At 35.9% G+C, this 57671-nt stretch carries 56 protein-coding genes, 1 tRNA gene and 1 other annotated feature (1 of these 58 running past the window's edge); of the genes, 6 read left to right on the top strand and 51 right to left on the bottom strand.

Annotation, left to right across the window (positions count from 1 at the left end; all coding sequences use genetic code 11):
* The 10 genes from RDN22_RS01845 to RDN22_RS01800 form a co-directional block, all read right to left on the bottom strand.
* On the bottom strand, positions 1–1406 hold the 5' portion of the coding sequence (locus RDN22_RS01845) for an oligopeptide ABC transporter substrate-binding protein (RefSeq protein ID WP_308555336.1). Its footprint begins 364 nt before the window's first position; the window shows 1406 of its 1770 coding nt (coding positions 1–1406); it begins with the start codon at positions 1404–1406; its stop codon lies beyond the left edge, outside the window.
* Between the two features lie 248 nt (positions 1407–1654).
* Complete coding sequence (locus RDN22_RS01840) at positions 1655–2587, bottom strand: ABC transporter permease (protein ID WP_308555335.1); 933 nt, start codon at positions 2585–2587, stop codon at positions 1655–1657.
* A gap of 14 nt (positions 2588–2601) precedes the next feature.
* Positions 2602–3561 (bottom strand): oligopeptide ABC transporter permease, encoded by a 960-nt coding sequence (gene opp4B / locus RDN22_RS01835; protein WP_308555332.1) that lies wholly within the window; start codon positions 3559–3561, stop codon positions 2602–2604.
* 2 nt (positions 3562–3563) lie between these two features.
* Complete coding sequence (locus RDN22_RS01830) at positions 3564–4550, bottom strand: ATP-binding cassette domain-containing protein (protein ID WP_308555330.1); 987 nt, start codon at positions 4548–4550, stop codon at positions 3564–3566.
* A gap of 3 nt (positions 4551–4553) precedes the next feature.
* Entirely contained in the window at positions 4554–5582 is a 1029-nt protein-coding gene (locus RDN22_RS01825) for an ABC transporter ATP-binding protein (RefSeq protein WP_308555328.1), read from the bottom strand.
* A 119-nt stretch (positions 5583–5701) separates the two neighbouring features.
* Positions 5702–5944 (bottom strand): acyl carrier protein, encoded by a 243-nt coding sequence (acpP, locus tag RDN22_RS01820; protein WP_308555326.1) that lies wholly within the window; start codon positions 5942–5944, stop codon positions 5702–5704.
* A 33-nt stretch (positions 5945–5977) separates the two neighbouring features.
* On the bottom strand, positions 5978–6979 hold the full coding sequence (gene plsX / locus RDN22_RS01815) for a phosphate acyltransferase PlsX (RefSeq protein ID WP_308555324.1): 1002 nt from the start codon (positions 6977–6979) through the stop codon (positions 5978–5980).
* 19 nt (positions 6980–6998) lie between these two features.
* Positions 6999–9035 (bottom strand): ATP-dependent DNA helicase RecG, encoded by a 2037-nt coding sequence (gene recG / locus RDN22_RS01810; protein WP_308555322.1) that lies wholly within the window; start codon positions 9033–9035, stop codon positions 6999–7001.
* 1 nt (position 9036) lies between these two features.
* A complete protein-coding gene (locus RDN22_RS01805; protein ID WP_308555320.1) occupies positions 9037–10698 on the bottom strand; it encodes a DAK2 domain-containing protein in 1662 nt (553 codons plus the stop codon).
* A gap of 20 nt (positions 10699–10718) precedes the next feature.
* A complete protein-coding gene (locus RDN22_RS01800; protein WP_003547910.1) occupies positions 10719–11081 on the bottom strand; it encodes an Asp23/Gls24 family envelope stress response protein in 363 nt (120 codons plus the stop codon).
* 167 nt (positions 11082–11248) lie between these two features.
* Between RDN22_RS01800 and rpmB the strand changes: the two genes are divergently transcribed.
* The gene (gene rpmB / locus RDN22_RS01795) at positions 11249–11434 is read left to right on the top strand and encodes a 50S ribosomal protein L28 (RefSeq protein WP_025005840.1); all 186 of its coding nucleotides are present in this window, start codon (positions 11249–11251) and stop codon (positions 11432–11434) included.
* A 57-nt stretch (positions 11435–11491) separates the two neighbouring features.
* Here rpmB and RDN22_RS01790 read toward each other — a convergent pair whose 3' ends face one another.
* From RDN22_RS01790 to RDN22_RS01660, 27 genes are all read right to left on the bottom strand, one after another.
* Positions 11492–12010 carry a hypothetical protein gene (locus tag RDN22_RS01790; RefSeq protein ID WP_308555316.1) on the bottom strand — a complete coding sequence of 173 codons (519 nt, stop codon included), beginning with the start codon at positions 12008–12010 and terminating at the stop codon, positions 11492–11494.
* 90 nt (positions 12011–12100) lie between these two features.
* Positions 12101–12406 (bottom strand): hypothetical protein, encoded by a 306-nt coding sequence (locus RDN22_RS01785; RefSeq protein WP_308555314.1) that lies wholly within the window; start codon positions 12404–12406, stop codon positions 12101–12103.
* A gap of 41 nt (positions 12407–12447) precedes the next feature.
* Positions 12448–13134, bottom strand: coding sequence for a thiamine diphosphokinase (locus RDN22_RS01780; protein ID WP_308555312.1), 687 nt, complete (start codon positions 13132–13134; stop codon positions 12448–12450).
* On the bottom strand, positions 13134–13784 hold the full coding sequence (gene rpe, locus RDN22_RS01775) for a ribulose-phosphate 3-epimerase (RefSeq protein ID WP_308555310.1): 651 nt from the start codon (positions 13782–13784) through the stop codon (positions 13134–13136). The genes RDN22_RS01780 and rpe overlap by 1 nt, the downstream gene beginning before the upstream one ends.
* Before the next feature lie 11 nt (positions 13785–13795).
* Positions 13796–14686 (bottom strand): ribosome small subunit-dependent GTPase A, encoded by an 891-nt coding sequence (gene rsgA, locus RDN22_RS01770; RefSeq protein ID WP_308555308.1) that lies wholly within the window; start codon positions 14684–14686, stop codon positions 13796–13798.
* On the bottom strand, positions 14687–16705 hold the full coding sequence (pknB, locus tag RDN22_RS01765; RefSeq protein ID WP_308555306.1) for a Stk1 family PASTA domain-containing Ser/Thr kinase: 2019 nt from the start codon (positions 16703–16705) through the stop codon (positions 14687–14689).
* Entirely contained in the window at positions 16695–17450 is a 756-nt protein-coding gene (locus tag RDN22_RS01760) for a Stp1/IreP family PP2C-type Ser/Thr phosphatase (RefSeq protein ID WP_308555303.1), read from the bottom strand. Before RDN22_RS01760 ends, pknB begins: the two co-directional genes overlap by 11 nt.
* 3 nt (positions 17451–17453) lie before the next feature.
* A complete protein-coding gene (gene rsmB / locus RDN22_RS01755) occupies positions 17454–18782 on the bottom strand; it encodes a 16S rRNA (cytosine(967)-C(5))-methyltransferase RsmB (RefSeq protein ID WP_308555300.1) in 1329 nt (442 codons plus the stop codon).
* Positions 18769–19713 carry a methionyl-tRNA formyltransferase gene (gene fmt / locus RDN22_RS01750; protein ID WP_308555298.1) on the bottom strand — a complete coding sequence of 315 codons (945 nt, stop codon included), beginning with the start codon at positions 19711–19713 and terminating at the stop codon, positions 18769–18771. The genes rsmB and fmt overlap by 14 nt, the downstream gene beginning before the upstream one ends.
* 12 nt (positions 19714–19725) lie before the next feature.
* The gene (gene priA / locus RDN22_RS01745; RefSeq protein WP_308555296.1) at positions 19726–22125 is read right to left on the bottom strand and encodes a primosomal protein N'; all 2400 of its coding nucleotides are present in this window, start codon (positions 22123–22125) and stop codon (positions 19726–19728) included.
* A gap of 50 nt (positions 22126–22175) precedes the next feature.
* Positions 22176–22400, bottom strand: a complete 225-nt coding sequence (gene rpoZ / locus RDN22_RS01740; protein WP_003547927.1) for a DNA-directed RNA polymerase subunit omega — start codon at positions 22398–22400, stop codon at positions 22176–22178.
* 2 nt (positions 22401–22402) lie between these two features.
* Positions 22403–23017, bottom strand: coding sequence for a guanylate kinase (gene gmk, locus RDN22_RS01735; RefSeq protein WP_025014847.1), 615 nt, complete (start codon positions 23015–23017; stop codon positions 22403–22405).
* A gap of 156 nt (positions 23018–23173) precedes the next feature.
* On the bottom strand, positions 23174–23614 hold the full coding sequence (locus RDN22_RS01730; RefSeq protein WP_308555294.1) for an ASCH domain-containing protein: 441 nt from the start codon (positions 23612–23614) through the stop codon (positions 23174–23176).
* Positions 23607–25289 carry a DNA repair protein RecN gene (gene recN / locus RDN22_RS01725; protein ID WP_308555292.1) on the bottom strand — a complete coding sequence of 561 codons (1683 nt, stop codon included), beginning with the start codon at positions 25287–25289 and terminating at the stop codon, positions 23607–23609. Before recN ends, RDN22_RS01730 begins: the two co-directional genes overlap by 8 nt.
* A 13-nt stretch (positions 25290–25302) precedes the next feature.
* On the bottom strand, positions 25303–26115 hold the full coding sequence (locus RDN22_RS01720) for a TlyA family RNA methyltransferase (protein WP_308555290.1): 813 nt from the start codon (positions 26113–26115) through the stop codon (positions 25303–25305).
* Positions 26116–26985 carry a polyprenyl synthetase family protein gene (locus tag RDN22_RS01715; RefSeq protein ID WP_308555288.1) on the bottom strand — a complete coding sequence of 290 codons (870 nt, stop codon included), beginning with the start codon at positions 26983–26985 and terminating at the stop codon, positions 26116–26118. It abuts the gene before it with no gap.
* Positions 26986–26987: 2 nt separating this feature from the next.
* Entirely contained in the window at positions 26988–27230 is a 243-nt protein-coding gene (locus RDN22_RS01710) for an exodeoxyribonuclease VII small subunit (protein ID WP_007125351.1), read from the bottom strand.
* A complete protein-coding gene (xseA, locus tag RDN22_RS01705) occupies positions 27220–28578 on the bottom strand; it encodes an exodeoxyribonuclease VII large subunit (protein ID WP_308555285.1) in 1359 nt (452 codons plus the stop codon). Before xseA ends, RDN22_RS01710 begins: the two co-directional genes overlap by 11 nt.
* Complete coding sequence (locus RDN22_RS01700) at positions 28565–29416, bottom strand: bifunctional methylenetetrahydrofolate dehydrogenase/methenyltetrahydrofolate cyclohydrolase (RefSeq protein WP_308555283.1); 852 nt, start codon at positions 29414–29416, stop codon at positions 28565–28567. The genes xseA and RDN22_RS01700 overlap by 14 nt, the downstream gene beginning before the upstream one ends.
* Positions 29417–29472: 56 nt before the next feature.
* On the bottom strand, positions 29473–29865 hold the full coding sequence (nusB, locus tag RDN22_RS01695; RefSeq protein WP_308555281.1) for a transcription antitermination factor NusB: 393 nt from the start codon (positions 29863–29865) through the stop codon (positions 29473–29475).
* Positions 29865–30299 carry an Asp23/Gls24 family envelope stress response protein gene (locus RDN22_RS01690; RefSeq protein WP_308555279.1) on the bottom strand — a complete coding sequence of 145 codons (435 nt, stop codon included), beginning with the start codon at positions 30297–30299 and terminating at the stop codon, positions 29865–29867. The genes nusB and RDN22_RS01690 overlap by 1 nt, the downstream gene beginning before the upstream one ends.
* A 17-nt stretch (positions 30300–30316) precedes the next feature.
* Positions 30317–30886, bottom strand: coding sequence for an elongation factor P (gene efp, locus RDN22_RS01685; RefSeq protein ID WP_308555277.1), 570 nt, complete (start codon positions 30884–30886; stop codon positions 30317–30319).
* Positions 30887–30966: 80 nt separating this feature from the next.
* Positions 30967–32076 carry a Xaa-Pro peptidase family protein gene (locus RDN22_RS01680; protein WP_308555275.1) on the bottom strand — a complete coding sequence of 370 codons (1110 nt, stop codon included), beginning with the start codon at positions 32074–32076 and terminating at the stop codon, positions 30967–30969.
* A gap of 147 nt (positions 32077–32223) precedes the next feature.
* The gene (gene rpmA / locus RDN22_RS01675) at positions 32224–32514 is read right to left on the bottom strand and encodes a 50S ribosomal protein L27 (RefSeq protein ID WP_013438206.1); all 291 of its coding nucleotides are present in this window, start codon (positions 32512–32514) and stop codon (positions 32224–32226) included.
* A gap of 18 nt (positions 32515–32532) precedes the next feature.
* Positions 32533–32844: a 50S ribosomal protein L21 gene (rplU, locus tag RDN22_RS01670; RefSeq protein WP_013642181.1), complete on the bottom strand. Its 312-nt coding sequence runs from the start codon at positions 32842–32844 to the stop codon at positions 32533–32535.
* Positions 32845–32858: 14 nt separating this feature from the next.
* Positions 32859–32939: a sequence feature (ribosomal protein L21 leader region), on the bottom strand.
* A gap of 72 nt (positions 32940–33011) precedes the next feature.
* Positions 33012–33848 (bottom strand): YitT family protein, encoded by an 837-nt coding sequence (locus tag RDN22_RS01665; RefSeq protein WP_308555271.1) that lies wholly within the window; start codon positions 33846–33848, stop codon positions 33012–33014.
* Positions 33849–33933: 85 nt separating this feature from the next.
* On the bottom strand, positions 33934–35310 hold the full coding sequence (locus RDN22_RS01660; RefSeq protein WP_308555268.1) for a DUF2325 domain-containing protein: 1377 nt from the start codon (positions 35308–35310) through the stop codon (positions 33934–33936).
* 148 nt (positions 35311–35458) lie between these two features.
* Here RDN22_RS01660 and RDN22_RS01655 point away from each other — a divergent pair, with 148 nt between their 5' ends.
* The gene (locus RDN22_RS01655; protein WP_308555266.1) at positions 35459–36484 is read left to right on the top strand and encodes a branched-chain amino acid aminotransferase; all 1026 of its coding nucleotides are present in this window, start codon (positions 35459–35461) and stop codon (positions 36482–36484) included.
* 49 nt (positions 36485–36533) lie between these two features.
* Here the strand turns inward: RDN22_RS01655 and RDN22_RS01650 are convergent, their stop codons facing one another.
* The 5 genes from RDN22_RS01650 to RDN22_RS01630 form a co-directional block, all read right to left on the bottom strand.
* Positions 36534–36713, bottom strand: coding sequence for a 2-hydroxymuconate tautomerase (locus tag RDN22_RS01650; protein WP_005719430.1), 180 nt, complete (start codon positions 36711–36713; stop codon positions 36534–36536).
* A 47-nt stretch (positions 36714–36760) separates the two neighbouring features.
* On the bottom strand, positions 36761–38554 hold the full coding sequence (locus RDN22_RS01645) for a DUF2207 domain-containing protein (RefSeq protein WP_308555263.1): 1794 nt from the start codon (positions 38552–38554) through the stop codon (positions 36761–36763).
* A gap of 11 nt (positions 38555–38565) precedes the next feature.
* On the bottom strand, positions 38566–39414 hold the full coding sequence (locus tag RDN22_RS01640; protein ID WP_308555348.1) for an alpha/beta fold hydrolase: 849 nt from the start codon (positions 39412–39414) through the stop codon (positions 38566–38568).
* Positions 39415–39580: 166 nt separating this feature from the next.
* A complete protein-coding gene (locus RDN22_RS01635) occupies positions 39581–40801 on the bottom strand; it encodes a GH25 family lysozyme (RefSeq protein ID WP_308555261.1) in 1221 nt (406 codons plus the stop codon).
* Positions 40802–41037: 236 nt separating this feature from the next.
* A tRNA-Arg gene (locus RDN22_RS01630) sits at positions 41038–41111 on the bottom strand.
* Between the two features lie 162 nt (positions 41112–41273).
* On the opposite strand from RDN22_RS01630, the gene RDN22_RS01625 reads away from it, so the two are divergent.
* Positions 41274–42170, top strand: coding sequence for an alpha/beta hydrolase (locus RDN22_RS01625; protein ID WP_308555259.1), 897 nt, complete (start codon positions 41274–41276; stop codon positions 42168–42170).
* Between the two features lie 10 nt (positions 42171–42180).
* The gene (locus RDN22_RS01620; protein WP_308555257.1) at positions 42181–42540 is read left to right on the top strand and encodes an arsenate reductase family protein; all 360 of its coding nucleotides are present in this window, start codon (positions 42181–42183) and stop codon (positions 42538–42540) included.
* A 55-nt stretch (positions 42541–42595) separates the two neighbouring features.
* Here RDN22_RS01620 and RDN22_RS01615 read toward each other — a convergent pair whose 3' ends face one another.
* From RDN22_RS01615 to RDN22_RS01580, 8 genes are all read right to left on the bottom strand, one after another.
* Positions 42596–44176, bottom strand: a complete 1581-nt coding sequence (locus RDN22_RS01615) for an ABC transporter ATP-binding protein (RefSeq protein WP_308555255.1) — start codon at positions 44174–44176, stop codon at positions 42596–42598.
* Positions 44176–45753 carry an ABC transporter ATP-binding protein gene (locus RDN22_RS01610; RefSeq protein WP_308555253.1) on the bottom strand — a complete coding sequence of 526 codons (1578 nt, stop codon included), beginning with the start codon at positions 45751–45753 and terminating at the stop codon, positions 44176–44178. The genes RDN22_RS01615 and RDN22_RS01610 overlap by 1 nt, the downstream gene beginning before the upstream one ends.
* Before the next feature lie 327 nt (positions 45754–46080).
* Positions 46081–46896: a Cof-type HAD-IIB family hydrolase gene (locus tag RDN22_RS01605; RefSeq protein ID WP_308555251.1), complete on the bottom strand. Its 816-nt coding sequence runs from the start codon at positions 46894–46896 to the stop codon at positions 46081–46083.
* Between the two features lie 76 nt (positions 46897–46972).
* Positions 46973–47302 carry a hypothetical protein gene (locus RDN22_RS01600; RefSeq protein ID WP_308555249.1) on the bottom strand — a complete coding sequence of 110 codons (330 nt, stop codon included), beginning with the start codon at positions 47300–47302 and terminating at the stop codon, positions 46973–46975.
* 113 nt (positions 47303–47415) lie between these two features.
* Entirely contained in the window at positions 47416–49455 is a 2040-nt protein-coding gene (locus RDN22_RS01595) for a beta-galactosidase (protein WP_308555247.1), read from the bottom strand.
* Positions 49456–49497: 42 nt separating this feature from the next.
* The gene (yicI, locus tag RDN22_RS01590) at positions 49498–51777 is read right to left on the bottom strand and encodes an alpha-xylosidase (protein ID WP_308555245.1); all 2280 of its coding nucleotides are present in this window, start codon (positions 51775–51777) and stop codon (positions 49498–49500) included.
* Positions 51777–53276 carry a glycoside hydrolase family 1 protein gene (locus tag RDN22_RS01585; protein WP_308555243.1) on the bottom strand — a complete coding sequence of 500 codons (1500 nt, stop codon included), beginning with the start codon at positions 53274–53276 and terminating at the stop codon, positions 51777–51779. Before RDN22_RS01585 ends, yicI begins: the two co-directional genes overlap by 1 nt.
* Positions 53266–54150, bottom strand: coding sequence for an ROK family protein (locus RDN22_RS01580; protein ID WP_308555241.1), 885 nt, complete (start codon positions 54148–54150; stop codon positions 53266–53268). Before RDN22_RS01580 ends, RDN22_RS01585 begins: the two co-directional genes overlap by 11 nt.
* A gap of 136 nt (positions 54151–54286) precedes the next feature.
* Between RDN22_RS01580 and RDN22_RS01575 the strand changes: the two genes are divergently transcribed.
* Positions 54287–55432, top strand: a complete 1146-nt coding sequence (locus RDN22_RS01575; protein ID WP_308555239.1) for an ROK family protein — start codon at positions 54287–54289, stop codon at positions 55430–55432.
* A 126-nt stretch (positions 55433–55558) separates the two neighbouring features.
* Positions 55559–56812, top strand: a complete 1254-nt coding sequence (locus RDN22_RS01570; RefSeq protein ID WP_308555237.1) for a PTS transporter subunit EIIC — start codon at positions 55559–55561, stop codon at positions 56810–56812.
* Between the two features lie 107 nt (positions 56813–56919).
* Here RDN22_RS01570 and RDN22_RS01565 read toward each other — a convergent pair whose 3' ends face one another.
* Positions 56920–57525 (bottom strand): PH domain-containing protein, encoded by a 606-nt coding sequence (locus tag RDN22_RS01565; RefSeq protein ID WP_308555235.1) that lies wholly within the window; start codon positions 57523–57525, stop codon positions 56920–56922.
* Positions 57526–57671: the final 146 nt, after the last annotated feature.

Genomic DNA, 57671 nt, shown 5'->3' with positions numbered 1-57671 from the left:
TAGAATGAGTTGAATTCCATCAAACGACCGCCTGTAAGCTTAACGTTCAAACCGATCTTGTGCCATTGTTGCAAGTAGTTTTGTGCAATAGCTTCTGCGTTTGGTGAGCCTGACATAGTAGCGAAGTGAAGTACTAATGGCTTACCGTTAGGTTGTACACGCCACTTACCCTTCTTCTTGTATCCAGCCTTGTCCAATAATTGGTTAGCCTTCTTCAAGTTGTAGTTGTAACCTTTAATGCTACTATCGTGGTAAGCACCAAAGCCTGAAGGAATCAAAGTGTTAACTCTGAAGCTCAAACCTTGAGTGTAACGCTTGTTAACAGCATCAATGTTCATTGCATAACCGATAGCTTGACGCAATGACTTGTTAGCAACCTTGGAGTTCTTGTCCATTACGTTCTTGCCAGTCTTAGCGTCCCATTTACCCATCTTAAAGCCGACGTAGCTGTATGCCAATGGAACTGAAGCAACCCAGTTAACACCCTTAGTGTTCTTAACTTGATCCCATTGTGAGTTAATTACACCAGTAATGTCGAACTTGTGACTCTTGATAGCTTGAGAAGCTGAGTTAGGGTTAACTACTTGGATTACAACCTTATTCAACTTTGGTTTACCTCTCCAGTAGTACTTGTTTGGAACCCAAGTTACTGATTGACCACGAACAAGCTTATCAAGCTTAAATGGACCAAAGTACAATGGCTTCTTTCTGATTTGGTCAGATGATTGAAGCTTGTTAAATGGAACATTCTTTAAGTAGTGGTATGGTGCAGCTGATTCCCAGAAGTAACCGTTACCTGAGAAGTACATACCTGGCTTCAATTGAGTGTAGTGAATTACAATTGTACGACCATTTTCACCATCTGGCATTTCAATACCTGAAATAGTCTTAGCCTTGCCTTCGTGGTATTCCTTCATACCCTTGATAAATTCAAGAGTTGAGTCATAACGTTGAGCTTGAGTCTTCTTGTTTGCCAAGATTTCGTATGGATATTCAAGGTCCTTAGCGTTTACTTGCTTACCATCTGACCACTTAACGCCTTTCTTAACAGTAATAGTTACTGTCTTAGCCTTACGGTCAATCTTAAGAGTAGCAGCACCCTTATCATTGATTCTGTAATGATCATCAGTATCAAATAAAGATTCTTCACCAGGTGCAGCTACATTTGAGTCAATAGTTGAAGTTGATAATTCATCAGAAAAGATTCCAGTAAATGGAGTATCTGTTTTCAAAGCTACAGAAACAGTACCACCTTGCTTAGTGGCTTTCTTAGGAGTTGATTCTGGGAACTTCTTAGCGTCCTTTGCTCCTTGATTATTGTTGTTACCACTTTGACCACAAGCAGCTAATGCTACCGCGGCTGCAGAAATTACTCCTACAGAACCTAATACTTTTGTTAATTTCATATAACATTTCCTCCATCCATCTAGGATATCTTTTAAGAATTTTTTATTAAAAATCTTTGAATCAAGTTGATGATTAAATAATACCACGATAGATTAATTTTTCAATAGTTTTATGAAAATAAATTTAATTTTTATTTTATTTAATTAGCATAGGTTTATTATTATAACCAACATAATTTTATTATTATGGAACTAAAAAAACAGCTCTATCAAGTGATGGAGCTGTTTTAATGTTTTTTATTAAACTATTAATTTTCACGTTGTCTTGCGTCACCAGCACGTTGAAGAGCACGACCAACGTAGTTAATACTTAAGGAAATTACCAAAAGTAAGATTGTAGCTGGAAGCCATAACCATGGACGGTTAATAACGTTAACTGGGTCATCGGCAAATCCAATCAAAGTACCAAGTGATGGCGTAGTGGTTGGCAAACCATAACCCAAGAAGGACAAACTAGTTTCAATACCAATGTTACCAGCAATAGTTAAAACAACGTCGATGATAATCATTGAAGTGATGTTAGGCAAAACTTCACGGAACATAATTTGTAAGTTAGAAGAACCTGAAGTCTTTGATGCCAAAACGTAATCACGATCACGTTGCGACAAGATGAATGAACGGTAGTAACGTGCCGTCGTTGTCCATCCAAACATCGCAATTAACAATACCAAAGTTACAGCGTTGTAGTTAGGAATAACTGTAGTCAAAACAATGATAATTGGCATTTGTGGCAAAATCTGAATGAAGTCAACTATTCTCATGATAACAACATCAACTGCACCACCGTAGTAACCAGAAACTAATCCGACTACCAAACCAACGATTTCAGTAATTACAGTTACTGAGATACCAATCATGATTGAGTTACGTCCACCCATGATGAGCAACTTCAAAATGTCACGACCACCATCATCAGTACCGAGAAGGTGTCCGCCTTGGCCCCAACCATAGTAGGCATCCACAATGTTCATTTCAGTAATTTGTGCTCTGTTCAAGAACAATGAACCACCGAAAGTGAATAACAAAATTAAAATAATGATAATCAAAGCTATACATGCAGACTTAGAACGTAAAATTTCACGTATAGCCACCTTAAATCCAGAAGGTGGGAGAGTAGCCTTTTGTGTAGCATCTTTTTTACTTGCTTTCTTTGTAGCAGTATTTTTCTTCTTATCAGCCATTTCTTCTCTCCTCCCTATTGAATTCTAATACGTGGGTCAATGATACTCATAATGATATCTGACAATAAGTTACCAATTAAAGTCAAAATACCAAAGATAAGAATCAAAGCAGTTAAAGTGGTGTAGTCACGTTGACTGATTGAGTCAAGGAATAACTTACCCATACCAGGATAACTGAAGACACTTTCAATAATCATTGAACCACTAAGTAAACCAGTAATAGTGTTACCAAGGAAGGCAGCAATTGGCAATAATGAGTTTCTCAAAATGTGCTTATGGAAAACAACGTTTTCAGGAACACCCTTACTGCGGGCAGTTCTAACGTAGTCTTCAACCTTGTTATCAACAATTCCTGTTCTCAAGTACTGTACAGTACCAGTAGTAGTAATCAAAGCATACAAGATTGCTGGCAAAATCATGTGGTAAAGACGACTGCCAAGTACGCCCCAGAATCCTGAAGCGTTAGCTGAAACTGATCCTGAAATTGGGAACCAGCCTAAAGTAAAACCAAAGAGCCATAATCCTAAGATATAGAATACGAATCCTGGTGTTGCCAAAGTAATGTAGTTAAAGATTTGGACACTAGTATCTTGCCATTCATCTTGGTGACGACCAGCAGTAATACCCAAAGGAATCGCAATACTATAAGTCAAGATAGTAGTTAAAAGTGATAACCAGAAGGTGTTGCTTGCACGGTCGGCAATCAATGAAACTACTGGAACGTGTTGGATGTAACTTGTACCAAGGTCACCATGGAACAAGTTACCCACCCATCTAAAGTATTGTACATACCATGGATCATAAAGACCTGCAGCTCTTCTTAAAGCTTCAATTTGCTTTGGGTCAGTGTTAGGGTTAATTGATCCGCTAAATGGGTCACCAGGCATCATCTTAGCTAAAAGAAAGACAAGCAAACTCAAGATGATCAATTGAGGGATCATGATTAACAAACGACGTAAGATTGTTTTCCACATGCTTAATCACTCTCCTTTTCTTCTCGTTCTTCAAGCTTAGCTTCTTGTGCCATGTCTTTTGGTAAAGCTACCCAGTGGTTAGGAGCTACTTTTTGAAGTGGATATACACGACCATCCTTGTCATACCATTTGCTTTGGTTTTCTTCGAATTCCTTTTCAACTTGTTCACGGTGCTTCTTGTGTTCTTCACGGTGTTCTACATCTACTTTAGGAATTGCAGAAAGAAGACGCTTAGTATAAATATGAATTGGGTGCTTGTAAATTTCGTCACGACTACCTAATTCTACTAAACGACCACGGTGCATAATTGCTAAGTTTTCTGACATGTGCTTAACAACACCTAAGTCGTGAGAAATGAATAAGTATGCAATGTTATATTGTTGTTGAATGTGCTTCATGAAGTTCAAAACCTGTGCTTGAACTGACAAGTCCAAAGCACTAGTAGGTTCATCGGCAACAATCAATTTTGGATTAGTAGCAACGGCACGTGCAACACCAATTCTTTGACGCTGACCACCAGAGAATTCGTGTGGATACTTATAAATAGCGTCACTTGGCATCCCTACAATATCAAGTAATTCCTGTACTCGATCTCTTTCTTGATCAGTAGTCAAATTCTCGAAGTTTCTAATAGGTTCAGCAATGATGTCTTCAATTCTCTTTCTTGGGTTCAAACTTGACATTGAATCCTGGAAAATCATTTGAACATCTTTGTTGTAGTCAAGCTTTTTACGGTTGCTTGCCTTAGTTACATCCAAACCTTTGTACATGATTTGGCCGCTTGTAACTTTTTCAACACCAACAATTGCTTTACCAGTCGTTGACTTACCAGAACCAGATTCACCGATTAAGCCGTAAGTTTCTCCTTCGCCAATTGAAAAGTTAACACCATCAACGGCACGAACATAATCTGTAATTCTGTTCCAAAAGCCAGAACGAATTGGGTAATATACTTTTAAATCTTTGATTTGAATTATTTCTTTCGCCATATACTACTCCCCACTTGCTGCTTTTTGCGATTCGTCTTCATCCTCAAAATGGAAGCTCTTCCAGCAAGTACATCTTACCCAGTGACCAGGAGCCACTTCATGTACTTTTGGATCTTCTTCATGAGCACTTGCTGGAATCCATGGAATTCTAGCAGCAAATCTATCACCTGTACGTGGCATATTTTTAAGTGATGGCACAGTACCGTGAATAACATGGAGGTCCTCATCTGTATCATCAGATTGAGGCATTGAGTTAAGCAATGATCTTGTATACGGATGAAGAGGATTTTCAAAAATAGTCTTTACATCTGATTTTTCTACGATTTGACCAGCATACATAACAGCAACTTCATCTGCAGTTTCTGCCACAACGCCCAAGTCGTGGGTAATCAAGATAATACCTGAGTGTGATTGTCTTTGAATGTCTTCAAGCAAGTCCAAAATTTGAGCTTGAATAGTAACATCCAAAGCAGTTGTTGGTTCATCAGCAATGATAATTTCAGGCTTGCATGCAATAGCCATCGCAATAACAACACGTTGACGCAAACCACCTGATAATTCATGTGGGTACATTGCGTACATTTCTTCAGGCTTTGGCATACCTACTTGATTGAACAATTCAATTACACGTGCATGACGTGCTTTTTCATCCATGTCTGTATGGTAATAAAGCGTTTCAGCAACTTGGTCACCAACACGCATCAAAGGGTTCAAGCTGGCAAGTGGATCCTGGAAGATCATACCAATCTTGTCACCACGAATCTTATTAAACAAAGATTCATTTAAGCCCACTAAATTTAATTCATTGTAAAGAATATCACCTGTAACTTTGGTATTCTTATGATCATATAATCCAATAATACTTGCAGCGATAGTACTCTTACCGCAACCAGATTCGCCTACGATAGCTAAAATTTCGTCACGCTTCAAAGTCAAATTAATATCATCTGCAGCATCATAGAATTTCCCTTGCAAACGGTACGCCGTATGCAGGTGCTGAATATCTAATAATAGATCACTCTGCTTTTCCAAAGGTCATTCCTCCATTTAGACTTTATTCATTAAAAGCCGTTTAATCTTTTCTATTTATTTTCTAATTATAAACACAAAGCCGGTCGTATGCAAATAACGACACGGCTTTTTTTAGGAAATTAACCTTGATGAGACTTGATATATGAGACTGCATCCCCAACTGTTTTAATTTTTTCAGCTTCATCATCAGGGATTTCTGAACCAAATTCATCTTCAAGTTGCAAAATGAATTCTACCAAGTCAATTGAGTCAGCATCTAAATCATCAGTAAAACTAGTGCTTTCAGTGATCTTATCCTTATCAATTTCAAAATTTTCAGCGATTAAATCTTTGATCTTATTAAAAATTTCTTCTTCTGACATATACATAACCTTCCTTTTTAATAAAACATTGTACTATTTTGTTGCGAATTCGTCTCTAAATTCTTCAACAAGTTTTTCTTCAATCATTTTATCGATTTGCTTCAAGGTGTAATAAATAGGTCTTTCATTAGAACGACCATGAGTCTTTACAACTGGTGCATTTACACCTAAAAGTACAGCACCACCATACTTAGCTGTATCAAATTTTGATGCAAGGCTAGATAATGATCCCTTTACCATTAAAGCACCCAGCTTGGTCATTACACCGCCGTTTAACAGGCTGTCTTTTAACAGATGCAAGATAACACTTGAAGTACCTTCAATGTTCTTAAGAACGGCATTACCAGTAAAACCATCGGTAACTACAACATCAGTGTTGCCTAACAATAATTCGTTACCTTCGATATTGCCTTGGAAGTTTAAATCACTGTCTTTTAATAATTCGTAAGCTTTTTGGTGAACGTCATCACCTTTATCGCTTTCTGCACCATTGTTTAAAAGGCTAATACGTGGATTGTCGATACCACGAATTTTTTCTGCATAGTAAGATGCCATTTGAGCCCATTGCAACAAATATTCTGGCTTACTCTTAGCATTAGCACCTACGTCAACCATGTTAAAGCCATCATCGCTGTTTTGTGCTGGCAAAGTTGGCATTAAGCCTGGTCGAACAATACCTTTAATTCTTCCAATGATAAAAATTCCACATGATAAAAGTGCACCAGTATTACCTAAAGAAAGAAGAGCATCAGCTTTACCTTCTTTAACATAATTTGCAGCAACTACCATTGAAGAATCTTTCTTTCTTCTAATGGCTTTAACTGGTTCGTCTTCATCTGCAATAACTTCAGTTGTAGGCACAACGCCTAATTGATCATTAATTTGATCAGCTGGAATTAATTCACGCAATTGTTCTTTATCACCAAACAATACAAACTTGGTGTCAGGCATTTCATCTTTAGCTTTTAAAACAGCCTTAACGATTGCTTCTGGAGCATTTTCACCGCCCATAGCGTCAATTGCAATTGTTCTCATATATTTTCACCACATCTTTTTAAATTCTGTTTTGTTCTAATTGTTTATATTCTAACACTTGCTTTAATGGATTATGTTCAGGATTAGATAATTCAGGGTCCTGTTTAACAAGTTCACGTGCAACTTTTTGTGCTACTACCAGTGTGTTGTAATTATTTACAACATCACCTACACGAAATTCAGGTAAACCTGACTGAGCTTTACCAAACAAGTCTCCTTCACCACGCATTTTAAGGTCTTCTTCAGCGAGTTTAAAGCCATTATTAGTTTCGGCTATAATCTTCATTCTAGCTTTACCAGAATCAGTCTTAGGATCTGCAATAAAAACACAATAACTTTGCGTTTGACCACGCCCGATTCTTCCGCGCAATTGGTGCAATTGACTTAAACCAAATCGATCAGCATTATAGATGATCATCATATTGGCATTAGCTACGTCAACACCAACTTCAATTACACTGGTAGTTACTAAAATATTAATCTCGCCATTAGCAAAAGCAGACATAATCTTGTCTTTTTTAGCTCCTGGCATTTGACCATGTAAAAGTACTACATTTTGATCAGGAAAATCATGACTTAATTTCTTATGCAATTCTTCTGCATTTTTCAAATCAAGCGTCTCTGATTCTGTAATTAAAGGCGTAACTGCGTAAATTTGAAAACCTTGAGCAAGCTGCTCATGCATCAATTTATAAACATCCTTCATCTGGCTGCTTGTCTTCCAAACTGAAATGATTGGCTTTCTGCCAGAAGGTAAATGATGAATTTCAGATACTGTCATATCACCATAAACAGTTAAAGCTAAAGTTCTAGGAATTGGCGTAGCTGTCATTGCTAAAATATCAGGACTATCACCTTTATTAATCAAAGCTTGTCTTTGACCAACACCAAATCTATGTTGCTCATCAATAATAACCAAACCTAATTTCTTAAAGATCACATTTTTTTGAATTAACGCATGCGTACCAATAACTACATTAATCGTTCCGTCCGTTAATTCTCGATAAATTTCTCGTCGCTCCAGCGTTTTAGTGTTTCCTGTTAATAAGGCTACTCTTACACCCAATGGTCGCAATAATTCATCAATCTTTTTAAAATGCTGCGTAGCTAAGATTTCGGTTGGTACCATCAAGGCAGCCTGATAACCTGCTGTAATTGCCGCAAAAATAGCATAAACAGCTACCACAGTTTTACCAGAACCAACGTCACCTTGAAGCAATCTTCTCATTTGACCATCTGAATGCATATCCGCAAAAATTTCATTAATGACTTTCTTTTGATCATCTGAAAGTTCAAATGGCAATGACTTAGTTAACTTAGCAATTTCTTTTAGATCATACTTTTTAGCATAACCATGTTGTTTACCATCATGATTAGCCAATAAAGCTAGTTGTAATTCAAAAATAAAGAACTCACGGAAAATTGCACTTCTTTTAGCTAATTCTGCTTCTTGCCCATTTTTAGGGTGGTGCATTTTTTGAATAATCTCTTGATCATGAAGCAAACGATATTTTTCTCTAATTTCTTTAGGAACAATATCTTGAACTTGATCTAAAAAGCTATCAATTGCCAGATTGATTAAATTTATTAACTTTTTTTGCTTCACATGCCGGTTAATAGGATAAATTGGGGCCATGCCACTATCGTTTTCTTTAGCAGCAACAAATTTGAATGCAGACAGACTTTGCCGAGCAACATTATACTTGCCATAAATAGCAACTTCTTGTCCAACTTCAATTTTGCTTTTTAACCACGGCTGATTAAAAAAATTGACCATGACAACATCATGGTCAATTCTTAATTTGAAGCTTAGTCTGCTCTTTTTATATCCAAATCGACTAACAAAAGGCTCAGTTGCTACAATTCCTTTCAGCATTACCTTTTGACCATCCATGATTTGATCTAATGGCAATGTCTGAAGTTCGTCATATCGAAAAGGAAAATAAAATAGCAAATCATAAATACTATAAATTCCTAAGCTTCCTAGATCAGCTGCAGTCTTTGTCCCCACACCTTTTAAATCCGTTACAGGAGCAAATAATGCATTATCTATCATTTTATTCAACTGATACTAAGAAATGATATACAGGTTGACCACCATCATGAATTTCAAATTCAAGATCATCATGCTTTTCTTCAAGTTGGCTAACCACTTTTTGTGCTTCTTCTTCATTTGAATCACGACCATACATGATTGTGATGATTTCAGAATCTTCATCAAGCATCTTTTCAATCATTTCAGTAGTAGTCTTGATCAAGTCAGCATTATCAACCTTAATATTGCCATCAATGATACCGAGGTAATCATTCTTATGGATTTCCACATCGTCGATTTCAGTATCACGAGTAGCTTGAGTTACTTCACCTGAAACTACAGTGTCAAGATCTTCTGACATAGCTTCAACGTTTTCATCAACAGAAGCATCTGGGTTAAATGAAAGCATTGCAGTAAGACCTTGAGAAATAGTCTTACTTGGAACAATACCTACTGGAATGTCGCTAACTTCAGCAGCTTGTTTAGCAGCCATAACGATGTTGCCGTTATTTGGCAATACAATAGCCTTCTTAGCACCAGACTTCTTGATAGCATCGATAAAGTCTTGTGTTGATGGGTTCATGGTTTGACCACCAGAAATAATTCGATTTACGCCTTCGCTTTCGAATAACTTTCTAATACCATTACCAGAAGCTACTGCAATAACAGCAAAGTCTACGGATTCTTGTTGCTCTTCATCTTGATCAACAATGCTTTCGTGTTGAATACGCATGTTGTCGATCTTAATCTTGCCCAATTGACCGAATTGACTGCCGTACTTAAAGACATCGCCAGGGTGTTCAGTGTGTACGTGAACTTTAGCAATTTCACCATCAGAAACAGCTAAAAGTGAATCACCTAAACCTGATAAGTGCTTTCTAAATTCTTCCAAATCGAATTTCTTCTTGTTTGGCACATCAGCATTAAGGTCTACCATAATTTCAGTACAGTAACCGTTCTTGATATCTTGAGTAGCTAATTGACTTTGTACAGAAGATTGGTGGTGCATTGCATTGATCATTTCATCCATTTCGTTTTCATCAGGTTGATATTGATCAGCAAAGTTTTCACCAAGAAGACCTTCTAAGAAACCTTCATAAATGAACAAAAGTCCTTGACCACCGGAGTCAACAACGCCAACTTGCTTTAATACTGGAAGCAAATCTGGAGTTGATTTAAGAGCCTTTTTAGCACCTTCAACTACAGCCTTCATTACTTCAGTAACATCATCGGTATCATTAGCCTTGCTTGCACCTTCAGTTGCTGCAACGCGAGCTACAGTCAAAATAGTACCTTCAACAGGCTTCATTACTGCCTTGTAAGCAGTAGCTACACCATTTGAAAATGCGTTAGCCAATTCTTGAGCAGTCAAAGTCTTCATACCCTGAGTAGCTTTGTAAAAGCCACGGAATAATTGTGAGGTAATAACACCACTGTTACCACGAGCACCCATCAACATTCCTTTAGCTAAGCTTTCAGTCAAATCACCAACATTGCTGCTAGGATTTTCAGAAACTGCTCTAGCACCACTTTCAATAGTCAAATTCATGTTGGTACCAGTATCACCATCAGGAACCGGGAATACATTCAATGAATTAACAAATTCAGCATTCTTGCCAATTCTATGAGTGGCAACACGTACCATATCTCTAAATTGTTTACTATCTATCTCATTTAAAACCACTATTTAGAACCTCGCTTACATTATTCGTCAAGTACTTTTACACTTTGAACGATTACATTAACGGCTTTAGTATTAATTCCTAATTGATTAGACAGGTTAAATTTAACACTGTCTTGAACATTCTTACTTACTTCAGAAATCTTAAGCCCATAACCAACAATAATGTACACGTCAACAGTAATTTCGTTATCTTCTGACTTTACAACAACGCCACGTTTGTAGTTGGCGCGGTTAAGAATCCCATCAAAGCCATCGCGAATAGCATTCTTTGATGCCATTCCCACAACGCCATAGTTAGACGTAGCTGCGCCACCAACAACAGTTGCAATTACACCGTTTGAAATATCAATCAAACCATCTTTTGTCTTGATCTTAACAGCCATGTTTGTCCTCCGTCTCATTATCTATGTATACGTTTATTATTTTATCATAGTACTTACTTAATCAATAAACAAAATACGTGTTAAAAAAATCCTTTTAGAGTTGAATTGCTCGAAAACATATGATAATCTAATTAAGTATGACACCACACATAAAGGAGGTTTAGCAAATGGCAAAAGATTACGTAACAGGTAAGAAGACTACATTCGGTAACAAACGTTCACACTCATTGAACTCAGCTCGTCGTGCTTGGAAGCCAAACCTTCAAAAAGTTCGCATTCTTGTTGACGGTAAGCCAAAGCGCGTTTGGGTTTCAACCAAGGCTTTAAAGTCTGGTAAAGTTACTCGTGCCTAATAACCAAAAATAGTCTAACAGATTTCTGTTAGACTTATTTTTTTGCTCAAAATTTAGTTAAAAGGCTTCGATTCGCTTTTTGAATAAAACCACTGCAATCCAAACAGAAATAAATGACGGCAAAATCGTCACAACAAATAAGTTTGGATCTAAAATATTACCAATTTTAATATAAGTTGAGATGTTTGGAATTTTGCGAATATTATCAAAAATCACTTGATAAATCGTAATATAGATCAAAGTCCATTGAATGTAGTATTCAATAATAGTTAAAACTGTATTTGACAATGGGAAGAATTTTCGAAAAAGTTTTAAATCCCAATACAGTACAATTCCTGAAATAACTACCATGATTCCGATTAACAAGAAGATATTTCCTAATTTCAATGCATGATCGGTACTCATGAACAAAAAGATGATGCCGAACATAATCAAAAAGTTAATTGTGGAAAAAAGCAAAAGCATTACAAATAATAAAAGTGCTTTGGTAAAGCTAAAGTGTTTGCGCTCTTTAAAAATCATCCCGATTACAATCACAATCAGGATGCCCAAGAAGATTGGCCAAACTTGTCTCATTTTTCTTCCTCCAAAATAATAATATATTTCATTGTAGCAAATTCTTTAGTCTACTTGAGCATCAAAAAAAGGCCTAACGGCCTTTTTCTTTTACTTCATAATGTTGTGATGCTTATCATCATCAGGAATATCTTCTGCCATTCTTTCATCAATTGGTGTATAAGCATATTCAGTAATCATTTCACCAAGCTTAGTTGGTAAACCTAAATCTTGATAAGTAACATTTCTTGCTGCTCCGTTAATTGTAGCAACTTCCTTGTTCTTCTTTTTATCAAAAACATGAACGTGGTTCTTGTGCATGTAGTCTTCTACATTCTTCTTAGCACGATCAAGTCTTGCTTCATAGCGACCATTTTCAAAACCAGCTACATTTTTTTCAAAATCAATGTACTTCATAATAATTCCTCGTTTCTTTTTTTATCTATTTTCACACTTTTTTAGAGATTAGAAAAGCGATTAATATCTTTAGAATAAATTGCAGCAATCATGCCTTGCTTAAAGGAAATTTCAAAATTATCACTGCTAGGTAAAAATTCATTTGAAGAAAATACTCGAGGATAATTGCCAGAATAATGCTTCAATTCATACCTTGCACCAATGATATTAAAATCTTCAGTTGCACCAAGTGTAGCAAAGCCAATATATGGATATTCTTCTTTTCTCTTAATCTCGTGCATCCCCGGATTAAAAAAATCAATGCTATTTTGCTGATCAAGCATTTCGACTCTTGGTGCAAATTGATTAACTGATGGATTAAGCAACATAAACAAATTGATTAAGAAATGATCAATTCTGCCGCCAGTTGCGCCCAAAATCGTTAATTGTTCTACTCGATAATCTTTAAAAACTGTTTGTAGCATTAATTCAGAATCCGTCCAATCTTTAACTGGGTTAGAGTAGCGAATGTCCTTTACAGTCTTTTCAATTCGCGCAAGATCTTTATCATGAAGCGAATCAAAATCACCTATTGCTACATCGGGCATAATACCAAGCTCTTCTAAAAATAGTGCTCCACGATCTACGCCAACAACCAATTCATTATTACGCTTAGCAGCAGTCAATTTTTCTTTTATATCTTCAGGCCACAGATCAGTTGGACCACCCAATAATGCATATGCCTTCATTATTCGATGACATTTTCTATTTTACGAACTTGATTAGCAATGTCGCCATCTTTATACAAATATGAACCTACAACAAATACATTGGCTCCAGCGTCTTTAGCTGTCTTAATAGTCTGATCATTAATGCCGCCATCTACTTCAATAGCTACATCTGGTCCTACTATTTCTCTTACTTGTTTAATTTTTTCAGCAGAATTTTCAATAAATTTTTGCCCGCCAAAGCCAGGATGAACAGTCATTACTAAAACTTGATCAAGCTTGGGTGCAAATTTAACCACAACATCACTAGGAGTATCAGGATTAATTGCCAAAGAAGTATTCACATCATTAGAAATCAGATAATCAAACCAATAGTTCAACTTTTCTTCACTCATTGCTTCATAATGAAGTTCAATTAAGTCTGCACCAGCATTAACAAAGGCAGGTACAAGGTCTTTAGGATTATCACTCATTAAATGAATTTCTGCATCAGTCATTGGAAATTCACGCTTAAAATCTTCGACTAATTGTGGTCCAAAAGAAAGATTAGGTACAAAGTGTCCATCCATAATATCAATATGAAATCTGCTTATACCCGCAGCAATAGCGTCTTTTATATCGGTTTCTAAATTTAGATTATCTGCATTCAAAATTGATGGTGCAATCAGCATTTTTTCCTCCATTATTTCAAATATTCAGGCATGCGACCTTCGCTGATTTCGGTCCGCATTGCTAAATAATCATCATATCGGCTAGGTAAAATCTTTCCTTCTTCAAGCAGCTTTTTAACTTCACAGCCTGGTTCCTTTAAGTGTTGGCAGCCACGGAATTTACATTTTACACTAGCACGTTTAAATTCAACAAAATAATTACATAACTCATTAAGTTTAATTGGTGTTAAATCAATTGAAGAAAATCCTGGCGTATCTGCAAGAAAGCCCTCTCCCAATTTAAACAATTCTACTTTTCTAGTAGTGTGCTTACCACGGTTTAAACTAGCTGAAATCTCTCCTGTAGCTTGATGAGCGTCTTCTTTTAAATGATTCAATAAAGTTGACTTACCTGCACCAGATTGTCCAGCTAAGGTCCAAATTTGATCTTTGCCAATCATTTCTGGAATCTTTGCTTGTACATCATGATAATCAGTGAAAACAGGATAGCCAATTTCTTGATAATATGCTAAAGATTGCTTAATTTCAGCAAGCTTTTTTTCATCAAGCAAATCTGCTTTAGACAAGTAAATAGTGACATTTACTTTTTGCCAAGAAAAGAAAGTTAAGAATCGATCAAGCAATTCCAATGAAAAATCTGGTTCAACCGCAGAAATTACCAATAAAACATGGCTTACATTAGCCACAGCTGGACGGCCAATTCTATTTAAACGCGGCATGATTTTAACCAGATAACTCATACCCTTATCATCAATTTGGATTTCTACTCTGTCTCCTACTGCTGGTTTTTGCTTTTTTTGACGAAAAACGCCACGAGCACGCGTTCTCACGATGCCCGTAGCGGTTTCTACGTCATAATAACCAGCAATTAAACCAATAACGGTTCCTTGTGCTAGTTTCATTTATTTAGTCACCTTTTCATTCAAGATAGTATCTCCATTGCGGACAACTCTTAATTGTCCTGCACCATTTTTAATTGAAAATGGTATTGAGAAGCTCATATCACGTTTAATATAAAGATCACGATAAATATTGCTCAATGAATGATCGTCATCTTTAATATAAATCTGAACATGATCACCCTTAGTAGAACTTGAGCTGGATGAACTATCTTCTTTATCATTGTCTGTTTTTTCTGTGTTGTCAGCCGTGGTCCCTACGTAATTTACAGTAAAGTTCTTAGTTACCGTAGTTTCTTTTTCTTCCTTAGGACCACGTGAGACTCTAATTGCAATGGTTGAGCCACGATCAACTTTCGTTCCAGGACCTGGATCCATTGAAATTACTAAGCCTTTTTCAACATCATCAGAATACTCTTGATTAATTTGCAAAGTCAACCCATGTTCTCTAGCGTAATCTTGTGCACTCTTTAAGGAATAATTATGCAAATCTTTCAAGGTAACTGTATTACTTCGCTTGCGTGGAGCACGACCCTTAGAAACTACTAAAGTAATTGTAGTTTGTGTTGGCTTTACTTCTACGTCAGCTGCAATACTTTGTGAAATAATATCATTCTCAGGGACTTTGTTAGAAAATTGATCTTCTCTAACTACGTCAAAGCCTTCATTTTCTAACTTTTCAGCAGCTTCATCATAGTTATCGCCTACTACGTCAGGAACTTTAACCATGCTTGACCCACTTGAGACAATCAGATCAACCATTTTTCCTTGAGCAAGTGAATTACCAGCTGTCGGCTTAGTAGCAATTACATAGCCTTTTTTAACGTCATCAGATTGCCTGCGAATAATTTTACCTACTTGCAAGCCAGCAGCTTCTAATTTATTTTCTGCTGTCTTTTCTGCAATATTGGTCACATCAGGGACATTAACTTGCTTTGGTTTATTGCCATTACCGCTTAAAGCAAAAATCATGATAAAGATAATTAAGCCGGCAGTAATAACAGAGAAAATCCACCACCATTTATGAGCTTTAACATTTTGCCAAAAACTCTTCTTTTTCTTTTCAGGTGTAGCTTCCGGCTTTTCTTCTTTCGGTGGTTCTTTAGAGTCTGTTTTTTGCGGCTTAAATCCTGGCAAAACTATCGTCTTATCATCGCTAACACCATGATTCGGAACAAAAACAGGTTCATCGCTTCTCTCAGGATCAAGACTGCTATCAAGATCCGCTTTCATTGCTTGAGCAGAATCATAACGATCTCGTGGATCCTTAGCTGTTGCTTTTAAAACTACATTTTCTAATGCTTGTGGAACGCTCTTATCCTTTTTTCTAATTGATGGTATAGGCTCCTGTGCATGCTTTAAAGCTATAGAAACTGGCGTATCACCATTAAATGGCACAGTACCTGTAATCAATTCATAAAGAATAATTCCAAGAGAATAGATATCAGATTGCTTGGTAACCAGCCCGCCTCTTGTTTGCTCTGGAGACATATAATGAACTGACCCCATTACCGAATTAGTTTGAGTAATTGAGCTTTGGTTAAGAGCAACTGCAATACCAAAATCAGCAATTTTAATATTGCCTCTTTTATCCATTAAAATATTTTGTGGCTTTAAGTCACGGTGAATCACATTATGCTTGTGAGCAAGAGCAACCGCACTTAAGATTTGATCCATGATGCGAATTACTTCACGTAAATCCAATGGAGAATTTTCACGGATATATTCTTTTAAGTCAGGACCGTCGACATATTCCATTACCATATAAGGAAGCCCATGATCCATACCCACATCAAGAACAGAGACAATATTAGGATGGCTCAATTCACTAGTGGCTAATGCTTCTCTTTGAAAACGAGCTTGTGTTTGTGGTTCGTTTTGCAAATCTAAGCGTAAAATTTTCACAGCAACCTTACGCTGTAAAATAATATCTTCAGCCAGATAAACGTTGGCCATTCCGCCTTCGCCTAAAGTATCAATAATGCGGTAGCGCTCTCCAAGCAGATAACCTTTATCGATCACTGCTTTCGTCCTCCTTATTCCAAATTAGGCAGACAGTAATGTTGTCACCACCACCCAATCGATTGGCCTCACTAATTAACTTATTGCAGCGTTCTTTTAAACTTAATTCTTTAGTTGCTAAAATTTGTTGAATTTGAGGATCACTAAGAGAATTAGTCAAGCCATCTGTACATAACAAAATGATGTCATTATCATTCAATTTGATCTTATTGATCTCTGGATCAATCGTACTCGATACACCCAAAGCTTGAGTAATAATATTCTTTTGTGGATGGTGCTTAGCTTGTTCTTTAGTAATTTGACCCATTTTGACTAATTCATTGACTAAAGAATGATCTTCTGTAAGTTGGACAAACTTTCCTTCTGAATAACTATATGCACGTGAATCACCCAAGTGGGCAATTAAAGCATTGTTTTCAAAAGCAAAGGCTAAAACAATGGTGGTTCCCATTCCATTTAAATCAGGGAATTTATCAGCTGTTTTTAAAATAGTTTCATTTTCAGAATTTAACTGAACATCTAACCATTTATTGGCAATGTTGGCATCTGTAAAATCGGTTATCCCGAAATTGTGTCCTAGATGCGTAACTGCCATAGTTGAGGCTACATCCCCACCTTGATGTCCACCCATGCCATCACAAACGATCGCTAAAGTGATACCTTTACGATTTTTAAATACTTGTACAAAATCCTGATTGCTCTTTCGTACCTTACCGATACTAGAAGCATATGCTGTTTCAATCAAAATCTAACCTCGCATCTTAAATTTAGCAATGAAAAATCCATCATTGTTATCTTGGTCAGGCATTATTTTTAGCATCCCCGTCTTAGATTCCAATTTACTAGTTGCAAATGGCTTCAACTCAAAATTAGGATGCATCTTTAAAAACTTTTTGACAACGGCTTCGTCTTCTTCTACAGAAATAGAACAAGTAGAGTAAACTAATTCACCGTCTTCTTTTAATAATGGGCTAACTGAGTCTAAAATTGCTAATTGAATTTTTTGCAGATTATGCAAATCACGTTCAGTCTTAGTATAACGAATCTCTGGCTTACGTCTCAATAACCCCAAACCGGAACAAGGTGCATCTACCAAAATCTTAGTAAATTCTCCTTGCTTAAAAATATCTTGTACTTTGCGCGCATCACAAGCTTTAGTTACAACTTTATCAGCAACATTCATTCTTTTAGCATTTTCTTTAACTAAATGCAGTTTCTTTTCATGAATGTCTAAAGCTGTCACGTCGCCTTCTGCAATATTTTCCGCCATTTGAACAGTCTTACCACCTGGAGCACTGCAAGCATCCAGAATATGTTCTTTTTGGGAATCAAAATCAAAGGACTCTACCACTAAACTAGCGGCTTCATCTTGAATTGTCAATTCGCCGCGCTTGAATAAATCACTTTGGCTGATACCACCATGACTTAAAATTGCGTCATTTTCAGATAATTTAGACCATTCAGGGTTATAACCTTCAGCTTTTAATTGATCAAAAACTTTTTCTCGATCACATAATGATGAAATACGAACACTATTTTTAGCTGGTTCATTAATACTAGTAAGTAAATTCTTAGTGCGATCAATGCCCCAATTATTAATAAAGTATTTTACTAACCATTCAGGCATACTTTCTTTAATGCTTAAATATTCTACTTCATTTTTAGGATCAGGCAGTTGCACACCACGTCTAATAAAAGAGCGCAAAATTCCGTTTACTACACGATAACCTGATGAATGATGCTTACCAAATTGCTTAGCCAATTTATTAGCTTCATCCAAAACTGCACGATTAGGAACTTTATCCAAAAAGATAATTTGATATAAAGACATTAACAATAATGGCTTCAAATATTTTTCAGTTAACTTAGTCCTTACCAAACCTTTTAACTGATACTCTAAAAAAAGTCGATATTGAATTGTTCCGTAAACTATCTTAGTTGCTAAATTTTGGTCAGCTATCGATAAGTTTGAATGACTAAGACTATTATTTAAGCTAATGTTTGAATAGGATTTATCTTGTAAAACTTTAATTAATGTTTCTAAGCTGATTGCGCGAGCACTTTTACTTGTCGACAATTTCTTCTCCTGGTTTAAACTTGCTACCTTGACCGTTTAAAAAGTTCTTAATGTTCATTCGTTTCTTGCCACTTGGTTGTACTTCAAATAAGTTCAAAACAGTGCCGTCAGCAAAGCTAATTGCAAAGCGGCCTTTATTTGCTACAACTGAACCTGGAGCTAAATCAGTAGTTTCATCAGCAACCTCTGCTTTCCAGATCTTGAAGCGTTTGCCTTCAACCATCATGTAAGCACCTGGATCTGGGTTAAGGCCACGAATCATGTTATTTGCTTCCGTAGCTGTCATAGAAGTAGTGATTCTTTCTTGTTCTTTAGTAATGTTAGGTGAAAAGACTACTTTTTCAGGATCTTGTGGTGTCTTCTTTACGCTGCCGTCAATAATTGATGGCAAAGTCTTAAGCAAAAGATCACGACCTAAAATTGACAATTTAGCAAACAAAGTGCCTGCGTTATCATCAGGTTCGATCTTAATTGCTTCTTGCGCATAAATGTCACCGGCATCCATTTTCTTAACCATTTCCATAATAGTAATACCGGTTTCTTTATCACCATTGATCAATGAATATTGAATTGGCGCACCACCACGGTATTTTGGTAAAAGTGAGCCATGAACATTTACAGCAGCAATCTTAACTGAATTCAAAAACTTAGTTGGCAAAAATTGTCCATAAGCTGCGGTAACAATTAAGTCAGCATGCATATCAATCAATTCTTGCATTTCTTCAGAGCCAGATAATTTTGCAGGTTGGTAAACAGGCAAATCATGTTTTTCGGCAGCAATCTTAGCTGGACTCTTTGTAATCTTTTGTTTACGTCCAACTTTCTTATCTGGTTGAGTTACTACAGCCTTAATTTCATAATTGTTTTCAATTAGTCCTTCAAGTACTGGTACTGAAAATTCTGGCGTACCCATAAATATTATTGATGTCATTTAAAGTCCCCTTTACATTATTCTTTCTGGTTCATTATCAATAAAAATACTTAAGCCATATTTCTTTGCTTCCTGTGCGGAATCTTGAACATGGTGCAATAAATTATTCAAATTAGGTTCTTTTTTATATTTTATCAGTATTTGGTAATAATATTGATTTTTTACTCTAGAAATTGCACTTGGTGTTGGCCCTAAAATAATAGTTTCTGCATGAAGTTGTTTTGTTAAATAGCGCTTAATTTTAAAAGCTTCTCTTGCAGCGTTTTGCTCTTTTTTAGCAGCAATAGAAATCAAAACAGTAAAGAAATATGGTGGATAATTTCCTGCATGTCTTACATTCATCTCATAGCCATAAAACCGCTCATAATCTTGAGTTTGAGCCAATTGAATAGCATAGTGTTCTGGGTTATAAGTCTGAATAAGGACTTCTCCTTCTTTATCTGCTCGTCCTGCTCGCCCTGCAACTTGAGTTAATAATTCAAAAGTTTTTTCTGAGGCATTATAATCTGAAATCCATAGACCAGTATCGGCATTAATTACACCTACAAGCGTTACATTAGGGAAGTCTAACCCCTTGGCAATCATTTGCGTTCCCAACAAGATATCTGCTTCATGGTTTCCAAATGAGTCCAAAATCTTCTTGTAGCTACCTTTTCTACGTGTAGTATCAACATCCATACGTAGAATTCTAGCACCTGGCAATAGTTCTTCTAGCTCTTCTTGTACTTTTTGCGTTCCTGTCCCCAAAAAACGAATTTGAGAACTTTGGCAATTAGGACAACGTGTAGGAATAGGTTCAGTATGGCCGCAGTAGTGGCACTGCATACTGTTAGTATCCTTATGCAAATTCAAAGATACATCACAGTTAGGACACTTTAAAACAAAACCACATTCTCGGCAAAGCATAAAGTTAGCAAAACCGCGACGGTTAAGCATTAAAATGACCTGCTCTTTTTTCTCAAGTCGCTTTTTAATAGCATCCACTAATTCAACTGATAGATCAAATTGACCACCTGCAAATTGAACATGCTTTAAGTCAATCAAGTTTACCTTAGGCAATTTTTTATTATTAGCTCTCTTAGTTAGTCGCAAAAGATGGTAAACATTCTTTTGTGCTCGTGCACGGCTTCCTAAAGACGGTGTAGCACTTCCTAAGACAAGTGGACAGTGATGATACTTACTACGCCAAATAGCCACGTCTCGTGCATTATAGCGTGGATCAGACTCTTGTTTATATGATGATTCGTGCTCTTCATCAATTACAATCAAGCCGATATTTTTAAGCGGTGCAAAAACTGCACTTCTTGCACCTACAACTACTTTAGTTTCGCCGCGACGAATTCTGCGCCATTCATCATATTTTTCGCCTTCAGACAATGCACTATGCAAAACTGCAACTTCTTGACCGAATCTCGCCTTTACCTGTCGCACCATTTGCGGAGTAAGTGAGATTTCTGGTACAAGCATTAGAGCAGTTCTACCTTGGGCTAAAGCTTTACTAATAGCATGCAAATAAACTTCAGTTTTACCACTACCGGTAATTCCTTCAAGCAAAAAAGTTTCTGCTTTTCTTTCATCAATAGCATTTGCAATCTCGTCTAATGCATGTTGCTGCTCATCATTTAGCGTTATCGAGACTGGCTTTTCATCATCTTTAAAACCAGCTAATGGATCACGATAAACCTCAACTGCATTTCTCTTTAACCAGCCCTTTTTTACAGCCGAATTTAATACAGCAGCAGTTAAATCTAACTTTGTTTCTAGTTCTTTCTGCATTTTTGGATAACTATCTGCATGTTCAATAATATCCATTAACAATTGCTTCTGCTTAACTGCATTTTGACGCAAAGTATTATAAATTTTTGGATATTCTTGTAAATCTAAGGCTAAAGAATATTGATTTTCTTTTTTCTTTTTAGCCTTATTGTCTACAACATATTCGATCTTAGCATCATCATTTTTTAGCAAAGAACGAATCTTTTTAATCTGCTCTAGATCCGTTATCTTATTTAAATCAATTGGATCTCCCTGAAAAAAGGGCATCTTTTTAGCAGAATCACTTGCAGGTAGCAGCAACTTGCGATAGCCTGCACGCATTACCCATGGAAGCATGGCTTGTAAGATTTTAATTCGATATGAATAAATATTCTTTGCTAAATCTGCAGATAATTCAACTAATTCAGGCGTCAGTGGTGGCATTTCATCAACGACCACTAACAAATCCTTCATCTTTCCTTTGAAATTGCTAGTTTCAGACAGACCTACAACAAAACCTTGCACTTTTCTAGGTCCAAAGGGTACTACTACTCTTGAACCAATTTTGATATCTTTTTCTAGTTCAGACGGAACATGATATTCAAAAACACGGTCAGTTTGCCGCGCCGCAACATCTACAATCACTTGAGCAATCATCTAATCACCTGTAAAAAAGACCTTCACCCCATAGGATGAAGGTCAATCAATTAATCTTCGAGGTTAACCTCGGCATGTGCTGGGTCAACTGTAACTTTTCCAGCAGCGATTTCTTCAAGCGCCTTACCAACTGCCTTATCACACTTAAAGTGTTCAAGTGTTGGGGGATCACCTGCTTCAAGTTCATGTGCTCTCTTAGCAGCAAGAACAGATAATGAATAACGTGAGTCAACACGTGATAATAATTTATCAATTGATGGGTAAGTAATTCTCATAATTAATCCTCCTTGACCATCTTGCGATAGTCATCAATTACACGTTTAACACTGACATGTTCTGCATCAACAATTGCTTTGATATGATCTACTGCATTAGCTACTGTATCATTAACTACTGCATAATCATAGTCTGCCATTTCCAAAATTTCATTTCGAGCTTGCTTGATACGTCCACGAATTACTTCTTCTGGTTCGGTACCACGATGTTCCAAGCGTAAATGCAATGTGTGCAAATCAGGTGGGGTTAAAAAGATAAATACGCCGTCTGGCATTTTCTCGCGAACTTTTTGTGCCCCGTTAACATCAATTTCAAGTAAAACGTCTTTGCCTTCATGCAGCATTTTCTTTACTGGACCAAGGGGCGTTCCATAATGATGTCCAACGTATTCATTATATTCTAATAGCTCCCCATTTTTAATAGCTTCTTGGAACCGTTCTTCGCTAACAAAGAAATAATCCTTGCCGTCTACTTCACCAGGACGTGGCTTTCTAGTAGTCATTGAGACTGAATATTCAAACGGAAAGACTTTGTTCTCCACAATAGCACTTTTTACAGTCCCTTTACCAACTCCTGAGGGACCGGAAAGTACAAGTAATAAACCTTTATCCGCCATGCTGAACTCCTCTTAGTAACTATTAATATATCTAGTTTGCACTAAAATTGCGAGATTTTCAAGTTTTCACTTTTTATTGTATAAAACTAAAAAAAGCTTATCACGTATTTCTTTAAATACAATACTGATAAGCTTAATATTTTGTATATTTTTTCTTTAGCCAACTTTAGTAAAGGTTTCGCACACTACTTCGGTATCTTCAGTAAATTTTCTACCTAATTCTTCTTTACATTCCCAGGTGAAAAAGTCTTCATGAACTTTTCGCCAAGAATCATAACTTCTATCTCCTTCACCTTCCAAATAAGCATGTTTTGCAGTAACTTTTTTAAAAGGCATAATCTCTACAGTTTCGTTTTTAATCACGCATACTGGCTGATTTTTACCATCTAAAACAATTGAATACATGCCTACTACAGGGACATCATCTGCTGAAGTGTAGATACTAGTAATTGCTGTTTTGATTCCTTTATTAATTAAGTCACTCAGATAATCTGCGTCTTGGCTATTTGCACCAAACGCATAAGCTCCTTCTAGTGCTGCAGGAGAAACTTTATTTTTTTGACAAAATTCATTCCAAAATTTGTTAATATTATTCATCTTTTATGCTCTTAATCAAATCAGCCGCATTCTTTTTAGCCGCGTCTGTTACATCTTGACCAGCCATCATTTGTGCAATGGCAGTTATTGTCTCTTCTTTACTCAATGGACCAATTTGCGTAAATGTTGAGCCATCTTTTACTTGCTTGGCTACAAGATAACGTTGATCGCCGGCAGCCGCTACTTGAGGTGAGTGCGTAATCGCAATTACCTGCTTGTTATGTCCAATGGAGTGCATTTTTTTACCAATGGCAGCTGAAACACGACCTGAAACCCCAGTATCAATTTCGTCAAAAATCATTGTTCCGACTGGTTCAACTCGACTAAAGATTGCCTTCAAAGCCAAGATTAATCTTGATTGTTCACCACCAGAGACAATTTTTACAAGCGGCATCAAATCTTCACCTGGGTTAGGTGCAATCAAAAATACAATAGAATCTGTACCTTTTTCAGTAAAAGTTTTCGTTTCTTCAAAGTTAATTGAGAACCGTGCCTTTTCCATATACAGATCAGCAAGTTCTTGCTTAATTTGTTCTTCCAGAGTATGCGCTACGTTTTCACGAATTAAATGTAAATTGCGTGCTTTTTGCGTCAAACTCTTTTCTACTTCTGCAACCTCAGCTTGAAGTTTTTCTTCATCAAGTCCGCCTGTTTCAAATTGACTGAGTTCTTTTTGTACCTTGCTGTAAAAGTCAAAGACGTCTTTAAGCGTAGGACCATATTTTTTCTTCAAAGAATTCAGCGTATCTAAACGATTAGTTACATATTGGAAACGCTCTTCGTCAAAATCCATCTGATCCATTAAATTGGACAATTCACTACGAGCATCGTTTAAGGCATAAACTCCATCATCAACAGTTTTAGCAAAATCCTTAAATTTAGAACCAAATTCTGTTAAATCAGTGGCTGCATTTTGTGCATCCCCTAATAAAGTTGCAATACCATGCTCGTCATCATCATAAAGCTGCATAAAGTAATTAGCCGTATCAGCAATTTTTTGATAATTATTCAGCTCGTTGTATTCTTCTTCAAGCTTTTCATCTTCTTCAGGATCTTCCAAATCAGCAGATTCTAATTCGTTGTTTTGAAATTGCAAGATATCTTGTTTTTGAGCAAGTTCTTGTGCATCTTGACGCAAATGACGCAACTGATTAGTCAATCTTTGCCATTTTTTAAAATCAGTTTGATAATCATCCAATTCTTTCTTAAAAGAATCTGGTGCGTAGTTATCTACTAAATCAATCTGACGATCTTGATCCATCAGAATCTGTTGATCATGCTGCCCGTGAATATCTACTAAATAATGACCAATTTCACGCAAAACATTAATGGTTGTTAATTGCCCATTAATTCTAACGATATTTCTGCCTTTTGCAGCCAGTTCTCTACTAATTACCAATTGATCATCAGCATGAGGCAAGCCATATTGATCACAAAGCTGAGCAATTTTTTCTTTTTGGTTATCAAGTTCAAATAAACCTGTAATTACAGCTTTCTTTTCACCTGATCTGATCATTTCTTTTTGACCGCGACCACCCATTAAAAGTGAAACAGCGTCAATAATAATTGATTTACCAGCACCAGTTTCACCGATAATGACAGTCATTTTTTCTTGAAAGCGAACCTTCAAACTTTTAATAATCGCGAAGTTTTTTATGTCCAGTTCGACTAACATAGCATCACTACTCCTAAAGGCCGTTTACAGCACGCTCTACTACTTCTTCTGGCGTACCTTGCCACATATTGTGGCCACCATCTGATTCATCTTTTTGTAAATGAATCAAAAATTCGATATTACCTTTACCACCCTTAATAGGTGAATAATCAACGCCTAAGACATTGAAACCAATGTCTAATGCCTTTTGCATAGTATGTTCAATCACTTGTTTATGAACTTCATGATCATGTACAATGCCGTGTTTACCCACATTTTCAGGACCAGCTTCAAACTGAGGCTTGATTAAGCAAACTGCATCACACTTATCTTTTAAAATGTCATACATTGGTGGCATGATCAAATCAAGTGAAATAAATGAAACATCAGTCATTGCAAAGTCAGGTAAGCCTTGATCAAAGTCTTCTGGCTTAGAGTAACGGAAATTCTGCTTTTCCATTACAACTACTCTTGGATCATCACGCAATTGCCAAGCTAATTGGTTATAACCAACATCTAGTGCATAAACCATTTTTGCGCCATTTTGCAGTGCAACATCGGTAAAGCCACCAGTTGAAGCACCAATATCCAGACAAATCTTATCTTTTAAATCAATATCAAAGACTTTTAAAGCTTTTTCTAGCTTAAAGCCACCACGCGAAACGTACTTTTTACCATCGTCTTTGACATAAAACTTTTCGCCTTCTGGAAATTTAGTTCCGCTCTTATCAATTCTTTGATGATTATGATCAGAAACTAAGCCTGCCATAATCGCTCTTTGGGCAGCAGACCGAGAATGAAAAATTCCTTGCTCTGCTAACAAAATATCAGCTCTTTGCTTTGTCATTTATAACACCTTTTGATATAGATCCAAAAATCCTGCCAAAACTTCGCCATTTAATCCATGCAAGTCGTCTTTGGCCTGTTTAATTAAGTCTTTTAATTCTTGACGGCTCTTATCAATGCCAAGAAGTGTCAAAGTATTGTTCTTCCCTTCTTCTTGGTCTTTGTGTGTTGCCTTACCAGCCTCTTCACTAGTTTCAACTACGTCAACTAAATCATCATAAATTTGGTAAGAACGACCAAAAGCCTTAGCATAATCAATCAATTTAACTTGTTCAATATCTGTTGCTTTAGCATATACAGCTGCCATTTCAACACTGGCCTTGATTAAACAACCAGTTTTTAGCCATTCCATTTTATTAATAAATTTGGCATCCCCAGCAACACTTTGATTATTAGTAGAATCAATATCCAAATATTGACCACCTACCATGCCATTAGGACCAACCGCTTGCGTAATAATTTTTACCAAATCAGCAGAATTACTGCCTTCTGCAATCCACTGAATTCCAAGTGGTAAAAGCGCATCTCCAGCTAAAATAGCTTCAGCTTCGCCCCATTTTTTATGACTAGTCAACTTACCGCGGCGATAATCATCATTATCCATTGCAGGCAAGTCATCATGAATTAATGAATAGGTATGAATTAATTCAATACCACAAGCTATTCTAATTTCTGGCTCTTCTATTTTCTTCCCCAGTGCATTCAATGTAGCTAAGAAAAGCAATGGTCTAAGTCGTTTGCCACCAGCCATTACTGAGTATGACATAATTTGACTAATTTTTTGACTATCAACTTCATTAGCTAAATGCTTAGCTAAATAATCGTCAATAACAGGAGTCCAATCATCTTTAAAATAAGTAAATGCTGTCATTTTTATTCCTCTGGTGCTGATGCGTTATTAGGATCCAATTTATGTTCAGTGCCATCGCTATCAATTAACTTAGCTACAGTTTCTTCAGCACTGGTTAACTTTTTATCTAAGTCGCGGCTAATCTTTACGCCTTCTTGGAATTGCTTTAAAGCATCTTCTAGTGGAACATTACCATTTTCAAGGTTAGTTACGATTTGTTCCAAATTGTTTAATTGCTCTTCAAAATTATTCTTCTTAGTTGGCATTGTTTTCTTCCTTTACCTTTACAACCTTTGCTTCAACTTGACCATCTTTAAAATGCAGATTTAAGTTTTCATTTTCTTTAACTTGCTTGATTGAACTAACTGTTTTGCCATTAGTATCAGTAGTGTAGACAAATCCACGCTCAAGTGTTTTAAGCGGACTATAGTCATCTAATTGCTGAACAGTTTGGCTAAAGCTATTACGCTTGTCTTTTAAGTAGTGATTCATATTATCAACTAGTCGTTTAGCTAAAAAGCGTTCTTGCTGCTGCATTTGTCCTATTTGTTTATCAGGACTAGCACTAAGCAATCTTTGTTTTAGCAAAAGATAGTTTTGTTTTGAACGATCGACTTTATTTTGCATACTATTGCGCAAGCGGTCCTTTAAACGATCAACCGTTTCAATTTGTTGATCATACAACCTAGTTGGTTCACGCATAATAACTGAATTTTTAATGCGGTTTAAGCGGTCGCGTTTTTCACGAATTACAGCTTGCATACTTGAAAACAGACGACTGCGAAGCTGTTGAATACCAGCTAATTCATCAACCAAATTAGGCGTAGCATATTCAGCGGCAGCTGTTGGCGTAGCTGCTCTTGCATCAGCAGCTAAATCACATAAAGTAGTATCCGTTTCGTGACCTACAGAAGAAATAACCGGCATTGGCATTGCATAAACTTGCCGAACTACCTCTTCTTCATTAAATGGCCATAGATCTTCAAGAGAACCGCCACCACGACCAATAATCATGACATCATACTTATCCCCTTGCTCAGCTATTTGACGCATAGCACGCACTAGAGAATCTGCGGCAGTATCACCTTGAACTTGAGCTGGGTACAAATCTATTTCTGCATGAGGGAAACGGCGGTTAGCAGTCACCATGATATCGTGAATAACAGCACCTGAAGCACTAGTTACAACTGCAATTCGATCAGGAAAGCGTGGAAGTTTTCTTTTATGATTAGGATCAAATAATCCTTCTTTAGCAAGTTTGGCTTGCAGCTGCTTTAATTGTTCATACAAGGCACCTAAGCCGGCCGGTTCCATGTTTTCAGCATAAAACTGGTATGAACCTTGTGGACCATATACGCTGACATAGCCCACTACGTATACTTTCATCCCTTCTTCTGGCTTAAATTTAATCTTGTCAAAATAGGAACGAAACATCACAACATTAATCTTAGATTTTTCATCCTTTAATGAAAAATATTGGTGTGAATTACGACGATATCTAAAATTGGACAGTTCACCTTGCAAAAATACTTTATGCAAGTACGGATCATTCTTAAATTTTTGCGTAATATAGTAATTTAAATCAGTAACCGTTAAATATTTATTGTCGGCCATTTTGTCTCCTAGTTAATTTAACTACTGCTTCCATTAAGAATTGTACAGTAAGAGGACCTACACCACCAGGGACAGGGGTAATATAGCTAACTTTTTCTTTTACTGCATCAAAGTCAACATCACCAACTAGTTTACCGTTAACATGGTTAATACCAACGTCAACAACAACTGCACCATCTTTTACCATGTCGGCTTTAACCAAAAATGCTTCTCCTGCTGCTGAGACAATAACATCGGCTCTTCTAGTAAGTTCTGCTAAATTCGTTGTTTCTGAATGCGCAATTGTTACAGTAGCATTTTGTTCAAGCATTAATGCGGCGAGAGGCTTACCTACAATATTGCTTCTACCGATAACAACAACGTCTTTACCCTTAAGTGGAATTTCGTAATGTTTTAAAAGTGCAATGATTCCTTCTGCAGTTGCTGGCTCAATAAAATGGTCTTCCATCCATAGACGACCAATATTAGCAGGAGTTAAGCCATCAACATCTTTATTGGGATCAATTCTTTCTAGCAATTCATCTGCATCAATTTGTTTAGGAGCTGGTAATTGAACCATTACACCATTTATCTCGGGATTAGCATTTAATTTATCAATTAAATCCAATGCTTCTTGTTGTTTAGTGTCAGCTGGCATTTGATAAACATCTTGAATAATGCCCATTTTTTTAGCTCTGCGTTTTTTCGTACGCACATAAATTTTGCTAGCAGGATCGTCACCAATATTTATTACGCAAAAATGTGGTGTTATTCCTTCAGCTTTTAAATTCTTAACTTTTTCTTTAAGGTTTTCTCCTAATAAATTTGCAAAAGCTTTACCATCAAGAATTTTTCCCATTAAATTTCTCCTTACTGTTAAAAAAATAGCCGGCAAAACTGCCGGCTATTCATCCATTAAACAAAGTTTGCTAACATACCATTAATAAATGGCTTTTCTTTTGGCTCAGCAAATTCGTCACATAAATTCAAAGCTTCATTTACTGCTGCTTTAGGATCGATTTCATCACTATCTTTTATTTCAAAGAGAGCAACTTCCATAATAGCAACGACAATTTGACTCACGCGTTCAAGACGCCAGCCCTTTTTTAGGTGCTCTGACAAAGCAGATTGTAAATCTGCACGATTTTCAAGCACACCTTCGATTAACTTCTTCGAATAGGCAGAAAGCTGTTTCAAATTAAGCGCTGCGACAACTTTAGCTTCAACTTGTTCAGCATTTAAATCTGGCTCTTGGTTAGCCAAATAAATGGCTTGCATAGCAACTTTGCGACTTTCGTGTTGGTTCATTATTTCTCTACTTCATCCTCCGGAAACAGCTCTGAGGTAGTTTGCTCAGTATCTTTTTCATCTTCTGGGAAAACTAAACCTACAACATGTACATTAATTGACTTTAGTTCAAGGTCAGTCATTTGCAATAATTGTGCCTTAAGTTGTTTTTGAATTTCCATTCCAACTTTAGGAACATTTACGCCACTTTCAAGGTATACATAAACATCGGCAATTAATTTATTGTCTTCGTCAACCTTAACGTTAACGCCCTTGCCGTGATCTTCACGACCAAGAACCCAGTTAAGTCCTGATCTTAAACTGCCTCGCATACCTGCAACGCCATCAACTTTTTCAGCAGCAATACCCAAAATAACTTCTAAAACGCTTGGATCAATTTTGATTTGTTCGCTGTTTTCTTCGCCACTTAAGAGAATTTTTGAACTATCTGCCATTTCGTTACCTCAAAAAACTACTTATTTGCACGTGATACGTATGTACCATCAGAAGTGTTGATAGTTAAAACATCGCCTTCGTTAATGAAGAATGGTACGTTAACTACCAAACCAGTTTCCATAGTTGCTGGCTTACCACCACCTGATGAAGTATCACCTTTGATGTTAGGTTCAGTCTTAGCAACCTTCAAGTCAACTGTGTTAGGCAATTGAATACCTAAAGTTTCACCTTCGTGCATAATTACACTAACAACCATGTTTTCAAGTAAGTACTTAGATTCATCGCCAATTTGTTCATTTGGAATTGCCAATTGATCATAAGTTGAAGTATCCATAAATACGTAACTTGAACCATCGTTGTACAAGTATTGCATTGACTTAGTTTGAATATCTGCAGTTTCAACCTTAGCAGTTGAACGGAAAGTATATTCTTGTACAGCGCCAGTTCTTAAGCTCTTAAGCTTTGAACGTACAAAGGCACTACCCTTACCTGGTTTTACGTGTTGGAATTCAACAATGCGCCATAAATCGTTGTTGTATTGAATAGTCAAGCCATTCTTGAATTCGTTTACTGAAATCATTGTCATATTAAGTCCCTCATTTCTACATTAATATCTTACCAATCTTAAACGATTTTGGCTATAACTTCAGCCTATTAAAATTACAACTATAGTGAAATTAGTTCATCTTTAGGCAAAGTTGATAGCGTTTCTGGTGTCTGACCATGTACTAAAATGTCATCTTCGATTCTAACTCCGCCCTTGTCAGGCAAGTAAATTCCTGGTTCTACTGTATGAACCATGTTATCGACTAATTTAGTCGTTCTAAATGGCAAAGCTGGTTGACAAAGTTCATGAATTTCAAGACCGATTCCATGACCAATACCGTGACCAAAGTATTCGCCATAACCCTGCTCTGTAATATAATCACGTGCAGCTTTATCAACATCATGGCCAGTATTGCCTACAACAGCGGCTTCAATACCGCGACGTTGTGCTTCATGAACAATATCATAAATTTTATGCATTTCGGCGTCTACTTCACCTAATGCAACAGTTCTAGTGATATCAGCGGCATAACCATGGTAAAAACTACCAAAGTCGATTACGATCATATCGCCTTCTTCGATTTCTTTATCACTTGCCACACCGTGAGCCCAAGCTGAACGAACACCAGAAGCTATAATTGTATCAAAATCTGGGCCATCTCCGCCATTAACTTTAAATAAATAATCAAGTTTGGCACCTACTGCACGTTCTTTAACGCCAGGCTTGATCATTGGCAAAATGCCTTTAAAGCTTTCCATTGAAATATCAATTGCTTTACGCAGCGCTGCAATTTCTAATTCATCCTTAACATTGCGGACACGTTCAACAAGTTCTTCAACCATTTCAAAATGAATGTCAGGGTTAAGTTCTTTTAATTTTTCAAATTCACTGGCTGAAACAAACTCTCCTTCAACCAAAACTTTTTTAACATTCATTTTTTTAAGCGCCTTAGTAAGTTCTTCATAGTCACTAGAATGCTTCATAATTACATCCATTTCACCTGGCGCTTGTGCTTTAATTTGTCCTGCAAAGCGTGAATCTGATAAAAGCGTACGCTCACCGTCAGCAGTCAAAATAAGTTGAGCTTCTTCACCTGTAAAGTTAGTGAGATAGCGATAATTTGCTTGATTAAAAATAATCATTACATCTGCGTCATGCTCTTTGATCAAGTCTGTAACATGATTAATTCGATTATTAATCAATGATAATAATTCTTGCTTTTCTTCCATAGTCAGAACCTTCTTTGCTTAGTATAATTAAACTTTATTAAACTTTATTAAATTTTATTATACTAAAATTAAAGTCTTAAAATCTATAAATAGGCGCAAAAAAGACGAATGACTTACGCCATTCGTCTTTCTTAATTATATTCTGAATTACTTAGCTTCTTCAGCTGGGTATACAGAAACTTGCTTCTTGAACTTGCCAAGACGTTCAAACTTAACAACGCCGTTAACAAGTGCAAATAAAGTGTCGTCTCCACCTTGACCTACGTTCTTGCCTGGGTGAATCTTAGTACCACGTTGACGGTAAATAATTGAACCTGCGTGGATTGATTGACCGTCACCAGCCTTAGCGCCTAAACGACGACCAGCTGAGTTACGACCGTTGGCAGTAGAACCGCCACCCTTGTGGTGGGCAAATAATTTCATACCTAAAATATTCATAATCATTTCACCTCTGAATTAAGCTTCAATCTTTTCAACTGTAACCTTAGTGTAAGGTTGACGGTGACCATACTTGCTGTGTGAGTGCTTCTTAGGCTTGTACTTGAAAGTTACAACCTTCTTTTCCTTGCCTTGCTTTTCAACTTTAGCAGTTACCTTAGCACCATCTACTAATGGAGTACCAACCTTAACGTCGTCACCATTAGCTACAAGGATAACTTCGTCAAAAGTTACTTCGCTGCCTTCTTCAGCATCAAGTTTTTCTACAAATACGCTGTCGCCTTCTGCAACTTTGTATTGCTTACCACCGGTCTTAATAATTGCGTACATTTGTACACCTCCGAAAAAATACTTAGACTCGCCGAACTGAGGTGCTTCTTACTCAAGAAGACTTCTAACCCCGAGCCGTGCGGTTGCAGATGTGGAGGTCTCCACAAATACAACTCTTATATAATACAACGGTTTTTAGTTGATATCAATAATTTTAAATATTAAGTTTAAATCCCCCATTGTCCGCCATGAACTTTGGCCACATTTTCAGTAATAATAAATGCATCTTGGTCAATTGCATGAATTTTTGAAATAAGTGGGCCATAGTCACGCATATCAATTACGATCAGCAATTGGCGTTTATCTTCATCACTATAGCCTCCGACAACATTATAGATAGTTAAACCTTCGTATTCGTCCTTTAACATATCTTGAATTTGCTCAAGATATTTGTTCGACATGATTCGCACCTGGTATTTCTTATCAAAACCAGTTTCAGTGTAGCGCATCGTAATTGTCGTAATCACTTGAGAAAATGTTGCCAGTAAAAATGCATCCCAGCCATCAACGAAGACATTCAAAAAGATAATTACCATGTCGATGATTGTAAGAGTGGTTGCCGGATTCAAGTAAAAATATTTCTTTAAAATCATTGGTGGAATAGTCGTTCCACCACTTGAGGCATTAACACGGTAAAGAAGTGAGATTCCAAATCCCATTAATGCTCCACCGTATATTACTGCAAGCATCTTATTATTAGTTATTTCAAAACTAGGGGTAATTTCCATTAAAATCGGCAATAATAAACTCCCTGCTGCCACGTTTTTAGTAACTTTTTTACCTAAAAAAATCGCAGCTAGAATCAGCATTAAGCCATTTACTACCAAAACTGTCACTGAGCGATTAACTCCCCAAACGGCATCAACCAAAATCGAAATACCAGTAGAGCCACCCACAGCAATATTAATTGGACCGTAAAAGAAGTTGATCGCAATTGCGATAATTTCAAGTCCCGCTAAAAATACTAGCCCTTTTATCCAGGAACGTTGTGTAATGTTTTTCATCAGTAAGCGTCCTTTCTTTTAGTTAGTTAATTTATTTTAACGGGAAATTAGCTTTTCTACAACAAATTAAAATAATATTAATGAATTATTTAGTTTCTGCCTGTTTATATTCAATTGATTGTGTTCCTTCATATGCTGGCAAGCCATTTTCTGCTCTATAAAGAGCACGTTCAAATGAACGGTAGCCTTTAGATGAAGAAACCGCAAATTTAACGCCATATTTTGAAGCAAATTCTTGAATATTCCAAGTTGCATCATGAGCAGCATATGCGGTCATCAGAATCACTATGTCAAGATCCTTGATTTGACGCTCCATAATCTTCTTTTTACCTTCAAACGCATTAATTGGAATAGGAATTCCATTATATCTTGTAACAATACCTTCAAGAATACCCTCATTTTGGTTATCACCAATTGCAATACCCACTCTTTGATAATGCAAATTCATATCTAACTTAGTTAATTCCTCTGCATTGTCTTTCTTAGATTTGTCCTTCTTCTTATAAGATAAATCTGGCTTCTTAGGTGGATCCACTTGATAAATCCAGCGAATTTGTACAGCGTCACTTGGGTGCTTTTTAATCCTTACATCCCCTGTATACCAGGCTAAATCAACAATTGAACCATCTTCTAAGTGGATGTTTTCACCTTGATAATAGCTAGAATCGACCGGAATAGTCACTTCTTTGCCGCGAATACGCAATTTTTCACCTTTAATATTGCGAGTAATCGCTAATTGACCCGTCTTTCCTTGAACAACTGCATAACGAAATTCTTCAATTGGGTCATAGTCACGTGTCCGCAATTTACGATAGCCCACTACACGTAATACTTCTGCTTCGTAATTAGGATTGTCTTTTTCTTCTATGGCCTCAACGATATCTCCACTCTTTAAATTCAAAGAATGAATTTGAGATTCCTTGATTCGATAAACAATTTGACCATTATCATTAATTAAATTGCATCCCGAAAGGGTCCGAATAACTGTATAGCGTTTACCCTTGCGATAATCACGTTTAGGTTCTTCTTTTGGCTTTAATGCATCTTCAAAAATCTTTTTATTAACTGCCTCTGTAGTAGTCTTAGATTTTTGAATTGCCTGATCAAGCTTTCCTAATACGTTGCCGTAACGTTTACCCACTCCAGGCACAAAAGTTAATTTATGCAATGCCTCAAGCGATTTCTTTTTTGCGGCATCATCACCAGGAGTTTCGATCAAATCAGTCAGTCCCATTAATAGCTGCTTAAATTGCTTTAAATCCGCATTTCTTTGGGCAATTGATTGAGTATTAGCCATTTTCTTAGGTTTAGGAGCTTCTTTTTTAGAGGCAGGCTTTTCAGCTGTGCCACCTTCTGCCATTGAGATAATTGCTTTAATTGCGTTTAAACTGTTAGCTAAGCTTTTATCATCTGCATCAGTTTTATTTAAAATTACTTTGATATTATTTCGATAATCGTACATATTTTCACCACTTTTATGAATTTCTATCTTATCTATTATATTGCTTACTTTTAATAATTAAAAATGAAATAAAAGCTATTCGTTGTATTTTAAGTTTAATCTAACTATAATTTTAGGAAAGTACTATTAAACATAAGGAGGCTTTTTCATGACAAAAACTCGTCCAGAAGACTTAAATTGGAATCAACTTGGCTTTAAATACCATGATCTTCCCTACCGCTGGGTAGATGAATTCAAAGACGGTGCATGGCAAGGTGGTCATTTAACTCAAGACTCTACCATTACTTTTAATGAAGCTGCCGAAGAATTGCACTATGGCCAAGAAATTTTTGAAGGTCTAAAAGCTTACCGCAGAAAAGACGGCGGCATTAATTTATTCAGACCTGATCAAAACGCTAAACGAATGGCTAATTCAGCTAAACGTCTATTAATGGAACCATATCCAGAAGATAAATTCGTCGAAGCAGTCAAACAAGTTGTTTTGGCTAACCAAGAATTCGTTCCTCCTTATGGTTCAGGTGGCACTCTTTATCTTCGTCCATTTATGATGGGAACACAGCCAATTGTAGGTGTTTCTCCTTCTGAAACTTATCAATTTAGAATTTACGCTACACCCGTTGGTGCCTACATTAAGGGCCTTAAGCCAATGCCATATGAAGTCAGCGACTATGACCGTGCCGCTCCATTTGGTACTGGACAAGCAAAAACTGCCGGTAACTATGCCAGCAGTTTAATGCCATCATTGCTTGCTAAAAAGAACGGTTTTGCCGATGCTTTGTATCTTGATCCTAAAGAGCATAAATACATTGATGAATTCGGCGGAGCAAACTTTTACGGCATTACCAAAGATGGTCAATTCCAAACTCCAAAGTCCGATTCTATTTTACCTTCAATCACCAAGCGCTCAATTTTAAAGATTGCCCAAGACTTAGATCTTAATCCAATCGAAACTAAAATTCCGATTGATGATGTTGATCGCTTTACAGAAGCCGGAGCAATGGGTACAGCTGCTGTAATCTCACCAGTTGGCTCACTCACTTATCAAGGTAAAAAGCATGTCTTTGGCAATGAAAAAGACGCTGGTCCTATTACTCAAAAATTGTATGATACTTTAACCGGTATTCAATTTGGTGATTTAGAAGACAAATACGGCTGGACTATCAAATTAAGTTAAACAAATTAAAAGTGATCTTTTGCCTGAAGCAAAAGACCACTTTTTTTATTTAGGCTCTCCATTCACCGCCTTGACCGTAGGTGTGCTTGCCTAATTCATTAATGATTACGTGAATGTGTTCCTTAGGAGCACCAGTATTCTTATGAACTGCTTCAGTAACATCCTTCATCAAGTTAGTAATTTGTTCGTCTGAACGACCTTTAATTAATTCAATATGTACAAATGGCATAATTATTCCTCCTTTTTTAGATAAATTATACAAAAATTCGTGTACTTTTAAAATGCTCCTCCGCCGCTTCCGCCACCGAAGCCGCCGGATGATCCACCCGAAAAGCCGCCTGAGCCACCAGAAATAGATGATACAGTTGATATTCCACTAGTAAAGCTGCGTTCAAAGCTTCTTTCAAAACTATCATGATCATTCACATAAAATGGAGCATAAACAAATACAGAATCGTTTAATTCATCAGTATTAAATTCTATCTTAAGTTGCTTTATTACCTTCTTAGATAGGCCAAAAGCTACAGCATATGGCAAAATATCTTCCCATAAGATGATGTCTCCAACATCTTTCATTTTGAAATTGCCTATATCATCAAGCATTTTCTCAAATCCGCGTACTTTGTCTGTTTCTAAAGCGCCTTGAGTTGTATAGATGCTCAATCGTCTATTGCCTATAATCGTAGCAATTATTGCAAGAATAATTATTACAAAAGTAATCAACATAAGTGTAATAAAAATTTGCGGCATTGATTCAGATAAAAAGAAAGCAAAAATTCCACTAATGATACTGATTCCAATCAATAAAATTGCAACACCTAAATTATTGCTCTTATATTTTTTAACAGCTTTATCAAAAAATGTATTTTCTACATCTTTGTAGTGTTTTTTACTCCACTTATCAAATTTCTTGCCTAATTTTTTAGAAGTATAATTTTTAAGTTCTTGCGTAGTAAATGACTCACCATCGCCAACCTTATTAAACAAAAATTCTAGCAAATCATCTTTCAAAATACTTTGATCAACCAAAGTAATTCGATATCTAATTTTCTTTAAACGCTTAGTGCGATATTCTTCAATCTTAATTTTATGTTTGCCAGCTAATTGCATGATATAAGCTGTAAAAGCTTTAGCGTTAGGCTTGTCATTTTCATCTAAAATTTGTGCAGCAACAGGACTAACATCCGGAATTTCGTAATTATGCACTAAATCACGCATTTTCTTAGGTTTAGCACCTTTTGGTTTTATCAAAATTTCCTTAATAAGAATTATTGCTCCACTTATTAAAGAAACTATCAGCAAGCCCCAATTAAGATAGACTCTTCGTTGTCTTTTCTTATTTGCCTCAATTGCTAGCTGTGCTTCTTGCTTTTCAATAGCTTTCTTCTTATTTTTATTTACAATATTTGTATTTTTCGAAGTTACCGCAGGATCAAAAATTGAATGTACTTCAATTCCTACATCCCCTGGTACATCGCTAGCCTTCATTATTATTTTGCCCTGCTTAGGCAACACTTCAGTTTGACCATTTAAAGGTCCGTGTGCCCAAGCCTTTAAATCAGGAACTTTTCCCGGGAAAAGTACAGTTACTTTAGCATTATCAGTGTCTGTATCCCAGCCATTACCAATGATTTTGAAATTCAATTCGGCAGTATCTTTATAATTAGTAATCGCATTTAAGATTTTATATGAGTACTCTATTTTAACGTTGTCATCTTCATTAATATTATGAAAGACCTTAAAACGATACGACGCTCCTTTATGCGTAAGTTGATATGTATTATTTTGTTGACTATTTTTTAGTGCAACTTTTTTATCATTCACTTTAACTTGAACATTGCTTAACTTTTGGTTTTTATTCAAGTTCTGACGATAAAGTAAACCATGCGCATCACTATCAAAGTCATAGTAAATCTTCCGGTGCATTGACAATGAACCATCACGATTTACTTTAGCTACTACATTGATATTGCTAATACTATAATCCACGTCAGCATTAACTTGGTGGGTGAAAATTGCTAGGAAACTAAATAGACTTAATATAATTAAGCTTAAATATTTTCTTTTCATTTTTATTCTCACTATTTATTTAAAAATTTATCGATTAACTTAAAGGCCTCTTTTTGATGTGTTCCCTTAAATTCATGACCTGCATGCTTAATAATATGTAAGCTTGAATGCTTAAACTTTTTATTTGCTTTTTCTGAATACGTTTCTGGCACTATGATGTCATCTGAACCATGAAGCAATAATACTGGGCCATTATACTTAGTAGCTGATTTTAATAAATCATAGTTAAAAAGCTTCGTAAAGTAATTTTTACCAACTACAAAGCCAAATAAATTCAATGTATTTGGTACTTTATCGATTGATTTAAAGGCAACTTTAGCATAATCAGTAATTGAAAATGCTGGATAAAGTAAAACCAATGATTTAACTTCCTTAGGATATTTAGAAGCAAGCATCGCAGAAACTGCCCCACCTTGACTTTCACCTAAGAGTGAAACTTGATTGCGGTCAACATCGCTTCTGTTTCTTACTGCATTTAAGACTGTCTTCAAATTTTGTTCTTCAGTAAAAATTGACATGTCTAATTGACCAACGCCACTGCTGCGGCCATTTTTAGCTCCACCAGGATAATCAAAAGCGTAAGCTACATATCCCTGACCGGCTAAATTTTTAGCATAGTCTGCCAAATTTCGATAATTGCCAGCTAAGCCATGAGACAAAATGACTGCTTTTTTCTTACCTATCAAGTTCTGTGGCATATACAAACGACCATAAATATTTACGCCGTCTTGATTGATATTCCAGTCTTGTTCTACTACTTGGTATTTCTTTTGAGACTTTTGTTTTTTAGTACTGTGCTTAGTTTTTACTATTTTAGTTGATTTAACGGATGAAGATGTACTGCTTTCATTTTTATTCATCGTACATCCCGTCAAAGTCAGCATCAAACTAAGTAAGATTAATGTTGTTAATTTTTTCAAAATTTATTTCACCTTTTGTTAAATTATCTAAGCGTTTCTTAGATATTCTAATTATACAAAAAAAGTGCGAGCATATTCACTCGCACTTTTTAGATATTATTCTTTTTTAGAAATTAGCTGCCTTTACGTACAAGCCCTTACCGATACGGTAGTAAGACTTACCATTAATGTTGAAGCGTGAACCATAAGTTTTAACTGGAGTGCCTCTTCTTAAGACTCTCCAATTTGCACGTCTTCCTGCGTGGTTATAAATGTAAGCATTACGTCTCATTACACGTGAGTTACCTAAGACATTGCTTGCCATTACATAGCGGTCATCACCGACTCTGATTGCTGTTTTACCATTATCAAGAGTAGTAGTGCTGCCATAATAGTTAACGCCACTGTAAGCTGCGTAATAGCCGCTTTGACGTTCACCCTTTTTGTTGTAAATGTAAGCTTTCTTCATTACATAGCCATAAGTTGCTGTTTCATTAGTAGTTGAAGCAGGCTTCTTATCAGTAGTTGTAGTAGTGGTTGAAGAATTATCATTGTTTGATGGAGCTTGTGAAATAGCACCATTATTTGAAGTTACGTTTCCATCAATTGATAATGGAAGAACAGTGATGTTACCATCAACACTTAAGCCGCGCCAGTTATCAGTAAATTGCCAAATAGCAACACCATCCATTGATGGGAAGTAGTTAAAGTTAGGATTATCAATTCTACCTGAAATAGCATATGAAGCTACCCACAATGAGTTAGGATACTTGGCAAGTACGCTGCTAGTATCAATATTGTTTTGTAAAACTGATGAACTTGCATAAAGAAGTGGCTTGTAGCCTGCTGCCTTAATTTGGTCCATAAAAGCAATAATTGCGTTAGCAGTTGGAGTCTTACCGCTGTAAATGTTGTTGCCTTGACCAGTTTCATAGTCACAAGCAATGTAAGAACCCTTTGGCAAACCAAATGCTTGAGCTGCCTTAATTGCATAATTTGCTTCTACTACAGCTGCACTAGAGTTAGCACTAAAAGTAGCAAAGTGGTATGCCATTGGCATCATGTTATTAGAAATAGCGGTTGAAATCTGGCTTGATGCCTTAGGATTACGGTAAGAAGTACCTTCACTTACTTTAACGATTGCAAATTGCGCACCAGCTTGAGCATGGCTAGATAAGTCAGCATTTTGATAACTGGCAACATCTACCCCAAGTGCACGTGCTGCAACAGATGTAGTTGATGCATTAACAGTAACTTGTGGTCGATTTACTTGAGTTAATGCTACTCCTGCAGTTCCTAAAGCGGTTGCGCATGCCAATTTAATAATTAATTTTTTGGTTGTAGTCAATCTTCTTTTCCTCCATCATGTGAAAAATATCAAAATTCACACTCGTTGATCTTCTTAAATACGAAATCAAATTTAGAATAATCTCGTTTAATATTTTAGTCAATAGATTCGCTCTATATGTAAGCATAGATTAATATTTGTCATAATTTTGTATTGTACAAAGTTATTAAATAGATTTTATAATCAAAATTATTTTGACACAAAAAAAGCAACGCATCAAAGCGTTGCTATTCTAGTGATCCGGGTGAGATTCGAACCCACGACCCACAGTTTAGAAGACTGTTGCTCTATCCAGCTGAGCTACCAGACCATCGTGTATGTTTGTATGTCCTCAACAGAACATAAATTATTATAGGGGAAAGATATTTAAAATGCAAGCCTAATTTTAAAATAAATTGAATTTTTTTGATTTAGTCTCTTATATCATTCTGAAGTATAATTGACCTAAAATCGCTAGAAAAGAGATATAAGTATGGAACTTACAGAAAAAATCAAAAGATTTGTTGAAGAATATCGTGTCGGTTGCAAGAAAAGCGATGATAAACGTGACAGCAATCTGCCACACGACATCCCTGAAGTTGAGCGTATCGACAACTTTCCCTATGGACCAGACAAAAACTGGAACACATTAGATGTTTATCTTCCTAAAAAAACGGATAAGCCTTTCCCCGTAATCATCAACATTCATGGTGGTGGCTGGATCTACGGCACTAAAGAAACTTATCAATATTATGGTATGAACTTAGCTAAACGCGGCTTTGCTTTTATCAATCCTAACTATCGTCTAGCTCCAGAAAACGCCGAATTTCCTGATGAATTAGACGATGTCGACCGCTACATGCACTGGGTTGACGACCACGCCGAAGAATACCGCTTAGATAGAAATATTGTCTTTATCGTTGGTGACAGTGCTGGTGGTCAAATGGCTGAACAATATGTAACCATTTTGACCAACCCAGACTATGCTAAACTCTTCCCTTATAAGCCACTTAACTTAAAATTTAGAGCTGTAGGCCTTAACTGTGCTGCTTCATTTATCTTAACTCCAAGCACCTTGCAAGGTGCCAGCAGCTTATACTTTACTAAAGAAGCGGTCAGAAATCATCATGAACAATTAGATGTTGAAAAATACATCAATCATAATTTCTTACCATCATTTTTGATTACATCAAATGAAGATTTCTTACACGATATGCAATTCACTCTCTTTGGCTTCTTACTAGGTCGCGGTGTTCATGCCATCTGCAAGTCATATGGCGATTCAGATAATCCACGCGGTCACGTATTCTTCGTTAACCAAAAAGATGAAATTGCCGACATTGCTAATGATGAAGAAATCGAATTTTTCAGAGAACATATGGAAAAATAAGGTGACTAAAATGATTAAATTTTACGGTTACAAGCGTTGTTCTACTTCAAGAAAAGCACGCAAGTGGATGGACGACCACAATGTAGAATATGAATTTCAAGATTTAGTGGAACTTCCTCCTAAAAAAGAAGATCTAGTTAGATGGATGACCAAATATCAAGATCGCGGATTACGCTATTTCTTCAATACTAGTGGTCAACATTATCGTCAATTAAAGTTAAAAGATAAGATTCCAACTATGACAATTGATGAAGCTGCTGAGATGATGTCCAAAGATGGTAAGCTAATCAAGCGTCCTTTAGTTGTAGATGACAAGAATTTAACCTGCGGCTTTAAAGAAGATATTTTTGAAAAAACTTGGTTAAAGTAAAAACTTATATACAAGAAAAAAGAAACTCAAAAAATGAGTTTCTTTTTTCTTTCAATTATTTGCTTAAACTAATTTCACGATCAAATATATTACGCATCCCTTCATTAAAACTGTGTGCAATAAATACAATTGTTGCATCAGTCTTAACCAGTTCCTTCAAAATTTTCATCGTAGCTTTTTGATCAATCGCACTAGTTCCTTCATCAATCAAAATCAACTTACTTTGGTGAACTTTACTTCTAGCCAAAACAATCTTCTGTCTTTGACCACCAGAAATATTTAGCGAATCTAAATTAATTTCAGTTTCTATTCCAGCAGGAAACTTCTCTATATCACCAGCAAGCTGTACTTCTTCAACTGCTCTATTAACCAATTGATTCAACTTATTATTGAACATAGTAATATTCTCGGCAATTGTTGCCGGAAACAGCGTTGGAGTTTGTGCTATATAACCTATTTCAGCTAAATCCGGTTTAATCTCTTTGCCATTAGCATCAAAATATTGAATTTGACCATGTGTTGCTTTTACTTCTCCTAAAATTAGCCTAAACAAGGTGCTTTTACCGGCTCCACTGTCACCAGTTAATAAAATCTTTTCACCAGCATTAACTCGAATGTCTGGAAAACTGATTTTTTCACCATTTTCAAAACTAATTGCTAAATTGCTAGTAGAAAACGATACAGGCTGTTTTAAATCCGCACTCTTTTCATTAGTAATCTTTGTTCTTAATTGCCAGATTTTTTGACGCAACTTCTTAGTTGCCTTCATTCTGCCACCATAATCAGCTATACCTTGAAGTGAGCCAAACATGGCTGAACTAAAGTTACCAATACTTGCAATTAATCCAAAAACTGCCAAATTATTTGCGACCAAAAATCCAGTTAGTAGCAGTATTAAAACATCCCCTAGTGAATAAGCCAATTGATTCAGATAATCTAATTCTTGATCCACCTTTTGCTTTTGAACGTTAGCCTTCTCTAATCTTCCTGAACTTTGAGCAATCACTTCAAACAACTTTTGTCCTGCCAAATATCTGCGGAGTTCTGACAAGCCAATCAGCCAATCACCTAAAGTCTTCAAATATTTTTTATTTTCATCAGATACTAAATTAGTAGCTTTTTGAAGAGGTTTATCCATTAATTTAGGCAGATAAATTTGAACTGCCGCAAAGATTAGACACGCTACTAACAAGCTCCATTGAAATGTAAAAAGCGTTAAGGCAACACTAAGTACACTCACTAGCATCCCTGCAATATAACGAAACGAATTCAAGTAGTCATTATGAAGTAAATTCAAGTCATTAGTTAACCGGCTCTGCACGCCACTTGCATGGTGTTTTTTGCCATCTTCAAAATAATGATCAGTCATTTCTTGTCTAATTACATGCAGATAATTTTGCACATGCTTTTGCCAGATGATCCCTGCCACGTTATAGAAAATATACAAAAGGACATAACAAGTAATCTGTAGACTAGTCCAAAAAATAAACATTCTTAGATCATGACTGCGTATTGCATTAAATTGCAACGTTAAAAAATACGCTACACCAATTTCAATTGCCGCACCTAACATTTGAAGTGCGACTGCTAGACTAAAATACCACGGGTTTAATTTAAACAATTCTTTCCAGCTCATTATTTCCCCTCCAAGTGAATTTCACGATCAAACAGCATCTTTTGTTTTTCATTCAAATTATGAGCAACCATCAAAATAGTTTGCTTGCCTTGTACTAGATTTTGCAAAATTTTCGTTGTAGCTTCTTGATCAATTGCGCTAGTCGCATCATCCAAATACAAAACTGATTTTTGATGAATTAACGCCCGCATTAAAACAACTTTTTGTTGCTGTCCTCCTGAAAGCAAATCATGCTTTACCTCAATTTCAGTATCTAACCCTTTCTTGAAGCGTTCTTCATCTTTAACAAATTCATTTGCTTTTACCACAGTAGCGGCTTTCGAATCCAGCTTCGAATTAAACATCGTGATGTTTTCTAAAATACTTGCATCAAACATAGTTAAATCTTGCGCCAAATAGCCGATTTGATTCATATCAGGATGAATAATTTTGCCCCAACTATCTTTATACAAGACCTGTCCACTTGCTGGCTTAATTTTTCCTAACATTACTTTCAATAAAGTAGATTTGCCTGTTCCGCTATCACCTGTAAGTAATATCTTTTCACCGCGATTAATCGTTAAATCCGGATATACAATTTTTTCACCGTGCTTATATTGAACAGTCACGTCTTTTAGTTCAATCGAACTAATCTCATCGATTGAATCAAACTTTTTCTCGGCTTCAACTTTCTGCAAATCTAACAACTGATTTCTCAAAGTTTTAGTCGACTTCAGTTGGGCATACTTAGTTACACAGCTGTTTACGCTATAAAAAATCCCGTTAGCAAAATAGCCTGCAGTTAAAATTGCACCTAAATTTACTTGATGATTAAAAAATAAAATTCCGGCGATCACAGGAACACCAACGCGTCCCATAATGTCAAAAATGGCTGCAACCATATTTACATAAATCAAGCTTTTATCGCGTTGATATTCACTTTGCTCTAGCTCGTTACTTGACTCACCTATTTTCTTTTTTAAAATTCTTTTATTCTTATATCTTCTAAGTTCTTCAAGACCGTTAAACCAATTTTCCACCAAATTCAAGAATTGGGTATTTTTGGCAGAAACCTTTTCAGTAGCTCTATTAGTATATTTTTCTAAAAGTTTAGGAACAATAATTGCAAAAAAGCTAATTATTAAACTATATGCAACTAAGATCCAGTGAAAGGTAAACAGCGTTCCAATCGTTAAAATGATGAAAATTAAATCGCAAGCAAAGTAAAAGAATACATCATAGTAACTTGTTTGAATCATCTGCAAGTCGTTTCCAAGATGATTCTCCATTTCTGACACTTTAACCGGTTTTTGATAGTAGTGATGAACGATATTCTGGCGAACTTGATGAAATAAATTCTGCGTTTGCTCAGTATGTTGCACACTTGCTACATTGAAACTTGCATTACAAATTTGCCCAATAATAAATTGCATTGCAATTAGTTCAACAAACAAAACGAACTTTCCTTTTGAAATTGCGTTTAATTCTGGACTAGTTAAATACGTATAAATTGTTGTTGCTGCTTGAGTAAGTGTTATTAAGAAAAGTACCCAAAAGGCACGTTTATGGTTTATTCTTAGGTAATCTTTTAACCCCATTGTTTTCCCTCATTATTCTCTTTATGACAACTTAACGAATTGTTTTACATCCCTAAAATTAATTTGTTATAAAGAAAAAGCACTGTCATTCGCAATAGAATTAACAGTGCAACAAATAAGGGTCGATTTTATAAAAAAATCGCCTCAGATTCGTTTACTGCTAATACTTAATGCAAAAATGGGTACACCAAATAAGGTACAAAGCGTACTTTTCATTTAACAAATTAAGTATTAGAGATTCAATAAACGAATCATATGGCAATTTCCTCTTTTTTCTAATAAGTTACTTAGAATATATCATATTCCTTTAATTTTGCAAGAATATTTTTATTTATCTTCATCCAAGTATTTTTGCAATACTCTAAACACACCGTTTTCGGTGTTAGCTGGAGCCACAAACTTGGCGTGTTTCTTCACTTCATCCATACCATTGGCCATTGCATAAGAATATTTAGCAAAATCAAGCATTGGAATATCATTGCCACCATCGCCAAAGGCAATTAAATCGTCACCGGTCATATTCATTTGCTTGAGCAAGCGCTTAAGACCGCTGCCTTTACTTACCCCCTTAACATTCACGTCAATAGCAAAAGTAGCTGAAGCAAAAGCTGAGATTTGATTTTTGTGATTTTCATTAAACATCTTCTCAACTTCTGGTGCATTCTTGCTGTCCAAACTGAAGGTAATTTGATAAATGTCTTCGTTAGGCAAATCATTCCAGTCGTCGATTTCTGCGCTCTTACCAGCAAAGTATGCTAAGAAATCACGTTCATCTTTAGGAACTTCTGTATGAAGATATGCAACATCTTTTTCAAAAACCATTGTGGCCATTTTACCGTACTTTTCATGCACGCTATGAATTAAGTCGAGTACATCTTGTCTATTCAAAGGAAAACCGCCTGCATCTTTTCCTTCAATAACTAGTCTAGCGCCATTCAAAGTCACAAAATCCATTCTGTCACTGAAGCCGCTAAAGTCTTGCTTTAATCGTGCGAACGGACGACCTGAAGCAACAATAAAATGAACTCCTCTTTGAGCCAATTCAGTTAAAATCTGATCAAATTGTTGATGGTTAAATTGTTTACGGTCATCTAAAAATGTACCGTCCATATCAACTGCAACTGCTTTAAATGGTAATGTCATCTTTTCACCTCAAAATTTTATTCAACAGATTTTATATTATCATTGCAAGCGCTGAATATGGCAAATATTTTTTCTTTTATCGCAGTTTTAATTGGATTCTCTTACTACGCCGCCAAACTAGAAGGTTAATTGCAATCAAAATTACCGTAGCAAGTACAAACACTACATTATCATCCCAAAATGTCATCCAGCCCCACTTAGTAAACAGATGCGGCGTCAACAGCTCAATTACTAAAGCATAGATATAGAAGACAGCAAAAATAGCAGCAACCAAGCAATTGATTCCTGCTAAAAAATATACTAAATATGCTCCAACTTTTATTTGCCGTTTAAATAATTGAATAGCTATTAGCATCAATACAAACGAAATGCACAATGGCAAAACGTAAAACATCCAAAAGCCCATAATCTTGTCCCTCTATTTTTTGAGACTAGTATGGCGAAAATTTTTAAAATTTTAGTTAAATCATGGTTAATTTTCATTAAATCGTTTATTCGATTTGCCATTTATTCTTTTAGTTAAACTTGATAAATTTTAGTCCCATATGGCTCAAGCGTTACTTCATTTTCTTCAACTTGATCACTCAGCTCTTCCTTCATTTTATGCTCAAGAATTATGATTTGTTTTTCATGACTAAAGTTCTGAGCAAAAAGATATTTTGCAGCATTATTTTCACGAACCTGAATTGAAATCTTCATCGTATTCTTTTTAATTGGTAAATGCGGAAGCAAATCAAGTTCGGTAGCAATCTTACTATATAGTGCCTGCAACAAATCAGTATCTGTTCGGCAAGCAAGATAATAGCCTTTACCTTTGCCACATTCATGAACAGTTATAGCCGGTTCTCCTGCATAAAAATCTGTTGTATATTTTGCAAGCACCTCTGCTTCATGATTATCAATTGTCTCGCAAAAATCATATGCTTGATAAGATTGACCATCGAATTCAATATTATTAGTCTGACTTGGATATAAATTATCAGTTTCAAGTGGCTCAATTCCATAAATATTTTGCAATTGCTTAGGCCACTTATTCATGTACGCCAGTATATTTTCATCAACTACACCAGAAATATACGTACCAACAACATTTCCGCCATTTTTAACGAAATTCTCTAACTTGTTCATATAATCCTGAGACATTAAAAAGTGCATAGGATCTATCAATAATTTATATTGACTGAAATCATCATCAGGACTAACAAAATCAACCGGAATGTCGTTTTGATAGAAATATTTATATTGATTTTGAATTGTTTGCCAAATTTTCTTTTCTCTGCTGTATCCTTCTGCATCTTCTAATGCCCAAACATTTTCATAATCATAAACTATAGCTACTTTAGCTTGAGCACAGTTAGTTGGATAAATTGAAGCAATTTTTTCTAAGTCGTGTCCTACATTTTTTACATCTTGGAAGACTCGTGTCTTTTCAGGATGACGATGCTCTATGACTGCACCATGAAACATTTCAGCTGATCCTCGAGATGCTCGCAATTGGAAATACAGAACCGAATCTGAGCCATGAGCAATATCTTGCAGACTAGCTAGTTGATGCATCCCTGGCCGCTTAGCGCGATCTATTTCAGCCCAATTAACGCGAGATGGCGTATTTTCCATAATCATAAAATTCTGATGCTTCAAGCTTCTGAAAAAATCATGAATTAATCCTACATTTTGCCCCAATTCTTCAGTAGATTGGAAATCATTACCCCAAAGAGGATACGAATCCCAAGAAATTATATCCAGATGCTTAGCAATTTTTTGATAATTATATCCAGCAAATGGATCCATTAATGGGTTACCTGCCATCATGTTTGTAGTAACCGGAATGTTCGGAGTAATCTTTCTTAAAGGCGCCACTTCATTATCAATAAATGAAATTACCTGATCCGTGACAAATCTCTTCCAGTCTAAATTCATCCCTTTGTTGCCCATTTCTGAAACAGGAGAAGGAGCATGAATTTGATTCCAATCAGTAAAGGTATGACTCCAAAAAGTATTCCACCAAGCATGGTTAAGATTGTCTAGTGTCTGATATTTATTTTTCAGCCAATCTCTAAATGCCTGCTGGCACAAATCGCAATAACATTCACCTGAATATTCATTAGAAATATGCCATAAAACTAAACTTGATCTTTTACCAAAATGTTCTGCAAGTTTAGTATTAATTTCACGTACCTTTTCTCGATAAATAGGCGAAGTCAGGCAATGGTTATGTCTTCCGCCAAAACCACGCTTCATATTATTTTGAGTAGTCCGCAAAACTTCAGGATATTTTTGTGCTAGCCATGCTGGTCTTGCACCACTTGGGGTAGCTAAAATCACGTAGCCATGCATCTTTTCAACTCGATCAAAAATATTGTCTAACCAGGCAAAATCATACTTACCTTCTTCTGGCTCCAACTTTGACCAAGAAAATATTCCGACTGTAACGGTATTAATTACGGCATTTTTAAACAAAGCAAAATCTTCATTAATAACTTCAGGCTCACCTAACCATTGCTCAGGGTTATAGTCACCGCCGTGTAAAAACACTTTGCTTCTTAGTTCTCGTTTCATAGTTTTCTCCAAAAAATGGCGCAGGGCATCCCCTTCGCCATCTTATAAATCTACTTTAACTTGTCGTTGATTATTCTTCATAACTACATTTTCATGATCACTTTGATGAATTACCAAGTCAAAAGCTTCAATATTATCTGTAGTTACTACTACTTTTTCATTTATTTTTTCACAAGTTACAGTTGCTACCTTTTTACCATAATTATCAGTAACTACAGCTGAATTCTTACCATCTTGAATATTAAATAAATGAATCACTGGATGCTTACTGTAGTCGTACATAGTTTGATCATCATGCTCGCCAGCTACGAGAATTGAATTAGGCCGCACTAATAATGGCAACGTCTTTTCATCAAATTTTTGTTCATACCAGCGTCCGCCTTCATAACTTTCACCTGTAAGTAAGCTTATCCATTGGCCCTTACTCTGTGGTACATAAAAACGTGCTTTTCCTTGATCATTAAATATTGGAGCAACTAATAAACTGTCCCCCAGCATATATTGCATATCAAGGTCTTCACAACCTGGATCATCTGGAAATTCCAAAACCATTGGTCTCAAAAGCGGCGTACCATGGTCATGTGCTTTCTTAGACATCGTAAGAAGATATGGCAATAGACGTAATTTCAAATTAGTAAATTTCTTAGTTACTTCTACAGCTTCATCCCCATATAACCATGGAACCTTATAAGTAGTTGAGCCGTGATATCTTGAATGTGAGCTTAATAAGCCAAATTGACTCCAGCGCTTATATAAATCTGGTGTTGCACTAGCTTCAAAACCTGATATATCATGCGACCAGTAGCCAAAGCCGCTCATGCTAAATGACAGGCCACTTCTTAATGTTTCAGCCATTGAAGAATAATTTGATGATGAATCTCCACTCCAGTGAACTGGATAACACTGACTGCCAACAGTAGCACTTCTAGCAAAGACAAGTGCTTCTTTTTCACCCTTAACTTCACTAATAGCGTCAGTAACAACCTTGTTATATAAAAGCGTGTAATAGTTATGCATCTTTTTAGGATCTGATCCATCAAAGAACTTAACGCCTTCACTTGGAATTCTTTCACCAAAGTCGGTCTTAAATACATCTACTCCTTGATGAAGTAGTTCTTTCAAATAGCCTTGATACCATTTGACTGCATCTGAATTGGTAAAGTCCACAATAGCCATGCCAGCTTGCCATTTATCCCATTGCCATACATCGCCATTTTCTTTTTTAATAAAGTAGCCTTTCTTCATCCCTTCTTCAAATAAGCGGGATTTTTGAGCAATATATGGATTAATCCAAACGCAGACTTTAATGCCTTTATTATGAATCTTCTTAAGCAATCCTTCTGGATCTGGAAAAATATCAGGATCCCAAACAAAATCACACCATTGTGTTGGTTTCATCCAGCAGCAATCAAAGTGAAAAACAGATAATGGAATATGACGATCAAGCATCCCGTTAATAAAACTCATTACGGTTTTTTCATCGTATTTAGTAGTAAATGATGTCGTCAGCCACAATCCAAAACTCCAAGCAGGTAGAAGAGGTGGACGTCCTGTCAAAGCAGTGTAATGATCCAAAACTTCTTTATTATCTTTTCCGCCGATAAACATATAATCAAGTTCTTGACCGGGAGCAGAGAACTCTACACGATCAACTTGCTGTGAAGCAACTTCAAATGAAACCTTAGCGCTAGAATTTACAAACACACCATACTTTCTATTGGATAAATACAGTGGAATATTTTTATACGATTGGATCGTTTCAGTACCACCATCCGCGTTCCACATATTAACTTCTTGACCATTTTTAACAAAATTAGAGAATCTTTCACCTAAGCCATAGACCTTTTCACCAGGTTCAAGAACAAATGAATTTGAAATATGTGTTTGACCATTAGGATCAAATATTCTAGCAATCGAGCGAGCCGGAACTTCAGCACGCATCTCATCTTTATAAAAATACGTAAATAAAATCTGCTTGCCTTTTTGAATTTCTAAGCGAGTATTTCCTGATTCAACAACAAATTTTTCACTATCTTCAAAAATATTTGGCTTAAATTGATGATCAAGATTCAAATCAAATTTTGGACCGTGATCAATTACACCTTTAAAATTAATGATTTTAGTGCGGATAATATTTTCTCTTGGAGAAGAAATTTCTAAAGTAAGCATCCCGTCATCTAGCGTCATGCCAGGATCAGTGATTACTTTAAAGGGCACCCATAAAGTTAACTTATTATCTTGAATCTCACTATCATAAATGCTTTGTCCATAATCAATTGAAAAGCCGTCACGCACTAGCCAATTTCCGTTTAAATATTTCATTATTTATGATCCTCATCATGATTTAACAATTTGTCATCATTTCCATCACTAGCAATAACTTGTTTATACCAATCATAACTTGCCTTTGGAATACGCTTTAGTGTTCCATTTTCATCATCGTTTTGATCAACATAAACAAAGCCATAACGTTTAGAATAACCATTTAACCAGCTAAGCAAATCAGTAAATGACCAAGCACAATAACCGATTAAGTCTACACCATCAGTAATTGCTTCTTTCATTGCTTTAACGTGATCTTTTAAATAGTTGATTCGATACACATCATTAATCTTTCCATCTTTAACTGTGTCAATTGCTCCTAGCCCATTTTCGGTAATCATAATTGGCAATTGATATTTTTCATAAATTTCACGCAAAGCAATTCGCATTCCCGTAGGATCGATTTCCCAGCCCCATTTAGTTTTATCAACATAGCCATTTTCTACATTATTAAACATAGGAACTTCTGGGTTTTGAGCTTGATCGCCTTTTGGTTGCATTAAATATGGATCTACTTTATTAAAAGTACGCTCTTGTTTTTGATCATCGACTGGCTTTTCGATTCGATTCTGTTGAACTGTTCCGCCATGATAATAATTAATCCCCAAATAATCAGGATGTGCTGCTGGATCTTCTAATATTTTGCGATCTTCATCAGTAACTTCTGGCATAATGCCAAGATCAGTCAATTGCTTTTTAGTGAAAAATGGATACTTGCCTCTGCAATAAACATCTAGCCACCAATTATCATTAAAGTCTTTAGCATTTAGTGCGGCTAAAACGTCATTAGGATCACAAGTCTTAGGATATACAGGTCCATAGCCAAAGCTAGGACCAATTAATCCATTTGGCACCATTTTATGGAAATCTTTTATTGCTAAAGCATTGGCGATATTTACATTATGGTTCACTAAAAACATAGTTTTAATATCATGCTTCTTAGGTGGATGTGTGCCCCAGCGATAACCCATTGATGTAAATACGTTTTGCTCATTAATGGTGATCCAATATTTAACTTCATCGCCAAATTCACGATATAAAACTTGAGCATAATGACGAAAAGCTTTAATAGTTTCGCGTGATTCCCAACCTTGATATTTTTCTTGCAATTTTAATGGCAAATCCCAGTGATAGATAGTTAAAACTGGTTCAATATCGTGGTCTTTCAATTCCTTAATCAGATTATGATAAAACTCAATTCCTTTTGGATTTATTTCACCTTCACCATCTGGAATAATGCGGCTCCAAGCAACTGAAAAACGATATGCCTTAAGATGCATTTGCGCCATTAACTGAACGTCTTCTTTATAGTGATGATAATGATCAACTGCTACATCACCGTTAGTATTTTTATAAGTATTGCCTTTTTCATGTGTATATTTATCCCAAATAGAAGCACCTTTACCGTCTTCTTTTGCGGCACCTTCTATTTGATAAGCTGCAGAACTTGCACCCCAAAGGAAATCTTTAGGGAAATTATCTAACTTTTTATGAAACATGATTACTTCCTATATATGCCCAATAGGCACCATAAAGACTTGCATCATTAAAGAAGCGACAAGATTGAATTTCTGCTTGAAAATCTGTCCAGTTAGGAATTTGATTTAGCTTTTCTTTGATAATTGGGATCAATTCGCTATTTTGACTAATGCTTCCTCCAATTAAAAAGCGTTGCGGATTGAGCGTACAAGCTAAGTTAAAAATACAAATTGCAACATAGGTTGCCCAATTTTCAACAACAGCCTTAACCTTAGGATCATCTAATTCAGACATGATTTGATAGTCTTCGACTAATCCATCAGGAATTCCACGCATCCTGGAATATTCACTAATTAATGCGGCAGTTGAGGCTAATTCGTGAGCACTCTTAAAGCCGTGCCCAGTATAATCTGTAATCATCATGCCGAATTCACCAGCTGAAAAGCCGGTTCCTCTAAGCAATTGGTTATTAATATAGATTCCTCCACCAACACCATTGCCTAAAGTAATTACGGCGAAATCACTCACGTCCTGAGCATTTCCTTTTAATTTCTCGGCAATTGCTGCACAATTAGAATTATTTTCAATAAAAATTTTAATCTGGTCATCAATATATTGATGTAAATCTTGACTAATATTATGACCATCTAAAAATCTCAAGGAGCCTGCTCGAATAGCTATCTTCTTATCTACATTAATAAAACCAGGAAAACTAATACTAATTGCTTTTATGTCTACACTATTTTCTGTAGTTAAATCAGCAATTGATTCATAAAAAGCTTGCGGTGATTTTCTAGGTATTTGATACTGACCTTTCTCAGTTAAATTACCTGCTTCATCAAAGAAGCCATATCGAACGAATTTCTGACCTACATCAATGGTTAAAATAGCCATTTTATGCATCTCCTTAAAGTTAGTTAATTTACTTTACATACTCGATACATTTACAGAATACATTATTTTTTACTCCGTGTAAACACTTTCATTCAAAAAGTTATGTATAATTCTTGTAGAAAGGCTGGTTGATCTCATGTTTATTAACAAACATACCATGCGTCTTAATAATGAACGATCCGTTATTCGGCACGTAATTAATTATGGCCCTATCTCTCGTAGTAAAATTGCACGGGATCTTTCAATCAACAAAGTAACTATTTCAAGCATCTTAGAAGAATTACTTGAAAAACAATATGTAGTTGAAATTGGTGAGGGTCATAGTACTAAAAATGGAGGCAGAAAGCCTCAGCTTATTGAATTTAATAAAGATTTTGGCTTTTTCATTAATATAGAAATTGGTAAAGAATACCTCAATATAATGGCAACTTATACCAACGGACAAGTTAACAGATTTGAAGAAATATCTATTAATAACTTACCTAGTGAAAAAATTCGGCAACTATTGAAGAAAAAAATTGCTAATTTTTCAATTAAAGATACTGTCCATGGATTATTAGGTATTTCAATCTCAGTACACACGAAAGTATTTAACAATACTTACATATCTCCTATATCTGATGATCAAGATTTAGTTGATTGTTTAAAGAAGGAATACCAAGTTCCTGTTGTTGTACTTAACAACGCCAATGCGGCTGCAATTTTTCAGCGTGATTTTTCTTCTAATAATGAAATTAAGAATCTAATCTCAATAACAATTAACGAAACAATTAGTGCCGGAATCATTATTGATGAAAATCTATATTTAGGAAATCAGGACGCAGCTGGTAGCATTGAGAACATGCAATTTTTAATACAAACTGATGATGGTGTTAAACCATTCAATCCGATTGATTATTGTTCTCAAGAAGCTATTTTGCGCGAAGTTGCTAAATATAATGGTCTTAACAATCTAACTTTGCAACAAGTAGCTAAGCTTTATGTTAAAGGAAATAAAGAAGTAGTTGATTCAATCACTCATTTTGTAGATGGCATTGCTTTAGTCTTAAATAATATTATTGCTAGTTATTCACCACAAATTATCTATTTGGACTCATCATTAATCGAAAACTTGCCGATGCTTTTAATTCAGATAAAGAGCAAATTACCAATCCTAGAAGCTACGCAAACTCAATTACAAATTGCTAGACAAACTAAGTTTGCACCTTTACTTGGCGGTTATTCATTATTAGTCAGAAAAACTTTTGATCTAGGCACAAAGCGCCTGCGGCTTATACCTTAAGCTGCAACGCTTTTTATTTTTTACAAAAAACAGTTGACAATATCCAATAAAGGGCTTACATTTTAGTTAGTTAATTAAGTTTACATACTTTGCATTAAGAACTATTCATTTTAGGAGGATATAAAAATGCAAAATAATAAATTCATGAATTGGACAAGGCAAAAATTAATGCCTGCCCTGGGAAAAATGGGCGAAAACAAATATATGATTGTCCTAAGAGACGGGATGATCATTTCTGTTCCATTTACAATCTTTGGCTCTATCTTTATGATTATTGCCAACTTACCAGTTCCTGGCTGGTCCAATATCATTAAGCCATATTTGCCAATTTTAAATGCGCCAATCAATATGTCGACTGGTTTAATCGGTTTAATCATTGCACTTGGTATTTCTTACACGTTAGCTCGTGAAAATAAAATTGATCGTCTATCAGCTTCAGTAATTGGTGCTGTTGCCTTCATCATTTGTGAATTAAACAACCAAATGGTACTAGATCCTGCTAATCTTGGTGCTTCAAGTATGTTTACTGCTATTATTGTTTCACTCGTAGCTGGTGAAGTTTACAATTGGTTTATTAAACACAAGATCGTTATCAAACTACCAGATTCAGTTCCTCCAGCAGTTGCTAGTTCATTTGTTTCATTAATTCCTGCATTAGTAATTTTAGGTGGTGCCTGGGTTATCAGATGTTTGCTTCACTTAGACATCAATGCATTTATTACTTGGATCTTCTCACCACTTACAGCTACTCTTGGTAGTTTCTGGGGTATGGAAATATTTACCTTCTTTACTCTTTTTGCTTGGACTATTGGTATTCACGGTAACAACACTGTTGGTATCGTTGCCGGTCCTGTTTACGGTAATTTCTTAATGGACAACATGCATAAAGCCATGAATGGTGGTGTACCAACTCACATTTGTGCTGATGGTTTCTTAACTTTCGGTATGGCCATGGGCGGTACTGGTGCAGTTCTTGGATTAGTAATTTGTATGTTATTTGCTAAGAGTAAACGTTATAAGCAATTAGCCCACTTAGGTTTAGTTCCATGTATTTTCCAAATTTCCGAACCTATTATGTTTGGTGTTCCTGTTGTATTAAATCCTATTCTTGCAATTCCATTCATTACTATTCCTTTGGTATTACAAGGTATCTCTTACTTCTTATTCAAATTCCATGTTATTCATATGATAATCGCAAGTGTTCCTTGGACTACTCCAACCTTGCTTAACGGTTTCCTTATCACCGGTGGTGACTGGAAAGCCGTTGTATGGCAAGCAATTTGCTTAGTTATTGCAGTTGCTGGTTACTGGCCATTCTTCAGAGTTCTAGACAAGAAGGCTTTAGCTGAAGAACAAGGTGAAGTTGCACCTGAAGAATAAAACAATTTAATTAAATACCTTCCAGGCGTTCAAATTTACTTTCTCTCTCCCACTAAACGTCTGGAGTATCAAAATAGGCGAAGCCAATTGGCTTCGCCTATTTTATTTTAAATATCTAAAATCTTTTTCTTCTTTGCCTTAAATTCTTCTTCAGTTAAAATCCCTTGATCAAGTAATTCTTTAAGCTTCTTAATCTGCTCTACTTGATTATCAAAGTCATCATTATTATTTGAATATTTCTTAATAGCTTCAACTAAAATTGGTGCTGCTGTTTTGTTAATAGAATTAATATCAAGCTTTTCATTATTAACGATCAAGGTTAATTCATCATAAGTAATCTGATGCTTCAAAATCACACTCTTGATTTGCGTCAATGGAATAACTCTAGTATTTTCTTCAGAGTGCTTTTTACTCAAAATAATCAAAGATTTATTTGTGCAAGTTAACATTACCGTCTCACTTTGATCATTGATGCCAATTGCACTATATTCAATTTCTTCATTTGGATGCGTGCTAAGCAAATCAGCCAGTGGCTTTAACTCTTTACTGTTAAACCAAATATCAAAAACTTTAGCATTGATCAATTGTTGTTTAAATTCAGCAGGCAAATCTAATTTTTGAATCCTAGCAATCGCTTGTTGACTGCGTTGCTGCGCTAAAAAAGATTGATTAGCTTTTCGCTGTTTTTTACTAAATAAATCAAAAAGTCCCATATATATTTTTCCTTAGTACTTAAAATATTTACTTATATTATGGACTAATTTTTACTAAAAAACACTTATCTAATTCATTATGAAGTGAGACCCAAAAGTTAGACACTTTTGGGTCTTTTATTATGACTAAATTTAATAAAGAACAA

This window comes from uncultured Lactobacillus sp. (assembly GCF_902491705.1).
Taxonomy (GTDB): Bacteria; Bacillota; Bacilli; order Lactobacillales; family Lactobacillaceae; genus Lactobacillus.
The sequence above is the reverse complement of the archived record's forward strand: the minus strand, read 5'-3'. Positions and strand labels throughout refer to the sequence as shown.

Coding starts and splice junctions, on each gene's coding strand:
- RDN22_RS01840 (WP_308555335.1), bottom strand. CDS start 2,587: ATGGCTGATAAGAAGAAAAATACTGCTACAAAGAAAGCAAGTAAAAAA.
- opp4B (WP_308555332.1), bottom strand. CDS start 3,561: ATGTGGAAAACAATCTTACGTCGTTTGTTAATCATGATCCCTCAATTG.
- RDN22_RS01830 (WP_308555330.1), bottom strand. CDS start 4,550: ATGGCGAAAGAAATAATTCAAATCAAAGATTTAAAAGTATATTACCCA.
- acpP (WP_308555326.1), bottom strand. CDS start 5,944: ATGTCAGAAGAAGAAATTTTTAATAAGATCAAAGATTTAATCGCTGAA.
- plsX (WP_308555324.1), bottom strand. CDS start 6,979: ATGAGAACAATTGCAATTGACGCTATGGGCGGTGAAAATGCTCCAGAA.
- recG (WP_308555322.1), bottom strand. CDS start 9,035: ATGATAGATAATGCATTATTTGCTCCTGTAACGGATTTAAAAGGTGTG.
- RDN22_RS01800 (WP_003547910.1), bottom strand. CDS start 11,081: ATGGCTGTTAAGATCAAGACAAAAGATGGTTTGATTGATATTTCAAAC.
- rpmB (WP_025005840.1), top strand. CDS start 11,249: ATGGCAAAAGATTACGTAACAGGTAAGAAGACTACATTCGGTAACAAA.
- RDN22_RS01790 (WP_308555316.1), bottom strand. CDS start 12,010: ATGAGACAAGTTTGGCCAATCTTCTTGGGCATCCTGATTGTGATTGTA.
- RDN22_RS01785 (WP_308555314.1), bottom strand. CDS start 12,406: ATGAAGTACATTGATTTTGAAAAAAATGTAGCTGGTTTTGAAAATGGT.
- RDN22_RS01780 (WP_308555312.1), bottom strand. CDS start 13,134: ATGAAGGCATATGCATTATTGGGTGGTCCAACTGATCTGTGGCCTGAA.
- rpe (WP_308555310.1), bottom strand. CDS start 13,784: ATGCTGATTGCACCATCAATTTTGAATGCAGATAATCTAAATTTAGAA.
- rsgA (WP_308555308.1), bottom strand. CDS start 14,686: ATGAAACTAGCACAAGGAACCGTTATTGGTTTAATTGCTGGTTATTAT.
- fmt (WP_308555298.1), bottom strand. CDS start 19,713: ATGACATCAATAATATTTATGGGTACGCCAGAATTTTCAGTACCAGTA.
- priA (WP_308555296.1), bottom strand. CDS start 22,125: ATGATTGCTCAAGTGATTGTAGATGTTGCGGCGCGGCAAACTGACCGT.
- rpoZ (WP_003547927.1), bottom strand. CDS start 22,400: ATGAGAATTACTTACCCATCAATTGATAAATTATTATCACGTGTTGAC.
- gmk (WP_025014847.1), bottom strand. CDS start 23,017: ATGGCGGATAAAGGTTTATTACTTGTACTTTCCGGTCCCTCAGGAGTT.
- RDN22_RS01730 (WP_308555294.1), bottom strand. CDS start 23,614: ATGAATAATATTAACAAATTTTGGAATGAATTTTGTCAAAAAAATAAA.
- recN (WP_308555292.1), bottom strand. CDS start 25,289: ATGTTAGTCGAACTGGACATAAAAAACTTCGCGATTATTAAAAGTTTG.
- RDN22_RS01720 (WP_308555290.1), bottom strand. CDS start 26,115: ATGACAAAGCAAAGAGCTGATATTTTGTTAGCAGAGCAAGGAATTTTT.
- RDN22_RS01715 (WP_308555288.1), bottom strand. CDS start 26,985: ATGACAGCATTTACTTATTTTAAAGATGATTGGACTCCTGTTATTGAC.
- RDN22_RS01710 (WP_007125351.1), bottom strand. CDS start 27,230: ATGCCAACTAAGAAGAATAATTTTGAAGAGCAATTAAACAATTTGGAA.
- xseA (WP_308555285.1), bottom strand. CDS start 28,578: ATGGCCGACAATAAATATTTAACGGTTACTGATTTAAATTACTATATT.
- RDN22_RS01700 (WP_308555283.1), bottom strand. CDS start 29,416: ATGGGAAAAATTCTTGATGGTAAAGCTTTTGCAAATTTATTAGGAGAA.
- nusB (WP_308555281.1), bottom strand. CDS start 29,865: ATGAACCAACACGAAAGTCGCAAAGTTGCTATGCAAGCCATTTATTTG.
- RDN22_RS01690 (WP_308555279.1), bottom strand. CDS start 30,299: ATGGCAGATAGTTCAAAAATTCTCTTAAGTGGCGAAGAAAACAGCGAA.
- efp (WP_308555277.1), bottom strand. CDS start 30,886: ATGACAATGATTTCAGTAAACGAATTCAAGAATGGCTTGACTATTCAA.
- RDN22_RS01680 (WP_308555275.1), bottom strand. CDS start 32,076: ATGGAAGAAAAGCAAGAATTATTATCATTGATTAATAATCGAATTAAT.
- rpmA (WP_013438206.1), bottom strand. CDS start 32,514: ATGAATATTTTAGGTATGAAATTATTTGCCCACCACAAGGGTGGCGGT.
- rplU (WP_013642181.1), bottom strand. CDS start 32,844: ATGTACGCAATTATTAAGACCGGTGGTAAGCAATACAAAGTTGCAGAA.
- RDN22_RS01665 (WP_308555271.1), bottom strand. CDS start 33,848: ATGAAAAACATTACACAACGTTCCTGGATAAAAGGGCTAGTATTTTTA.
- RDN22_RS01660 (WP_308555268.1), bottom strand. CDS start 35,310: ATGTACGATTATCGAAATAATATCAAAGTAATTTTAAATAAAACTGAT.
- RDN22_RS01655 (WP_308555266.1), top strand. CDS start 35,459: ATGACAAAAACTCGTCCAGAAGACTTAAATTGGAATCAACTTGGCTTT.
- RDN22_RS01650 (WP_005719430.1), bottom strand. CDS start 36,713: ATGCCATTTGTACATATTGAATTAATTAAAGGTCGTTCAGACGAACAA.
- RDN22_RS01645 (WP_308555263.1), bottom strand. CDS start 38,554: ATGAAAAGAAAATATTTAAGCTTAATTATATTAAGTCTATTTAGTTTC.
- RDN22_RS01640 (WP_308555348.1), bottom strand. CDS start 39,414: ATGAATAAAAATGAAAGCAGTACATCTTCATCCGTTAAATCAACTAAA.
- RDN22_RS01625 (WP_308555259.1), top strand. CDS start 41,274: ATGGAACTTACAGAAAAAATCAAAAGATTTGTTGAAGAATATCGTGTC.
- RDN22_RS01620 (WP_308555257.1), top strand. CDS start 42,181: ATGATTAAATTTTACGGTTACAAGCGTTGTTCTACTTCAAGAAAAGCA.
- RDN22_RS01615 (WP_308555255.1), bottom strand. CDS start 44,176: ATGAGCTGGAAAGAATTGTTTAAATTAAACCCGTGGTATTTTAGTCTA.
- RDN22_RS01610 (WP_308555253.1), bottom strand. CDS start 45,753: ATGGGGTTAAAAGATTACCTAAGAATAAACCATAAACGTGCCTTTTGG.
- RDN22_RS01605 (WP_308555251.1), bottom strand. CDS start 46,896: ATGACATTACCATTTAAAGCAGTTGCAGTTGATATGGACGGTACATTT.
- RDN22_RS01600 (WP_308555249.1), bottom strand. CDS start 47,302: ATGGGCTTTTGGATGTTTTACGTTTTGCCATTGTGCATTTCGTTTGTA.
- RDN22_RS01595 (WP_308555247.1), bottom strand. CDS start 49,455: ATGAAACGAGAACTAAGAAGCAAAGTGTTTTTACACGGCGGTGACTAT.
- yicI (WP_308555245.1), bottom strand. CDS start 51,777: ATGAAATATTTAAACGGAAATTGGCTAGTGCGTGACGGCTTTTCAATT.
- RDN22_RS01585 (WP_308555243.1), bottom strand. CDS start 53,276: ATGTTTCATAAAAAGTTAGATAATTTCCCTAAAGATTTCCTTTGGGGT.
- RDN22_RS01580 (WP_308555241.1), bottom strand. CDS start 54,150: ATGGCTATTTTAACCATTGATGTAGGTCAGAAATTCGTTCGATATGGC.
- RDN22_RS01575 (WP_308555239.1), top strand. CDS start 54,287: ATGTTTATTAACAAACATACCATGCGTCTTAATAATGAACGATCCGTT.
- RDN22_RS01570 (WP_308555237.1), top strand. CDS start 55,559: ATGCAAAATAATAAATTCATGAATTGGACAAGGCAAAAATTAATGCCT.
- RDN22_RS01565 (WP_308555235.1), bottom strand. CDS start 57,525: ATGGGACTTTTTGATTTATTTAGTAAAAAACAGCGAAAAGCTAATCAA.